The sequence below is a fragment of the Cobetia sp. LC6 genome (assembly GCF_030264805.1).
GTDB lineage: Bacteria > Pseudomonadota > Gammaproteobacteria > Pseudomonadales > Halomonadaceae > Cobetia.
In genome coordinates, this window is record NZ_JASSPL010000020.1 from 1 (window position 1) to 48,420 (window position 48,420).

General features: G+C 60.6%; 45 protein-coding genes. 21 read left to right on the forward strand and 24 right to left on the reverse strand.

Annotation, left to right across the window (positions count from 1 at the left end; all coding sequences use genetic code 11):
• The first annotated feature begins 27 nt into the window (after positions 1-27).
• Positions 28-339: an NAD(P)H-dependent oxidoreductase gene (locus tag QQF40_RS16550; protein WP_352230747.1), complete on the forward strand. Its 312-nt coding sequence runs from the start codon at positions 28-30 to the stop codon at positions 337-339.
• A 148-nt stretch (positions 340-487) separates the two neighbouring features.
• On the opposite strand, the gene QQF40_RS16555 is transcribed toward QQF40_RS16550, so the two are convergent.
• The 4 genes from QQF40_RS16555 to QQF40_RS16570 all read right to left on the reverse strand — a co-directional run bounded on the left by QQF40_RS16555 (position 488) and on the right by QQF40_RS16570 (position 5,486).
• On the reverse strand, positions 488-2,653 hold the full coding sequence (locus QQF40_RS16555) for a TonB-dependent receptor domain-containing protein (protein WP_215824300.1): 2,166 nt from the start codon (positions 2,651-2,653) through the stop codon (positions 488-490).
• Positions 2,650-4,179 (reverse strand): PepSY-associated TM helix domain-containing protein, encoded by a 1,530-nt coding sequence (locus QQF40_RS16560; protein WP_285461970.1) that lies wholly within the window; start codon positions 4,177-4,179, stop codon positions 2,650-2,652. The genes QQF40_RS16555 and QQF40_RS16560 overlap by 4 nt, the downstream gene beginning before the upstream one ends.
• Before the next feature lie 108 nt (positions 4,180-4,287).
• Positions 4,288-4,764: a hypothetical protein gene (locus tag QQF40_RS16565; RefSeq protein WP_043332172.1), complete on the reverse strand. Its 477-nt coding sequence runs from the start codon at positions 4,762-4,764 to the stop codon at positions 4,288-4,290.
• Positions 4,761-5,486: an SCO family protein gene (locus tag QQF40_RS16570; RefSeq protein ID WP_284891764.1), complete on the reverse strand. Its 726-nt coding sequence runs from the start codon at positions 5,484-5,486 to the stop codon at positions 4,761-4,763. Before QQF40_RS16570 ends, QQF40_RS16565 begins: the two co-directional genes overlap by 4 nt.
• Before the next feature lie 278 nt (positions 5,487-5,764).
• Here QQF40_RS16570 and QQF40_RS16575 point away from each other — a divergent pair, with 278 nt between their 5' ends.
• Positions 5,765-6,187 carry a VOC family protein gene (locus QQF40_RS16575; RefSeq protein WP_043332174.1) on the forward strand — a complete coding sequence of 141 codons (423 nt, stop codon included), beginning with the start codon at positions 5,765-5,767 and terminating at the stop codon, positions 6,185-6,187.
• 152 nt (positions 6,188-6,339) lie between these two features.
• Here the strand turns inward: QQF40_RS16575 and QQF40_RS16580 are convergent, their stop codons facing one another.
• Positions 6,340-6,777: an Sbal_3080 family lipoprotein gene (locus QQF40_RS16580; RefSeq protein WP_084589272.1), complete on the reverse strand. Its 438-nt coding sequence runs from the start codon at positions 6,775-6,777 to the stop codon at positions 6,340-6,342.
• 285 nt (positions 6,778-7,062) lie between these two features.
• On the reverse strand, positions 7,063-7,830 hold the full coding sequence (locus QQF40_RS16585) for an extensin-like domain-containing protein (RefSeq protein ID WP_285461971.1): 768 nt from the start codon (positions 7,828-7,830) through the stop codon (positions 7,063-7,065).
• Positions 7,831-8,071: 241 nt separating this feature from the next.
• Here QQF40_RS16585 and QQF40_RS16590 point away from each other — a divergent pair, with 241 nt between their 5' ends.
• Positions 8,072-9,103 carry an LLM class flavin-dependent oxidoreductase gene (locus tag QQF40_RS16590; protein ID WP_285461972.1) on the forward strand — a complete coding sequence of 344 codons (1,032 nt, stop codon included), beginning with the start codon at positions 8,072-8,074 and terminating at the stop codon, positions 9,101-9,103.
• Between the two features lie 171 nt (positions 9,104-9,274).
• On the opposite strand, the gene QQF40_RS16595 is transcribed toward QQF40_RS16590, so the two are convergent.
• A complete protein-coding gene (locus QQF40_RS16595; RefSeq protein ID WP_176676890.1) occupies positions 9,275-10,906 on the reverse strand; it encodes a BCCT family transporter in 1,632 nt (543 codons plus the stop codon).
• Between the two features lie 516 nt (positions 10,907-11,422).
• Between QQF40_RS16595 and QQF40_RS16600 the strand changes: the two genes are divergently transcribed.
• Entirely contained in the window at positions 11,423-11,734 is a 312-nt protein-coding gene (locus tag QQF40_RS16600) for a hypothetical protein (RefSeq protein ID WP_176676889.1), read from the forward strand.
• A gap of 174 nt (positions 11,735-11,908) precedes the next feature.
• On the opposite strand, the gene QQF40_RS16605 is transcribed toward QQF40_RS16600, so the two are convergent.
• Positions 11,909-12,646, reverse strand: a complete 738-nt coding sequence (locus QQF40_RS16605; RefSeq protein ID WP_176676888.1) for an HAD family hydrolase — start codon at positions 12,644-12,646, stop codon at positions 11,909-11,911.
• 147 nt (positions 12,647-12,793) lie between these two features.
• Here QQF40_RS16605 and QQF40_RS16610 point away from each other — a divergent pair, with 147 nt between their 5' ends.
• Entirely contained in the window at positions 12,794-13,087 is a 294-nt protein-coding gene (locus QQF40_RS16610) for a DUF1264 domain-containing protein (RefSeq protein WP_285461973.1), read from the forward strand.
• Between the two features lie 140 nt (positions 13,088-13,227).
• Here the strand turns inward: QQF40_RS16610 and QQF40_RS16615 are convergent, their stop codons facing one another.
• On the reverse strand, positions 13,228-13,416 hold the full coding sequence (locus QQF40_RS16615; protein ID WP_176676887.1) for a DUF3008 family protein: 189 nt from the start codon (positions 13,414-13,416) through the stop codon (positions 13,228-13,230).
• Between the two features lie 225 nt (positions 13,417-13,641).
• Between QQF40_RS16615 and QQF40_RS16620 the strand changes: the two genes are divergently transcribed.
• Together QQF40_RS16620 and QQF40_RS16625 are read left to right on the forward strand one after the other, a co-directional pair.
• A complete protein-coding gene (locus QQF40_RS16620; RefSeq protein WP_285461974.1) occupies positions 13,642-15,090 on the forward strand; it encodes an amidase in 1,449 nt (482 codons plus the stop codon).
• 74 nt (positions 15,091-15,164) lie between these two features.
• The gene (locus QQF40_RS16625; RefSeq protein ID WP_285461975.1) at positions 15,165-16,319 is read left to right on the forward strand and encodes an aminoglycoside phosphotransferase family protein; all 1,155 of its coding nucleotides are present in this window, start codon (positions 15,165-15,167) and stop codon (positions 16,317-16,319) included.
• Positions 16,320-16,345: 26 nt separating this feature from the next.
• Here the strand turns inward: QQF40_RS16625 and QQF40_RS16630 are convergent, their stop codons facing one another.
• Both QQF40_RS16630 and QQF40_RS16635 read right to left on the reverse strand, forming a co-directional pair.
• On the reverse strand, positions 16,346-18,187 hold the full coding sequence (locus tag QQF40_RS16630; protein ID WP_285461976.1) for a dipeptidase: 1,842 nt from the start codon (positions 18,185-18,187) through the stop codon (positions 16,346-16,348).
• Between the two features lie 262 nt (positions 18,188-18,449).
• Complete coding sequence (locus QQF40_RS16635; RefSeq protein ID WP_176676883.1) at positions 18,450-19,340, reverse strand: LysR family transcriptional regulator; 891 nt, start codon at positions 19,338-19,340, stop codon at positions 18,450-18,452.
• 134 nt (positions 19,341-19,474) lie between these two features.
• On the opposite strand from QQF40_RS16635, the gene QQF40_RS16640 reads away from it, so the two are divergent.
• From QQF40_RS16640 to QQF40_RS16650, 3 genes are all read left to right on the forward strand, one after another.
• The gene (locus QQF40_RS16640) at positions 19,475-20,590 is read left to right on the forward strand and encodes a 4-oxalomesaconate tautomerase (protein WP_285461977.1); all 1,116 of its coding nucleotides are present in this window, start codon (positions 19,475-19,477) and stop codon (positions 20,588-20,590) included.
• Between the two features lie 182 nt (positions 20,591-20,772).
• A complete protein-coding gene (locus QQF40_RS16645) occupies positions 20,773-21,906 on the forward strand; it encodes a Bug family tripartite tricarboxylate transporter substrate binding protein (protein WP_285461978.1) in 1,134 nt (377 codons plus the stop codon).
• Positions 21,907-22,082: 176 nt separating this feature from the next.
• A complete protein-coding gene (locus tag QQF40_RS16650; RefSeq protein ID WP_285461979.1) occupies positions 22,083-24,062 on the forward strand; it encodes a tripartite tricarboxylate transporter permease in 1,980 nt (659 codons plus the stop codon).
• Positions 24,063-24,197: 135 nt separating this feature from the next.
• On the opposite strand, the gene QQF40_RS16655 is transcribed toward QQF40_RS16650, so the two are convergent.
• A complete protein-coding gene (locus QQF40_RS16655) occupies positions 24,198-25,262 on the reverse strand; it encodes a helix-turn-helix transcriptional regulator (protein WP_176676880.1) in 1,065 nt (354 codons plus the stop codon).
• A gap of 362 nt (positions 25,263-25,624) precedes the next feature.
• On the opposite strand from QQF40_RS16655, the gene QQF40_RS16660 reads away from it, so the two are divergent.
• The 3 genes from QQF40_RS16660 (at position 25,625) to QQF40_RS16670 (ending at position 28,092) form a co-directional block, all read left to right on the forward strand.
• Complete coding sequence (locus QQF40_RS16660; protein ID WP_253061763.1) at positions 25,625-26,659, forward strand: CNNM domain-containing protein; 1,035 nt, start codon at positions 25,625-25,627, stop codon at positions 26,657-26,659.
• Positions 26,660-26,910: 251 nt separating this feature from the next.
• Positions 26,911-27,756 (forward strand): enoyl-CoA hydratase/isomerase family protein, encoded by an 846-nt coding sequence (locus tag QQF40_RS16665; protein WP_176676878.1) that lies wholly within the window; start codon positions 26,911-26,913, stop codon positions 27,754-27,756.
• Positions 27,757-27,849: 93 nt separating this feature from the next.
• Positions 27,850-28,092, forward strand: coding sequence for an HP1242/YdcH family protein (locus tag QQF40_RS16670; protein WP_176676877.1), 243 nt, complete (start codon positions 27,850-27,852; stop codon positions 28,090-28,092).
• 84 nt (positions 28,093-28,176) lie between these two features.
• On the opposite strand, the gene QQF40_RS16675 is transcribed toward QQF40_RS16670, so the two are convergent.
• Both QQF40_RS16675 and QQF40_RS16680 read right to left on the reverse strand, forming a co-directional pair.
• Positions 28,177-28,956 carry an NYN domain-containing protein gene (locus QQF40_RS16675; protein ID WP_176676876.1) on the reverse strand — a complete coding sequence of 260 codons (780 nt, stop codon included), beginning with the start codon at positions 28,954-28,956 and terminating at the stop codon, positions 28,177-28,179.
• 57 nt (positions 28,957-29,013) lie between these two features.
• On the reverse strand, positions 29,014-29,205 hold the full coding sequence (locus tag QQF40_RS16680) for a hypothetical protein (protein ID WP_176676875.1): 192 nt from the start codon (positions 29,203-29,205) through the stop codon (positions 29,014-29,016).
• 187 nt (positions 29,206-29,392) lie between these two features.
• Between QQF40_RS16680 and QQF40_RS16685 the strand changes: the two genes are divergently transcribed.
• A complete protein-coding gene (locus tag QQF40_RS16685; protein ID WP_176676874.1) occupies positions 29,393-30,592 on the forward strand; it encodes an oxidoreductase in 1,200 nt (399 codons plus the stop codon).
• 133 nt (positions 30,593-30,725) lie between these two features.
• Here QQF40_RS16685 and arfA read toward each other — a convergent pair whose 3' ends face one another.
• On the reverse strand, positions 30,726-30,905 hold the full coding sequence (arfA, locus tag QQF40_RS16690) for an alternative ribosome rescue factor ArfA (protein WP_043332202.1): 180 nt from the start codon (positions 30,903-30,905) through the stop codon (positions 30,726-30,728).
• Positions 30,906-31,859: 954 nt separating this feature from the next.
• Between arfA and QQF40_RS16695 the strand changes: the two genes are divergently transcribed.
• On the forward strand, positions 31,860-33,269 hold the full coding sequence (locus QQF40_RS16695) for a trimethylamine monooxygenase (protein ID WP_285461980.1): 1,410 nt from the start codon (positions 31,860-31,862) through the stop codon (positions 33,267-33,269).
• A gap of 226 nt (positions 33,270-33,495) precedes the next feature.
• On the opposite strand, the gene QQF40_RS16700 is transcribed toward QQF40_RS16695, so the two are convergent.
• From QQF40_RS16700 to QQF40_RS16725, 6 genes are all read right to left on the reverse strand, one after another.
• A complete protein-coding gene (locus QQF40_RS16700) occupies positions 33,496-34,152 on the reverse strand; it encodes an HAD family hydrolase (protein ID WP_285461981.1) in 657 nt (218 codons plus the stop codon).
• Complete coding sequence (locus QQF40_RS16705; RefSeq protein ID WP_285461982.1) at positions 34,149-35,081, reverse strand: phosphodiesterase; 933 nt, start codon at positions 35,079-35,081, stop codon at positions 34,149-34,151. The genes QQF40_RS16700 and QQF40_RS16705 overlap by 4 nt, the downstream gene beginning before the upstream one ends.
• 183 nt (positions 35,082-35,264) lie before the next feature.
• The gene (locus QQF40_RS16710) at positions 35,265-35,432 is read right to left on the reverse strand and encodes a hypothetical protein (RefSeq protein WP_153635554.1); all 168 of its coding nucleotides are present in this window, start codon (positions 35,430-35,432) and stop codon (positions 35,265-35,267) included.
• Positions 35,433-35,568: 136 nt separating this feature from the next.
• Positions 35,569-36,927: an ammonium transporter gene (locus QQF40_RS16715; protein WP_107335007.1), complete on the reverse strand. Its 1,359-nt coding sequence runs from the start codon at positions 36,925-36,927 to the stop codon at positions 35,569-35,571.
• Positions 36,928-37,279: 352 nt separating this feature from the next.
• Positions 37,280-39,010, reverse strand: coding sequence for a DUF1989 domain-containing protein (locus QQF40_RS16720; protein ID WP_502871439.1), 1,731 nt, complete (start codon positions 39,008-39,010; stop codon positions 37,280-37,282).
• An 18-nt stretch (positions 39,011-39,028) separates the two neighbouring features.
• On the reverse strand, positions 39,029-39,739 hold the full coding sequence (locus QQF40_RS16725) for a hypothetical protein (protein ID WP_285461983.1): 711 nt from the start codon (positions 39,737-39,739) through the stop codon (positions 39,029-39,031).
• Between the two features lie 266 nt (positions 39,740-40,005).
• On the opposite strand from QQF40_RS16725, the gene QQF40_RS16730 reads away from it, so the two are divergent.
• Positions 40,006-40,938, forward strand: a complete 933-nt coding sequence (locus QQF40_RS16730) for a histidine kinase (protein WP_285461984.1) — start codon at positions 40,006-40,008, stop codon at positions 40,936-40,938.
• Positions 40,939-40,980: 42 nt separating this feature from the next.
• Here the strand turns inward: QQF40_RS16730 and QQF40_RS16735 are convergent, their stop codons facing one another.
• The 3 genes from QQF40_RS16735 to QQF40_RS16745 are packed head-to-tail and all read right to left on the reverse strand — an operon-like array spanning position 40,981 to position 43,704.
• Entirely contained in the window at positions 40,981-42,270 is a 1,290-nt protein-coding gene (locus QQF40_RS16735; RefSeq protein WP_285461985.1) for an ISL3-like element ISPpu12 family transposase, read from the reverse strand.
• A gap of 21 nt (positions 42,271-42,291) precedes the next feature.
• A complete protein-coding gene (gene lspA, locus QQF40_RS16740; RefSeq protein WP_003821921.1) occupies positions 42,292-42,804 on the reverse strand; it encodes a signal peptidase II in 513 nt (170 codons plus the stop codon).
• Positions 42,805-42,807: 3 nt separating this feature from the next.
• The gene (locus QQF40_RS16745) at positions 42,808-43,704 is read right to left on the reverse strand and encodes a cation efflux transmembrane domain-containing protein (RefSeq protein ID WP_285461986.1); all 897 of its coding nucleotides are present in this window, start codon (positions 43,702-43,704) and stop codon (positions 42,808-42,810) included.
• 95 nt (positions 43,705-43,799) lie between these two features.
• Between QQF40_RS16745 and cadR the strand changes: the two genes are divergently transcribed.
• From cadR to QQF40_RS16770, 5 genes are all read left to right on the forward strand, one after another.
• Positions 43,800-44,207 (forward strand): Cd(II)/Pb(II)-responsive transcriptional regulator, encoded by a 408-nt coding sequence (gene cadR / locus QQF40_RS16750; RefSeq protein WP_285461987.1) that lies wholly within the window; start codon positions 43,800-43,802, stop codon positions 44,205-44,207.
• Positions 44,208-44,300: 93 nt separating this feature from the next.
• Entirely contained in the window at positions 44,301-44,702 is a 402-nt protein-coding gene (locus tag QQF40_RS16755; protein WP_043332223.1) for a sensor histidine kinase, read from the forward strand.
• Complete coding sequence (locus QQF40_RS16760; RefSeq protein ID WP_285461988.1) at positions 44,699-45,682, forward strand: response regulator; 984 nt, start codon at positions 44,699-44,701, stop codon at positions 45,680-45,682. The genes QQF40_RS16755 and QQF40_RS16760 overlap by 4 nt, the downstream gene beginning before the upstream one ends.
• Positions 45,679-46,539, forward strand: a complete 861-nt coding sequence (locus QQF40_RS16765) for a PAS domain-containing protein (protein ID WP_285461989.1) — start codon at positions 45,679-45,681, stop codon at positions 46,537-46,539. Before QQF40_RS16760 ends, QQF40_RS16765 begins: the two co-directional genes overlap by 4 nt.
• Positions 46,540-46,714: 175 nt before the next feature.
• Positions 46,715-48,124 carry a trimethylamine monooxygenase gene (locus QQF40_RS16770; protein ID WP_285461990.1) on the forward strand — a complete coding sequence of 470 codons (1,410 nt, stop codon included), beginning with the start codon at positions 46,715-46,717 and terminating at the stop codon, positions 48,122-48,124.
• Positions 48,125-48,420: the final 296 nt, after the last annotated feature.

The window sequence follows — 48,420 nt, forward strand, 5'->3', positions numbered from 1 at the left end:
CGTCATCATCTGCACCTGATTGTCTCTGTGAGCCATCATACACTCAAAGTCAGGTGGCCAGATTCACTGTGCCACTACACTGGCGGCTTGATGCAGGGCCGCCAGTACATGCTGTCACTGACCTGGAATGCGCCACTTGAAGCCTTTGATGAAGAAGGCAACTTCTTCGAGGGCAAGGGCATCGATGGCGTCTACTTCCCAGTGCACAAGGCGATGGAATTCCTCGGCATGACGGCCCTGCCGACCTACCTGGCCACTGATGTGATCAAGAACCCTGACCTGGCAGCCTACACCCAGGCCTACCGCACGCACCTGCGCGAGCACGTCGGCCGCGCCTGAAGGCTCGAGAGATGAGTTGCGAGCGCTGAAAGCATTCGAGCCCGCTCGTAATACAAGAAGCCCGCCACCGGTGACATGACCGATGGCGGGCTTCTTGCGTTCTAACGGTTAGCGGCGACCAGCGCTCACTATTGAGAGGGTGCGAGTCTTAGAAGCTCCAGCTGGCGTGCGTCCAGAAGATACGCCCCGGCTCATTGACCTGTACATCGCCCTGCAACGGATCGTCGTAGAAGCGATTGACGTGGTAGGCGTAGGCCTTGTCGAACAGGTTGGAGATGCCGGCGCTCAACTCGATGGCGTCAGTGACATGGTACCCACCTTCCAGGCCGACGATGCCGAAGCCTGCCGTCGCGTCTTCACTGTCGGAAATACGCGACTGACGTGCGGCCGCATCGAATCGGGCACCTGCCCACCAACGATCCGCGTCATAGCGTGTCGCCAGATAGCCATTGAAGGGGGCGACCTGTGACAGGGGCGTCCCATCGCTCAGGTTGGTGCCGTGCGTGGCGGCAACGCCTGCGGAATGCCGCCAGCCGTGTTGCCGCCAACTGGCTTCCAGCTCGATACCGTAGATCTCGGCCTCGACATTGTCGTAGGTGGTCAGCGAGTCGCCTTCGGTCAGCTCGATCCAGTCATGCACCCGGTTGTAGTAGGTGTCCGCCGAATAACGCCAGGCGCCCTGCCTGACCGCCACCCCAAGCTCGAGCTGCTGATGGATCTCGGGATCAAGCTCTGGATTACCCAACCAACCATCGGAGTCGGACTGGCGGTTGTAATAGCGCTCACTGGCCGTCGGGAAGCGTACGCTGCGACTGAGCGCCGCATAGCCTTTCACCGCCTCATTGACGCGATGCTCCAGACGCGCCAGTGCACTAAGTTCGCCATCACGCTGTTTGGCGTCAACATCATCGCCATACTGGGCACGCCAGGCGGAGATGGCCGAGGCATTGCTACCCACCACCTCATTGGCATCTCGCGCATCACTGATGGAGACGTCATAGCGCGCACCGGTCACGAGTCGGTTGTCGGCATCAAGGATGGTATCCAGTTCCGCGAATACCCCACCGCGCGTCCGCACGACATCCGGCCAGGTCTGGCTATCCGACAGGCTATCCAGTGACATGCCCATCCGGGAGTTGGTATTGCTCTCGAGCCGTTCGGCATCGGCACCCAGCGTCAATATCGCGTCATGTCCGCCGACAGTCAGCGGAATATCGCCCTGGGTGCTGGCATACCAGGTCTCGGTGGTCGCGCTGGAGAACATGGCCATGTCGCTCATGTCCATATCTGAGCTCATATCCATGCCCGAGCTCATATCCATGCCCGAGCTCATGTCCATGCTCATCGAGTTGGCGCTGGAATCATCAAAGTCACGCAGGGTGACGTTATCCATGTCGTGCACGACGCGAGCATGGTTGACCTGTGTCTCGGTGTGCGAGAACGGCCCGACGTTGTCGATGGTCAGCTTGAGATACTGGCGGTCCATATCGCTGCGTGGCGCATCCATGGTGGGATACAGGGCATCATCGATGCGCACCACGGCGAAACCCGCCTCGATGGCGACATCCTCGGTGGCGAAGGCGCCAATGCGGATACTGCCATTGTCGCTGCGATACGCGCCTGACTGAGTATCGCCATTGCCATCCTCGTAGTTGTTGCGCTCGGAATGCTCGAAGTCCAGTGCGGCCCAGAAATCGCCCTGCTTGGCGGTCAGTGACAGAGTCTCGCTGGTGGCGTCATCATTGCTGCGCCAGCCAGCCCCCAAGGTACCCTGGACGCCATCATCATCGCTGCGCGAGGGCGTCTGACGCGTCACCTCGATGCTGCCCGCGGCAAAGTTGGGGCCGCGACTGACGGTCTGCGCGCCCTTGTAAAGCGTGAGGTCCGACTGACTGCCGGCAGTGGCGTAACCCAGTGTGGTGTCCATGCCCCCCGGACAGGCGGGATAAAGCGATGCGCCATCCACCTCCTGGATGAGGCGCTCACCGCCCTGCGCACGGAAGATGGCCGAAACACCGTGACTACCCAAGCGCGAGCCACTGACACCATTGACCTCGCGCAGCTGTTCGCCAAGGTCCATGTCGCCCTTGGCATGCCCCGCATGCACGTCGTGGACGGGGCTGGCCATGGGCGCCTGAGCCTCGATACGGATCAACGGCAATACGCTGGTGGTGTCAGCATCGGCGTAAACCGGCAGCGTGCCACTACCCGCGATCGCGGCGGCAATGGCCATTGGCAGACGACCACGCGATGCGCTCACTGGCGATGACAAACGACGCGCACGAATCGGGAAATTGGCGAGAGACAGTGTCATGCGCTGGCCTCCTGCAGGTCATCCCCTCGCTTGTGCGTGGCGCGAATCCACAGCCAATCCAGCAGCCCCATCACGATCAGCGAGAGGCCGACCAGCGGGAAGATGACACCGATGATCATCATCAAGCCCCAGACACCGGCGTTTCGCCTGCGCTCCTTGGGCAGCGGCGGGATACCGATACCGCCCACCGGACGACGCTTCCACCACATCACGCCCGCACCGACGCTCATCATCACCATCGCGATACAGGCCAGTACCAGCACCAGCTGGTTGATCAGCCCGTACTGCTGCCCCAGGTGAACATTGATGCCCCACTCCAGCGCTCGACCCAGCGGGCCATAATCGGCGTAATGCATGTCCAGCAGCACATCGCCGGAATAGCGATCCACATGCACCACCTGCTGGCGCTCCAGCGCATCCGGATAGATGGAGCCGGTGTAGACGCCCTGCGGCGAGCCCGGCAGGTTGATGGCATAGCCCGGTGCCAGGCCTTCGCGAGCGAAGATGCGCTCAGCCTGATCGAGGCCGATATCGGCATGGGCAATCGCGGCGGCGCTCAGCGGCACGGCCGCAGCGCCGGATGACTTATCGACACCAGACTTGGTGCTACCACCGCCATGCCCGGCATGCTCTCCCTCGTCCACGACATGGCTTGTCGCTGCAGCCGGCAAGGAAGATAACGGGATAACGGCCTGTTCGAGCGACCAGGTCGTCCGCTCCTGGTCCACCAGACGGGTATCCGACATCGGCGTATTCACGCGCACGCCATCGGGATACCCGAAGTTATGCCCGTTGGCCAACTCGTTGACCTTGGCACCCCACACCATTGACCACGGCATGCCAGTCACGGCGAGAAACAGGATGAAACCAGCGGCGAAGATGCCACACACGGCATGCAGGTCACGCCACCACAGACGACGCGCAGGCGTGGTACGCAGCGTGACGACGCCACCCTTCTGGCCCCGCGGCCACCACAGATACAGGCCGCTGAGTACCAGCAGGATGCTCCAGCCGGCAGCGATCTCGATCGCGGCATTGCCGATGGGGCCGGTGATGGCGAGGCTGTGCAGATTGCGCACCGTCCACATGATGCTGTCACGGTAGGCCATCTGCCCCTGCACTTCACCGCTGTAGGGATTGACGTAGACCGCCTGCTTGCCACTGCCATCGGCTGCCACGATATCGACTTCCGTGGTCAAGTCACTAGCCGCAGGCGGCACGACACGCACGGCCTTGCCGGGCAGACTTTGCACGGCGACACGCACCTGCTCGCTCAGCGGAACACTCGCCTGTGCCTGGCCATTGGCCTGTTGCACCACCGGCGTGTTGACCTTCATCAGGTCGGCATGCACGAAGTGGTCGATCTCTTCACGGAACAGATAGAGACCGCCGGTGACAGCCAGCAAGGTCAGGAAAGGCAGCACCAGCAGGCCGGCATAGAAATGCCAGCGCCACACGGCACGGTAGATATCGCTGAAACCGCGAGCGGCGCGACCCGCGGAGTCGGTATTGGTTATTGAACTCATCTCGATTACCCATCGACAGGTGCCACGACGCGCGACGGATGCTTTGTCCGCCGGTCAACGCGAGGTCACCAAACACTATGGAGAGCCACCGCGAGGTGGCCCAGCAATTCATGGCGCGAGGGAATCGTGGGGTGGCGCGCGCCCGGGCGGACGCAGATAGACATTGATGTCGCGAAACGCGACAAGGCAGGGACGCGGGGCCGCGTCGCGAGACAACCGCCCCAACGCCAGCAACAGGGCAACGGCGACCAATGCCAGCGTGAAGGCCGCCATGCTGGCCAACGGACAATCCGAGGCAGCGGAACTGTGGGTGATCTGCGCCTGCGAACCGCTTTCGCGAGCGGCGCGGATTATCCAGTCGCTATCGGCACTCACCCAACGCCCGGTACCAACGCTCTCGAAGACGGCATGGTCGTTGACCATCACCACTCGTGGGGCCGCCAGCGGCATGACCAGCATGGCGGCCAACGCGATCAGCATCACGAAGACGACATGCCCATTGGCCGCGGTCAGGCGTGACAGGGCGCGATGATAGGAGACGGATTGACGCCTGGCGTGGCGAGTCGAGGGGCAAGTCGCGGTCATGCGCCCCCCGTGACCGGCACGTTAGCGTCTTCGCTCGTGTTGACGGCCGCAACACTGTCAGAAGACGGCGCTGCGGCCACGGACTGGAGCAGGAACGTCAGACGATCAGCAAGCTGCTCAGGCGTCTGACTGAGCGGCAGGGTGTCACGCAGCCGGCCCTGCTCATCGATCACGAAGATCGCCACGCTGTGGTCGATCATATAATCGGCCTCACCGGCCGACGCCTGCGCTTGCGCGTGTTCAGGAGGATGACTCTGCTCGGGTTCTCGCCGCTGAAACTGGATACCGAGCCGCTGAGTGAATTCCTCCAGACGCGTGTCGTCCTGTGACGGGAGGCGAAGGCCAGTCACCGGCAGGCTGAAGGCAGACAGGTAACGTGACAGCACGGGCAGGGTGTCGCGCGCCGGATCCAGCGTCAGAAACATCGGATGCAGATGCGCACGTGAAGTCTCGTCAAGGCGTTGCCAGGCCATCTGCAGCCGGGCAAGCGACAACGGGCAGATGTCCGGGCAATGCGTAAAGCCGGGAATCAGCACGCTCAGGTGACCCGCTTCCCCCCGAGACAGGGTGTCCGCGTGCAGCAGTCCCCGCGTGGAAGGCAGCTCGAGCGTCGTCGGCCACGCATCACGCGGTTGATGCGAGGCAGAAAGCCCCGTGATCAACGCGATAACGACGAGGGCAAAAGCACTGAGTCCCATCAGGATCAGCTTGCGCGGCGACATGAACACTCCAGCGTGGCGTGCAGAGAAGGTAAAGGCAGCAGGGTCGATGACAGGGATGCTAACCATTCACACCCGTGAAACCACTAATGCGACAAGTTGCCACAGCGATTGCCTCGGGCCTTCGCGAGCGCGACAAGCCCCCAGATAGCGTAAAGCCATCACCACCATCATCAGATTCAAAGTGCGTCTCACCCGGACGGGCACGACACTGTCTCCATGCTCACGCAATTGAGCCAGTCCCCCAACCCCTTCTTCCCCTCACGCCATGAGGCTTCGCCATGATTCAGCGCCTTTCCCTGCACCCAGCCATCCTTGAAGTGCGCGACCTCGATGCCGCTTGCCGTTTCTTCACCGAAACACTCGCCCTGCCCATCCTGTTGCGCAACGCCACCAGCGCGACCCTGGAGCTGAACCATCGCCGAGACAAGCAGACCAGCGTATTGCTGTTGCAGCGCAGTGCCGAGCAACCCGACAGCCGCCAGCTGACGCTTGAGATCGAGCGAACGGATTTTGCCCGCTTCCGCGAACAATGGCAGGCCCAGGGAGCGCATCTGATCGAGAGTCACGGCAGCAGCGCCCCCGGCTGTGCCTGGCAGGTGCTCGATTGCGTGCTCCCCGATGGGCATCGCCTACGCGTGGTCAGCATCAACCCCGAGCGCTGCGCCCCGACGATCAGCCGAGGCATGGGCATGGCACCCTGAGATTCCAGCACACCAGATGGCTCGAGAGTCTCCGCTGGGCCGGCGCAAGACACAAGCGCCGGCCCCGCTATCAAGTGCGCCATCATGGCGAGAAATGACGTACCGGTGAGGCGTACAAGAAGATGGCTTGAATGCCCATCACGGCTGAGGCGTCAGTAGTTGACCAGCAAGTCATCGATGACCGGGTTCATCTTGGTTTCGACCCCGGCAAACTTGGAGAACGTCAGACCACCCTTTGCGACAAGATGATATTGCGCATAGGCGATTTCATCGCCATATGGATCATTGAGCCAGAGTTCTGCGTGTGACAGATAGGTCGTGAAATCCCATGAGCGCAAAGCGGTATACGTCAATATCACTTCACAATGGCCAGGGACCGGAGCGTCATAGACTCGCGTATTCAAGCCATTGCGACTGAAGCCCCGTTTGATCACACTCAGGAAGCCGGGCACGATCACGGCCTCATTGCGCTCGATGCACACGGTATCCAGATAGGACATGCGCTCCAGAGGCTGAACCTGCACCGAGGTACAGCCGGCCATCACGAAGGTGATGGAAGCTGCCAATAACGCCTTCGTCATCCCTGTCATTCTTGACTCCCTGTCATTGAACAAGAGGCTTTATCGCGAGATATGCCATGGAAGGCATGCTTGTCCGCAGGGTATTAGTGAAAACAAATAAATGCGAGGAATCTGCCCGTGATCAGGCGTAATTCCCCCATGCAAGCGCGAGTCTCCTACAGCGACACCGACAAATGATGACAGGCGTGGCAAACATGAGTCCCCTTTATCACGCCGAGCCAATAATGCCCCACTGACAGCGTGCGCGGATGTCCGCATTGCCGCACTCTTGCCCGACGCAGCATTAAGTATTGCTCAGCGACAGAATCGCCAGCCCCGCGTGCCGAGGTGGAAGTGATCACGATGGGCGGCGTTGTAATCCGGCCCCAGCACGGTACCGAAACTCTCACAGGCAGCGTCCTGCACGGCACGCAGGAAGCGGCCCGGGGCATCTTCATCCTCGGGCGCCGTCCAGTCGCGCGGCAGGCGAATCTGACGGCCATCCGCCAGCGTGAAGCCTGTGACATCCAGCGCATCCGCAGTGGCATGCTCACTGCGGCGTGCGTTCTCCCGGCCATAGATGTTGCGGCAGGCGTAGCTGCCCACATGGGACACTTGCGTCACCTCGCTCCCCATGACCTCCTGCGCCGCTGACCTGAGCCCATGGCGCTCGAAGCGCAGCCAGCTCACCGCCAGCGGACAGCTGGCAATGAAGGACTGATTGAAGCGAACGCCCTGCTCACCACTCGCGCCTGACGCCGAATGCATGCGTACGCTGTTGATGAGGTCACAGCCATTGTCGCTGGGGCGATCCGGCAGGAAGGTCACCCGTTGCGAGGCTTCCTGCTCGAGAAATGCGCGACAGGCGGCCGGATTCTGGTTCAAGCGTGATAGCTTCCAGCCGGTCACCATGCCGGACGGGTCCTCCAATTGCAGTGGCTCCCACGGGAGGTAGTGAGCGGGTATCCAGCGCTCCAGCACGATGATGTCGCGCTGGAGCGCAACGCCCAAGCCGATGACCACCAGGCAGATCAACGTGAGCCCCATGCCTTTGCGGCGCTGCTTGTGCTGCAAACCGTTCATGTTCGACTCCTGTACACGTTGCCCTAGGCTTCACCTGCCCCAGGGTGACTGACTACCGTGAATGGCATGACGTATCGACCGCCTCATATATGCCATATCAGAAACAGTGAAATGAAAGGCGAGACGCTGTCAGACAAAAGGCTGTCCATTATGCTGGACGCCATTCAGCAGACCAGCCACATGCCTATAGGGGCCACGCCCCAGCTGCTCTCTGCACGCCAACTCGCTATCAGGAGCGCACATGACGACAGCCCCTACCTCACGCCTGGGCACGATTCCGCTCTCGGTGCTGGACCTTGCCCCCATCCGCGATACCGGCAGTGTTGCTGAAACCTTCCACAATAGCGTCAGTCTCGCCCAGCATGTCGAAGCGCTGGGCTTTCATCGCCTGTGGCTGGCCGAGCATCACAACATCGATGGCATCGCCAGTGCCGCCACCTCGGTGCTGATCGGTCATGTGGCGGGCAAGACCTCCCGCCTGCGAGTCGGCTCGGGCGGCATCATGCTGCCAAACCATCCCCCACTGGTGGTGGCGGAACAGTTCGGGACCCTGGCTACGCTCTACCCCGACAGGATCGATCTCGGACTTGGCCGCGCGCCGGGCTCCGATGGCATCACCATGCAGGCGATGCGCCGCGACCCTTCCGCCGGCGTGAATGACTTCCCCCAGCGGCTGGCCGAACTCGAGCAGTATCTGGGCGAGGCCTCACCCGGTCAGCGCGTCAAGGCCATGCCGGGGCAAGGCACTCATGTCCCCCTGTGGCTATTGGGTTCCAGCGACTACAGCGCACGCCTGGCAGCGAAAAAAGGTCTGCCCTTCGCCTTCGCCGGTCAGTTCGCCCCCGGCTACATGCTGGAGGCCATCAAGCTCTATCGCGAGAACTTCACACCCTCCGAGGTGCTGGATGCGCCCTACGTGATGCTCGGACTGCCACTGATCGCCGCCGACAGCGATGAACGCGCCCGTTTCCTGGCCAGCACCCAGCAACAGAAATTCCTCAATCTGATCCGCGGCAAGAGCACGCGCGCCCTGCCCCCATGCGAGACACTGGACTGGTCAGCACGCGAGGAAGCCATGGTCGGCCAGAATCTGGCCGCTGCCATCATCGGCGGGCCAGAGCGCATTCGCAGCGAACTCGAGCATCTGCTGGAGGTGACCCAGGCCGACGAATTGATGTTCAACTCGGATTTCTATGAGCATGCCGACCGCCTGAAGAGCTACGAGATACTCGCCGAGGTCGCCGGCCGCCGGACGCCGGCCGCCAGTCAATGACGTGAGCCCCTTCACGCTGACTGGCTTGCCAAGACAAGACGCCGCTCACATCTCCTGTGAGCGGCGTCTGTCGTTCTGAGCCTGCCGTGAAGGCACGCATTGACGTATGAGCTCAAGGCAATGAGCCGAAGGCGATGAGCTCAAGTCGATAAGTTCATGTCACGACTCGGCTCAATGATGGTCGCGCGGGTTCACGCGACGATTCTTGACGTCCGGCGCACGGCGGATGCGGTCTTCCTCCGCCAAGCTGTCAGCCTCGAAGATATCCGCACCGACCGGTGTCTCACCATGACGGCGATACAGCTGACTGAGCATCTGGCGACGATCAGCCCGCAGCTCCTTCACCAGCACCACGATCATCCCGTAGATGATGAAGGTGAACGGCAAGGCCGAGAGTACCGAGGCTGACTGCAACCCCTTGAGACCGCCCGTCGAGATCAGCGTCAGGCAGATGGCCGCAATCAGCACGCCCCAGGCGATACGCTTGTAGAGCGGCGGATTGATCGAGCCGCCGTCGGTCATCTGCGCCACGATGTAGGACGCCGAATCGGCAGACGTCACCAGGAAGATGAAGATCAGCATGATCGCGACCACTGACAGCACGCTGCTGAAGGGCATCAGGTCGAACATCTCGAACAAGGCAGACGTGATGTTGGCATCCGTCGCGGCTGCCAGCCCCGCATCACCCGCCAGCTCCATGTTGATGGCCGCGCCACCAAAGACGCCGATCCACAGACATGCCAGCAGCGGCGGCACGATCAGCACACCCACCACATATTCCTTGATGGTGCGGCCACGCGAGACACGCGCGACGAAGGTCCCGACGAACGGCGACCAAGCGATGACCCAAGCCCAGTAGAAGACGGTCCACGAACTGTTCCACTCATTGCCATAATAAGGGGACATGCGCAGGCTCATGCCGATGAAGTTCTGCAGATAATCGCCGATGCCCAGGGTGATCGTCTTGAGGATATCCAGTGTCGAGCCAGTGAACAGCACATAGAGCATCAGCGCGATGCACAGACTCATGTTGAGGTTGGAGAGGCGCTTGATGCCCTTGTCGAGCCCGGACCAGGTCGAGGCCATATAGGCACAGAACATCACGCCCATGATGATGAACTGCCATTGCCAGCCTTCTTCCACACCGAAGACGAAGTGCAGCCCCCCATTCATCTGCAACACGCCCAAGCCCAGCGATGTCGCGACCCCCATCACGGTCGCCACCACCGCAAAGACATCCAGTACCGGGCCATAGCGGCGCACCTTGGGATGCTTGGCCGTCACGGATGACAGCACCGAGGAAACCAGCCCCGCCTGCCCCTTGCGGAATTGGAAATAGGCAATGATAAGACCGACCACCGAGAAGGCAGCCCACTGATGGACGCCCCAATTGAAGAAGGCATATTGAATGGCATAGCGCGCAGACTCGGGCGTCTCGCCCGGCATATCGGCAAACGGCGGTTTCAGATAGTGCTGCATGGGTTCCGCCATGCCATAGAACACCAGCCCGACACCGAACCCTGCTGCCAACAGCATGCTGACCCAGGAAAAGAAGGTATAGGAAGGCCGGCTATCCTGCGGCCCAAGCCGGATCTTGCCGTATTTGCTCAACGCGAGACTAATGAGAAAGATCACGAAACCAAACACGGATATCAGATAGAACCAGCCGAACATGCTGGTGACGGCGCCGAGCGCCTGATCTGCCAATTCACCAAACCGGGTGGGGAATCCTGCCCCCAAGGCGACCAGCCCGAGAATGATGATGACCGACGCGCTGAATACGCGCTTTCCTCCTGATGTCATAAGTCGCTACTCCCTGTGAGCTGTGACAGCGGTGAGGTGGATCGCGCACCAGCGAGAAACGAGTAGCGTATCGCCAACGAATATTCGCAGTGCCTTCTAGACATGAACCTGATTCCCCAAAACTTCAAGGACAGAGGACGCCAGCAGCTCAGGAAATTTGTCAGTGTCTGTACATGTGGGCGTTTGTCCCAGCTTGGCCACGGTGGGTACGACAGGTAGACAACGCCAAACATTCAAAGGCAGTGATGAAGAAGCAGAGAGACGGGAAGTTCCGGGCAAGCTGGCCAGTCACGATGGCGAGATCGCCAGACAACCTCTACATTACTTGTACGATAGTTATAAAACGCGATTCACCGCCGAAATGACATCCCACTGAGGACATTCCCGATGCCTGCCCCCACTACTGCAACAAACCCGCCACGCACCGCTGTGACCCCCGCCCACGCGTCGCCTGCTACCCCACTCCCCCCAAGCCAGCTCGCCGATCAGCCGCTCGCCCACCAGGACGAGACCAGCATGACACTCGAGTCGCTGGCACGCGCACTGCAGCACGGCATGGTGCCGGTGGTCGAGGTCATGTCACTGGATGGCATCTACAAGGTGAGAATTCACCACTGCCACGGCGTCTCGGACCTGACGCGCAACGACCACAGCGCACTCTGGTTCAAGGGCACCGGCGAGATACGCGACTTGATGGGCGCACGCGGCATCAGCCACGGCGTGCTGACTTGGGCGGATCAGTGGGGGGATGAAATGATCGGGGTCGAATCACGCAGCCTCAATCAGGAAGAACTGCTCGCCTGGGGCACGCGCATCTGTTTCAAGTGATACCCGATAGAGTGCTCCGCTCAGGAATGTCGATTCAGACACACAAAAGCCGCCCCTTCCGGAGGCGGCTTTTGTGTGATGATCTGCCATATCACAAGTGACTCATCCGGCCAGATCTCAGCAGAATGCTCGCGGCTCAAGCCCTGCCGAGAACGCCAAGAGCCTGGAAGCACCTCAAGGGTTGACGACTTCTCCCTTGGCCACGAAACCGGCATCAGCGCATAGGCGGCTGAATTCATCCCAGTGTTTCATGACCTGCCAGGCGCCCGTGGTCCGCAGTACCTCGGCGTGGCCCGGCGGAATGTGGCTGGCACCCAGATGGCCGACGACCTTGAGACCTGCGGCCACGGCTGCCTGCATTCCCGTGCGGCTGTCTTCGACTACCAGACATTCCTCGGCGGAGCGTCCCAGCGTCTTGAGCGCGAGCAGATAGAGGTCCGGTGCCGGCTTGGGGTTCATGACCTCATCAGAGGTGAAGATCGGCAGCCGCTCGTCGCCATTGGCCGCGGCAATCTCATCGAGAATGCCACGCAGCCCCGAGCTCTCGAGATTGATCTTCATGCGCTGCGCAGAACTGTTGGACACGATCGCCAGCGGCAGACGCTGGTCGCGGATCCACTCCAGCGTTTCGCGCACCCCGGGCATAGCCTGGAGCGAGTCGGCCAGGCGGGCATCGACGAGATGGCGTATTTGGTCGAGCGCATCCACGGGCAGCGTGTGCTGACTGCGCGCCTCCAGATCCAGCAGGATATCTCGCGTCATCATGCCCAGACAGCGGTCCAGCTCATGCTCGATCTGCTCTGCACTCCCCAGGTCTGGCAGCCAGACGGGAAGCTTCTCCTTGAGCACGCCATCAGCGATGATCTCGCTATCCACCAATACACCGTCACAATCAAAGATAAGTTGCTTCATGCGAGCTCCAATTCGAGAAAAGATGGCCGAAACACGTGATGAACAAGACACCTTGTCGCGCAAGGCATTGAGCGGCCACAAGAAGTGATATTCCTTATTGATGAGGGCAGAAACCTGAAAAGCAATCCCGACACTCTGCAGCAGTCTTTGGCGAGGATTTTCAGAGGCAAGGCACTGGCCGAGCGCAGCTACTTCGAGGACCTCGTTACCACCTACGGCAAGACCTTCCACACCTGGCAGATCGACCGCGACGACTTCTCCTACGGTATCCCGCAGCTGATGATGGCCTTCACCCGTAATGGTCAGATCGACGAGGAGCGCTGCCGGAAGCGCGCCGAGATTCCGCTGCCCGATGTCAGCCCCAAGGCCAACGGTGGCCCGCCCCCGGCCGACAGCGAGTCCCACCAGCCGCCGCATGAGAGCCTGAACGACAGCCGCTGAGGCCAGCGGCGCATCAGCGACACAAGCCACGACACGCACCAACGACATGCATTTACGACAAGGCGCCTGGCAATCATTTGCCAGGCGCCTTGTCGTTTCAGCTATCGCGTCAGGAAGCCACACCGGGCATCCCGCAGGGCTCAGCTCTGACTGTCGTATCGCGGCTTGCCTTCACGTGATGTCGAGGCCATTTTCTCGAGCTCCTCTTCACTCATGGAGTCATACATCGAGCGGGCAGCGCCATCCAGTTCGCTGACCTTCTGCTCGCCGCGACGTACTGACAGTGCTGCTCCGGCTGCCATCTGCTGTGCCTTGGACTTGGCTGGCATGGTTGTCCTCCCTATTGGCACATTCGTTGGACGGTGGCCGGCTGTCGCTCACCCGACCTGTCGCTCCTGTCGCTCCTGTCGCTCCCATCAGGCCATGCGGCCCTTACTCCCCTTTTTCAATCCTCGCCATACCTTGAGTTTTCCCGCTCTGACCCAAGGCCATGCAGGAGAGACAGATGTCCGTCCTCAGCAAGAATATCGCTATCCAGCAGCAGGAGAGCCGCCATGCGTGACGTCGAATTTCCTCAACATCTTTCGCCCCATACTGCCAAGGATGACCTGACGGCGCTGGACGCCGAGCAACTGGCACGCGGGTACCAATGCGGCGAGTTCGACCCATTGCAGGTGACCCGAGCGGTGCTCGATCGTATCGAGCGACTCAACCCACTCGTCAATGCGTATGTGCATGTCGCTCATGACACTGCATTGAAGGAGGCGCGTGAATCCACGCAGCGCTGGCAGGCCGGCAAGCCTTTGAGCCCGCTTGATGGCATCCCGACCTCGCTGAAGGACCTGACCGAGGTGGCCGGCATGCCAGCGCGGGAAGGATCGCTCACCACTTCGCCCGAACCCTGTCAGCGGGACGCGCCACCGGTACGCCGTCTGCGTGAGGCAGGCGCGATTCTACTGGGCAAGACCAACACTCCCGAGTTCGGCTGGAAGGCCGTCACTGACAATCGCGTGCATGGCACCACCCGCAATGCCTGGAATACCCAACTGACACCCGGCGGCTCTTCCGGTGGCGCAGCTACCGCCGCCGCCCTCAATCTGGGTGTACTGCATCAGGGCGGTGATTCCGGCGGATCGATCCGTATTCCTGCCGCCTTCAGTGGCATCTTCGGCTTCAAACCCACCTTCGGCTGGACACCTCAGTGGCCACCTGCCCAGGCGGCATCGCTTTCCAGTATCGGCCCGCTGTGCCGCAGCCCACGTGACGCCGCTGCCATGCTCGATGTCATCGGTCGTCATGACGCCCAGGACCCTTACGCCCTGCACGGACAACCCGAGCACTGGGGCATGGAAATCGGCGAGTCGCTGGCAGGACTGCGCATCGCGTACTCGCCATGTTTCGGAGGTATCGAGGTCGACCCCGAGATCGCCGACCTGGTCGAGCGCGCCGCCCAACGCCTGGCAAGCCTTGGCGCGGAAGTCGTGAGGGTCGATCCCCCCATCGAGGCCAGCCTGGAGACCTTTCGCAAGATCTGGTTCACCGCCTCGCTGGACCTCTGGCAAGGTTGTGACGAGCAGCAACGTGAGCAACTCGACCCGGGACTGGTGGAGAACGCCATGCGTGCCCGCGCCTGGTCATCACTGGAGCTGTTCGAGGCGAGCGAGGCTCGACAACGACTGACTCAGCAACTGGCAAGCTTCCATCAGACATACCCCCTGCTGCTCACGCCAAGCGTCGCCGTTCTGCCTTTTGCACTCGATCATCAGGTACCGCCCGCGAGCCAGCTCAGGGACTGGGAGGAATGGACGCCCTTCTCCTATCCCTTCAACCTCACCGGTCAACCTGCCGCCTCCATCCCCTGCGGCTTCACCACCCGAGGACTGCCGGTCGGCTTTCAGCTGGCCGGCGGCAAGCACGATGACGTGCGACTGCTGCGGGCTGCCGCTGCCTATATGGATGCCTACCCGACCGCGCATCCCGCCGAGCCCTGCAGCGCGACTTGAATCCATACGGCTGTCATGCTGCGTAACGAAAGACAAAGTGGCCACATTGGGTCACATGCAGACCGGGAGCTTTCATGGCAGCCGCTACTCAATCATCGCAGGACACTCACGCCTGCACGCCTCTGGCCAAGTTGCGCAACGGCCTGGCGCTGGCGCTCGATCACGCCGGCATCACCACCTCCGCCATTCGACCATTGCCCGACAGCGGCTTGGCGCACGCCCACTTTCGGCTTGAACTGCCTCCTGCTCGCCATGAGGAGACGCAGGAATGGATAGCCCGCTTACCCAAGCAGAGCCAGATGCGCCTCTCGGCCGCCGACAATCTCACTTACCAGACAGCATGCTTCGAGCGCTGTCAGCCCAGTGGTCACACTCCGCGACTGGAGGGCAGCCTTGCACCTCAACCTGACCTGCCGCGCGGCGGCCTGCTGGTGGAAGCCATCGAGGGCCGCCCCGCAAGACTGCCGGAAGATCTCCGCGCCATCACGGAAGCTCTGGCCAGCATTCACGCTCTGCCACTGCCGGCCGTGCACAAGCGTGTGCCTCTGCTGGCGCCTGACTGCCCATGGCGCGCCATGCTCGACGAGATTGAACTCCAATGCCGCTACCTGGAGAGCGCCGGCCTGCCCCTGGAAGGTCAGCGCTTGATCAAAGGCGAGTTGCAGGCGCTGAAGGACTTCGTGGCTGTGCAGCAGGCACCTGTTGCCATCAGCCTGATCAGTTTCGACGCCCACCCCGGCAACTTTCTCATCGAGGAAGATCGCACGAATTCCGTGCCCACCCGCGCGGTACTGGTGGATCTCGAAAAGTGCCGCTACGGCTTGCCGGGGTTTGATCTCGCCCATGCCACGCTCTACACCTCCACGACCTGGGATGTCGCCAGTCACGCCATCCTCACGCCAGAGCAGGTCGCCGACGCCTATCGTCATTGGTGTCAGCAGATGATGGCGACAAGTGCCGACCCCGCGCTCCATGACAGTCAGACATTGCTGCAAGCGCGACGCGCCATGTGGCTCTGGTCACTTAGCTGGTGCGCCAAATGGCTATCGCTCAACTGTGAGACCAGGGATAACGGGCACCACGGCGAAGACTGGTCCAGCGAGCTGAGCGAAGATCGACTGATCACCCATGTGCGTGAACGCGCCAGGCATTACCTCACCGAGCACTGCATTCGCGGCGTCATCGATGAGTGGCAACAACTGGCGCGAGCACTCCCTTGGGCGACATAGACACCGACGGACTAGCGATACCGGAATTACTTGAGCGAATCCTGATTGCCTATACGCGCCATCATCTCGGTGAACATCTGGATGTCGAGCATCAGGTTATCGATCCGCTTGAACTCCTTGGAGGTATGCCCGGTATAGGTCTCGCCCGGCATGGACGGGCCGAAGTTGATCGCATTGGGTAAAAGTTTGGCGGTCGTACTGCCCGCAGAGGAGCGCGGCTCGGCCTTCATGCCGGTGGTATCCCCGAAGATATTGAGCAGCGTCTGCAGCCAGGCACCGCTGGGGTCACGCAGCATCCAGTCGCGAATCTCGACGTTCAGCGTTATGTCCATGCTCTGCTCGCTGGCATAGGCGCTCAGCTTGTCCTGAATCGTCTGGCTCAATTCCTCAGGTGATTTCTCACCAGCGGGCGCACGTACATTGACCGCGACCCGCAGCGCATCATCCTCCTTGGCGAAGAAGGTCGGCGTTACCTTGAGCGGCCCCATGAAATCATGGGAATACGCGATGCCCAGCTGCTTGCCGTGATAGTCCAGCCCGTAGTTGTCGCTCAGGTAATGAATGGCATCTTCATAGGCATTGTCATGGAAATCGATGCCGGAGGTGGCAAGCAGGCCTGCCAGCCGTGTGACAGGATTGACGCCGTTGGCTGGCGCCGAGGAGTGGGCCGACTTGCCGGTCACTGTCACGCTGACCTCTTCGCCTTCCACCTCACTGGCGACGCTGAAGTCCAGACCATGCTCCTTGACGTAGCGGCTGCCTAGCGTTTCAAGCTTGTGGCTGAGCGCCTTGGCGCCCGCTGCATCAGCCGCGTGAAGCGTAGCGGTGGAGCGCTCCGGAATCTGGTTGGTCGCCAGACCGCCCTTGAAGTCGGTGATCGTCGGCAGAGCGTCGACTGCCTGATCAGATGAGACCTCGCCCGTCTTAGGCGTCAAGGGGAAGCGCGCATCGATGGTGCCGAAACCATTCTCGGCCGTGATCGCCGGGTAACCGCTATCGAGCACGATGTTGTATTCCGGCAGGTCATTTCTGGCCTTATAGTACTCGAAGCCATCACCACCGGTCTCTTCCGTGGTCTCGATCATCAGGCGAATGGTACGCTTGAGCGGCACCTCATTTTCCTTGAGCGACTTCATGGCATACAGCGCCGCGGCGATCGAGGCCTTGTCATCTTCGGTACCGCGCCCGTAGAGCTTGCCGTCGATCTCGGTCATCGCGAACGGATCGAGATGGGTACCATCGTCGAGTGTCCAGCCCTCCTCGCCTGCCGGCACCACATCGCCGTGGGTAAGAATGCCGAATACGTCATCGCCAGTTCCCTCGAGTTCCACCTCGAAGACGCGGTTGTCGACGTTACGGAACGTCAGGCCGAACGCCTCGGCGCGCGCCTTGATCAGCTCACCGAAGCGCGCGATTTCGGGATTCTCGAATTGCGGCTTCTCCCCTACCTTGGCGGTCGGGATCGCGACCATTTCCTTGAGCAGCGCCTGGACGTCATCGCCGTACTGCAAACGGTTGTAGACCCCCAGCAGACGATAGATGTTGACGAAGGCATCGCCCTCAAGCTTCTCACCGGCCTGATACTGCTCGATGGCGGCCCTGACCGCCGTGTCCTGTGAATTGCGTTCGGCTACCTGGGTCAGAAAGTCATTGAAGTCCGTCGCCAGCTCCTGATGGCCCTGTTCGATCAAGCTGACCAACTGGGCACGCTTGAGCGTATGTTCACCCTGCGGTGCGCGCTTGCCCGTGTCATCGGTCGCCATCGGCTCGTCTGCGCTGACAGGCAGTGCGCTGCCGAGCCCGAGTGCCAGACCCAGCGCGAGGGCCGTCTGACGAGAGGTAGCGTGAGTGGTTGTGCGGGTACTCATGGGCATGTAAGTCCTTGCGTTAGGCAAGACGCCGCGTCATCAATGGCCGGAGAGACAAGGGATGAGGAGAAGAACCTCACCGCCACCCGGCGGCAGCTGACCACGCGACATCAAGACGGTTTCAACGGCCTTGCCGTGAAACATTAATGTCTTATACACAACCATCTTATGTACTAGGCCACGCCGCGCCAACCCTGACGAGAGGTGCCTGCCACTCTGCTTTCCATTGTGGCCTTGCCCCTCTTCGCCCCAGACGAGTGACTCAGTTCCAGCGCTTGAGCAGAATCTCGATGAACAGCTCCGCGATTGGCGACAAGGACTCACCTCGTCGCCGCAGCAGGCCGATGGTGCGATCAATGCGCGGTTCGGGCAGTTCACGCTGACACAGTACCTCGTGTTCCGGCCCCGGCATGGCCATCGACGGCAGGATGGCGACGCCCAGCCCGCTCTCGACCAGACCCAGTGACGTCGAGAGATGCTGCACCTCATAGAAGCCATCCAGATGCAGGCCGGCGGACAGCAGTGTGTTGTCGAGCAGAATGCGGTTGCCGCTGTCACGCGAGACCGTGATCAGGCGTACATCGTCCAGGTCGCTCCATTCCACGCGCTGTTTCTGTGCAAGAGGATGGTCTCGACGCAGGGCCAGCACGAAGGGATCACGATAGATGGAGGTGAAATCCACCGCCGGATGGTGCGCACTGACCATGTTGATACCAAAGTCTGCCTCCCCCGAGACCACCCTTTCGACTCCTTCATTGGCACTGACATCCAGAATGCGAATCCGGATACCGGGATAGGCGGTATTGAATTCGCGCACCACGCTGGGCAGGAAGTAGAAGGCTGCCGTGGGCAGGCAAGCGATGGTCAGCACCCCCTTGCGGTGGGTGGCAAGCTCGCGGACGCCGACCAAAGACGACTCATAATCTTCGAGCAACTTGCGGGCTTTGGGCAGGAAATCACGACCAACGGGCGTCAAACGACTTCTTCGCGTAGTGCGCTCCAGCACCTTGGCGCCCAGAACCTCCTCCAGTTTCTGGATGCGGCGCGACAACGCCGGCTGCGAAATATGCAGCCTTTCTGCCGCCTCATTGAAGGAATGATTCTCGGCAACCTCGACAAACGCCGATAGGTCCAGAAACTCCAATCTATGCATGCAACTACCTTATTGTTTCAGCTTTCGGATTAATGCGCACAATGATGACAGTATAGGTTTTATTTGCATTTGATGCATAGATCATCGGCTGTGATGCTTCACGAAGGCGCAAACAGACAGGAGCGCGTTCCAACATGATGCATTCACTTCCTTGCATGATCCTACGTGGCGGTACCTCTCGGGGTCCCTTCCTGCGTCTGGATCACCTTCCCGCCGATGACGAAGGCCGTCGCGAAGTTCTGCGTCAGGTCATGGGGTCCGGCCACGTACTGCAGATCGATGGCTTGGGCGGCGGCAATTCGTTGACCAGCAAGGTCGCCCTCGTCGGGCCGCCCAGTCATCCTGAAGCTGATGTCGATTACCTGTTCGCTCAGGTCGACGTGGAAGGCGACAAGGTCGACTTCTCGCCCAACTGCGGCAACATGCTGGCCGCCGTCGGCCCCTACGCCATCGAGACCGGCATGATCGCGCCGCAGGGTGACCTGACGCCTCTGCGGATTCATAACCTCAATACCCGCACGCTGATCGACAGCCAGGTACCGACGCCCGGCGGCGCGGTGGCCTACCAGGGTGACACGCGCATCAGTGGCGTGCCCGGCGCCGGCAGCGCCATCAAGTTGGGCTTCCTCGGCGCGGTGGGCGCCAAGACCGGCAAGATGCTGCCCAGCGGCAAGGTCATCGACGTGATTGATGGCGTCGAGGTGACCTGTCTCGACTCCGCCACGCCAGTAGTGCTGGTCGAAGCGGCAAGTCTGGGCTGGGCGGGCAACGAAGCGCCGGCCGAGATGGACGCCAACCGCGAGGCGATGGCACGCCTCGAGCAGATTCGCCTCAAGGCGGGAGAATTGATGGGCATGGGCGACGTCAGCGGCTCGGTGCTGCCCAAGCCGGTGATTCTCTCCGCCCCGCGCACCCAGGACGGCACTCTCTGCGCCCGTTACTTCGTGCCGCATCGCTGCCATGGCGCCCTGGCCGTCACGGGTGCCATCACGCTGGCCGTTGCGACCAGCATCCCGGGCTCCTTGGCCAATCGTGTAGCACTCGCAGCCGGCACTCTGGCACCGGATAGCCTGGCGGCAAACGTTCATCTGGAACATCCCGCCGGATTTCTGGATGTCGAGGTCGAGCATACCAATGCCGACCCGATGACCCCCGCCCGTGTGTCTCTGCTGCGCACGGCACGCAAGATCATGAGTGGCGAGGTGTTCTTGAACCTCCCCGACTCGCTGGAAATGCCTGGGCGTGCATGACACGCCAGACGACCGCGCTGGCAAGCGCCAGATGTGGAGACATCGTCGACAGGCAACGAGCTGGTACTGCAGTATATTGATTTACAATGAATTTTCGCCAACCAAATAGCCTGATTGCGCCGCCATGCAGATAGCGCATCACTGATCGACAACGCATTCCAACAATAATCAGGAGTCAGACCATGTCCCTCATCGTGTCTCCCCCCAAGCGCCAGACCCTCAAGCGTCATGCCCGTACCACCGCATTGGCCTTCATGCTGCCCGTCATGGGCCTGATGCCACTGTCCTCAGCCGTTCACGCCGCGGCGGAAGTCCCTGACACCTTGACCTGGACCGTGCCGTTCGGTGTCGGGGGCGGCACGGATGTCTGGGCACGCTTCATGTCCAACTGGGTGACCAAGGACCTGCCGGGCAACCCGGCCGTCGTCATCGACAACGTTCCGGGCGGTGGTTCCATCACCGGCGTCAACCTGTTCAGCAAGCGTGCCGGCGATGACGGCGACGAGATGGTCGTCACCTCGGCCTCTACCCAGTATCCGGCCATGCTGCGCGACCGTCGCGTGCGCTATGACTATGCCGACTGGGAGCCGATCTTCGCCGCACCGACAGGCGGCGTCGTCTATGCCTCAAGCTCACTGGGCAAGGATAGCGCCAGCGCACTCGAGGCTCTCGCCTCCCAGGAGGTGAAGTTCGCCGGACAGAACCCGACCGGACTCGAGATGCCGGTATTGATGGCCTTCGATCTTCTCGATTTCCAGGTCAACCCGGTCTTCGGCATGAAGAGCCGTGGTGAAGGCCGTCTGGCCTTCGAGCGTGGCGAAGTCGCCCTCGATTTCCAGACCACCTCCGCCTACAACAGCAACGTCACGCCGCTGGTCGATGCCGGCCAGGCCGTACCGCTGTTCAGCCTTGGCGTGATGGATGACGAAGGCCATATCGAGCGCGATCCGTCCTTCCCGGACCTGCCGACCTTCTCCGAACTGTATCTGGCCCAGGAAGGCCATTCACGTGATGACGAGGCCTACCAGATCTTCCATAAGTTCTTCGCCTCCGGTTACGCCATGCAGAAGATGCTGCTGGTGCCGAAGGGCGTGGACCCGGAGCTGCTGGAGCTTTACCGCCAGGCCGCGCGTGATCTGGCCAAAGACCCCGAGTTCCTCAAGGAAGCCACCGAGAAGGTCGGGCCCTATGGACTGATGGTCGGCAAGGCCGCCGCGACCCAGCTTCAGGACGCCATGCAGCTGAGCGAAGCCGAGCATGAATGGGTCAAGAACTGGCTGATGGAGCGCCACAATATCCGCCTGCAATCTCGTTGAGGCATGCAATCACACCCGTAATGACCTGAACGCCCGGATGTGATGGGGACCCACCCACGGGGCTGCCGACCAGCAGCTCCGTGAGCCTTTCCCTCCCTGCCTCGCCATGCTCTCCCCGGCACCGCCTCTGAGTGTTAGAGAAGCATCTAGAGAAGAACAAGAGGTTGAGTAACGCCATGATCGACACCCTCCTGTCCAGCATTGGACACGTCTTCACGCTGACGCATCTGCTGTTCATGATGGTCGGTATCTTCGTCGGCCTGCTGGTCGGAATCATTCCCGGCCTGGGTGGCATCGCCGGCATGGCCCTACTGCTGCCCTTCCTGTATGGATTGGACCCGGGCTACGCCCTGGGCATGCTGATGGGCATGGTCGCCGTCATTCCCACCGGCGACACCTTCGCTTCGGTTCTGATGGGGATCCCCGGCTCCAGCGCCTCGCAAGCCACGGTGCTCGATGGTTTCCCGCTGGCCAAGAAAGGCCAGGCAGCCCGCGCACTGACCAGTGCCTTCCTGTCTTCCCTGTGTGGTGGCGTGATCGGTGCCATCATCCTGACCGGCTTCATCCTCGTCGCACGCCCTCTTGTACTGGCCTTTTCGTCAGCCGAATTGTTCGTGCTGACCTTGCTGGGCCTCACGATGGTTGCCGTTCTCTCCGGCAAGAACCTGTTCAAGGGCACCGCAGCCTGCGGCCTCGGCCTGCTGGTCGGCGCCATCGGCGCCGCTCCGGCGACCGGCGAGTACCGCATGAACCTGGATATCGACTACCTGTACGACGGCGTGCCGCTGATCGTGCTGGGTCTGGGCATCTTCGCCCTGCCGGAAATCGTCGAGCTGCTGCTGGGACGTGGCAGTATCGCCAAGGACGGCAACACGGACCTGGGCAAAGGCTGGTCTGCCGGCATCAAGGATGTGGTCAAGAACAAGTGGCTGGTTGCGCGCTGTGCCGGTATCGGCAGCCTGATCGGCACCATTCCGGGCCTGGCGGGCTCCGTGGTCGACTGGATCACCTACGGCTTCGCGGTCAAGAGCGCCAAGGACCCGAGCCAGTTCGGCAAGGGTGACATCCGCGGCGTCATCGCGCCGGAATCCGCCAACAATGCCTGCGCCTGTGGTGCCATGGTGCCGACACTGCTGTTCGGGGTGCCAGGCTCCGGCACGGCGGCGGTCTTCCTGGGCGGGCTGTTGCTGCTGGGACTGGAACCCGGCGTGTCGATGATCACCACCAATCTGGACATGACCTACACCATCATCTGGTCATTGGCGCTGGCCAATATCCTGGGCGCGGGCCTGTGTCTGATGCTGGCGCGTCCGGTCGCGCAGCTGACGCGTGTGCCCTTCGCCATTCTGGCCCCTGCCATCACCGTTCTGATCCTGTTCGCTGCCTATCAGGCCAGCCGCTCACTGGGTGACTGGGCCGCGCTGGGCATGATCGGCATGATCGGTGTACTGTTCAAGAGTGCTGGCTGGTCGCGTCCGGCCTTCCTGATCGGCTTCGTGCTGGCACCAGGCGCCGAAAACTACTTCTATCAGAGCATGCAGTTCCACGGCGCCGAAGCCTTCTTGCGTCCGGGCGTACTGATCATCCTCGGCCTGATCCTGCTGGCCTTCTTCCTGCCGGTGATCCGCAAGGCGATCATGCGTCGTCGGCAGACCCATGAAGTGGTGGAGAGCGCACCGTCCCCGGAAGAAGATGTGCTGGAATCGCGTGGCTTCGGTGGCGTCGACTTCCTGCTGCTGTTGATGATGGGCGCAGCCGCCCTGTGGGCGCTCTATGACGTCAGAAATCTGATGCCGCTGGGCAAGGCCTTCCCCACGCTGGCCGCCTTCATCACACTGCTCTCGGTGATCGCCGTGGTCTTCAATGGCTGGCGTCGTGGCATGATTCGCGTCCAGCAACCGGCCTTCAAGGCAGTGGGTGTGGTACTTGGCTTCTTCGGACTGATCGGTATCAGTGCGCTGCTGGGCTTCGTCTCCACCGCCGTGCTGTTCTGCCTGGGCTTCCAGCTCACCATTGCACGCAAGTCGCCGCTGTTCGCAGGACTCTTCGCGCTGGGCGTGGCAGTCTTCCTGCTCGGCATGCAGGCGGCAATGAACCTGTACTACCCGACAGGTTTGCTGGATGACGTGGTACTGCCGATGGTTCCCTTCCTGTAAGACCAGCTCGCATCACCAGCAAGATGCAGCACTGAACCTTCGAGTACGACATACGCAAGCGGGCACCCATGAGGTGCCCGCTTGCGTATTGTGACAATCTCAAGCTCGCTTTCAGGTGCTCGTCACCATTGCGGCTCAATCGACGCGATGAAACCTGGCGCGGGCCTCCTGTGGCGACACCCCGAAATGACGCCGGAAGGCCGTGGCGAAGTTGCAGGCATGGGCATACCCCACTTGATGCGCCACCTGCTGAATGCTCACTCCACGGCGCAGAGCCTGCTCGGCACACCGCATGCGACACTCACGCTGATAACTGCCCAGCGACTGCCCGAAGGCCTGGCGAAACTTCTGGCGCAAGCCGGAGGGGCTCATGCAGGCCACTCGTGCCAGCTCCTCCAGCGAGTACGCGCCATGCGGCACGGCAGCAAGGCGCTGGCGTACCGCCTCCAGGTGTCGACAGACGCTGTGGGGTCGCGATGGGGACACTAATGACGATGCGGGAGACGCCGGTACATCCTGTGCCTCACCAGCGCGGCGCTTGAGCGCCGCCCCCAACAACTGCAGCGCAATCCCCTGCCATTCCAGCATATCGCCCTCACAGGCGGTGAACGCCGGCGTATCGCAATCTCCTTGCGGTCCCTCACCATCAGGGGCTCTGACACGCTCATCCAGTTGCTGATGAAGCCAGCGCCCCGGTGTCCAGCCCAGCGGCTGAGAATGACGCGCGCACGGCAATGCATCCCAGTTCGCCAGACCCCGCCGCACCTGTAGGGACTGACTGGCCTCATCCTCCAGGTACAAACTGATACAACGCAGGCGGCCTTGAGGATGGTAGCTTTTCAGCGTCGCTGGCGCAGACTGCGTACTCGGCGGGCGGAAGATCCCCCCTTGCCCCGCGAACAAGTCGATCCGCGCGCCGTCCAGGCCTGATAGCGTCAATCGTCCTTCCAACACCAGGCAGAGATAGAGGCCCTCATGAAACTGATGCTGGCCGTGATAGGCGCGTGACACCTCTAGATCACACAGCGTCAGATGCGCGTCTCGCCAGGGATGCAGGTCATGCACCTGCCCCTCGCAATGCGGATATTTTGCTGCTCGCCAGCCTTGCCGCTCGCTGAGCGATGAAGGGCGCTGTTGAGGCGAGGCCATGACGCGGCGAGTGGTCTGACTGTCGGCCATGTCTCCAAGTGGCTCTGCCATGTCGCTGCAAATCCCTGCATTGTGAATCCTGGTGAAGGCCTACCGCCTGCTGCGGGCCGCACTGACGGCTGAATTTACGCACGTTGCCACTCAACTGCCATGCCCGGCCGCGGCTTGCGAATATAGCGGGCGCCCACAAAATACAATGAATTCCTAAAGCAAAACAATCTCATTATCATCTAAAATTAGTTCTTGTCTCATATAAAGTCTTGCCCACCTTCTGTACTTCTCGAGTCAACGGCACTTTTCCAGACAGACTGGCAAGCTTGGCCAGCAGGCAGAAAACTCTGCGATAATTCACGGGTTTGACAGTACTGCGTCGTATGTCACTAATAGATGCCTTCCCCCTAGGAGCACGCCTCATGTTTCTGTTGATCCTGTTTGCTGCCGTCGCGATCGGCATCTCATTCATCTGCTCCGTGCTCGAGGCGGCGCTGCTGTCGCTCTCCCCCAGCTATGTGGCAAGCCTGAGAGACCAGCACCCCAAGCGCCACGCCGCACTGGCCAAGCTCAAGGACAATATCGACAAGCCGCTGGCCGCCATCCTGACGCTCAACACCATCGCGCATACCGTCGGTGCCACGGGGGTGGGCGCACAGGTATCGGTCGTCTTCGGGGAAGCCTGGGTCGGCGTGGCCTCGGCAGTGATGACGCTGCTGATCCTGGTGGCCTCGGAAATCATTCCCAAGACCATCGGTGCCACCTACTGGCGTCAGCTGTCGCCGATGCTGCCCGGCGTGCTCAATGTCATGGTCGTCGCGCTCAAGCCGCTGATCTGGCTATCGGAGTTGATCACCTCGCGCATTGGCAAGGATGCGCATGACATCGACGTACGTGGCGAGATCAAGGCATTGGCGCAGATGGGATTGGAGAAGAAGGCGCTGGAAAATGACGAACAGCGCGTCATCACCAACATCCTCAATCTGCATGAGATGAAGGTGCGTGACGTACTGACGCCACGCCCGGTCTGTCAGACGGTCAGCCCCGAGATGAGCGTGGCCGAATTCAATGACCAGCTGGCGACCTGGCCCTTCAGCCGCTACCCGGTGATGACCGCCGATGAACGCACGCTGGGCATGATCCACCGTGCCGACGCCCATCAGGCAGAGCCCACCACTCCCCTGAAGGACCTGATGCGCCCGATCAGCGAACTGCATGCCGAGGACAACGTCGAGCAGGCCTTCGGGCTGATGCAACGCGAGCGCCAGCACCTGTGCGTTGTCTATGACAACCTCGGCAACTGGCTGGGCGTGATCACGCTGGAAGACGTGATGGAAACGATTCTCGGCGAGGACATCATCGACGAGACGGACAACGTGGCCAATCTGCGCCGCTTCGCCCGCCAGCGCTGGACCAAGCGTATCGGCGCCAACCACGCCGAGAGCCACCAGGACTAGGATCTCTCTACTTTTCTGCCCCCTCCCTCTGAGGCGAGAGTCCCGCGAAGGTCGCTGCCAGCCACGACCATCGCGGGACTTTTTTATTGCCGTCGCTTGATACCGTCTGATAACCGACTGATTTCTCTTGAGAATGCCCAGTCTCAACCAATCGAATAATGTCTTTCCACACATCTCTCGGTAATCAAGCTCCTGACTCGGTGCTAACGTTGATTACACACGACGGGCGGCGATCGAATCGGGGTAACATCATGATATACAACAAATTTACGACGTTCCGTGCTGAACGGAAAGGCGCCATTCTGTATGTGACCTTCGATTATCCGCCGGTCAATATTCAGGACATTCCCATGCTGGCCGACCTGACCATGCTGTCGCAGAAGCTCGAGCGGGACAGCGATACCAAGGTGGTGGTCTTCCAGTCAGCCAATCCAGAGATCTTTGTCGCCCATGCCGACGTGGACTTCCTCAAGGACATGTCGACGCATGCGGTTCATCAGAGTGAGGTCAAGCTGTTGGACCTGCAGGTGGTCCTTGAGCGCATCAGCCGCCTGCCCCAGGCGACCATCGCCAAGATTGAAGGTTTTGCCCGCGGTGGTGGTCACGAATTTGCCCTGGCCTGTGACATGCGATTCGCCGCACGGGGCAAGGCTCGTTTCATGCAAATGGAAGTCGCAATGGGCATTCTGCCCTGCGGAGGCGGTGCCTCACGCATGGCACGTCAGGCAGGCCTTGGCCGAGCGCTGGAAATCATCCTCAGCGCCAAGGACTTCGATGCCGATCAGGCCGCCGAATACGGCACCATCAATCGTGCGCTGGACCCGCAGGAGATCGGCCCCTTCGTCGACTCGCTGGCCGAGCGAATCTCCTTGTGGCCATCAGCCGCCATCAACGCCTGCAAGCAGGCCATCTACGCCTCCATCGACAAGCCAATCGAAGATGCCTTGAAGGAAGAGGCCTATTGGCTCTATCAGGCCACCAGTCAGACCGCCGCCATCAAGCGCTTCCAGAATGCCTATGACAGCGATGTCGAGAACGACATGAACGCCCAGCGCAACTGGGATCAGATCGTGATCGATGTCCAGTCCATCGTCTGAGAATACGTCCTGCAACGTAAGCAAGGATGCCCTTTAGGGGAGTGGCAACACTCCCTCTTTTTGGATTCTTCCACCCTGTTCCGGAGCTACACCATGCATATCGATGACCACTCCCTGTGCAATGACTTCCCTCAGCAACGTGAACTCATTCTGCGCCTGATCAATGGCAATGAAGAGTTCGCCCGCATCGCGGAAGCCTATACCCGGATAGATACCGAGATTCACGCCCTGGAAGTCGATGAATCACCGATCGGCGACGACGCCATGCACCAACTCAAGCACCAGCGCAGCCTGCTCAAGGATGGGCTGTACGAGCGAATGATGGCGGCTGAGTAAAGCGACGACTGCTCATTATCTGGAAAGACCCGCTGATTGTTATCCATCTGCTTGTGTGACTGACTAGCTCTAGAGATTGCATGATCAGCTGGCCTTTGCAGGCAGGCTAACCTTTTTTCGGATATAGAAATGCATACTTCCCCCTTTAACAGGCCTACGACAGACATCCAGATAATCCAGTTTCTGAATCATCGCTCCAAGCTTGCTGGCACCATGATCAGACGGTTTGAAGTCAGGCATCTTCTTCTTTAGATAACTTCCCACTGCTGATAAGGGAGTCCAGCCATCTTTCTGCTGCAGTTCATTCACCGCATTCAAGATATGCGACCTCAACTGCCTCTGTGCCTTGGTCGGCTTGACGAGCGCTACCGGCTCAGCAGCTGGTTTGCTGACTGGCATGGCCGGGACAGGCTTCTCAGTAGCTTTGCGCAGTCCTTCGCTGAAGATGAATGTGTCACACGCAGACACGAATGGCTGAGGCGTCTTGTCTTCACCGAAGCCATACACCAGCATGCCGCTCTCTCTCAAACGAGCCGCCAGGCGCGTGAAGTCGCTGTCCGAAGAGATGAGGCAGAACCCCTCCACGTTCCCCGAGTACAGCAAGTCCATGGCATCGATGATCAACGCAGAGTCAGTTGCATTCTTGCCCTGGGTATAGCTGAACTGCTGAACGGGATGAATGGCATGACGCAGAAGATGCTCTTTCCATGGCGCAAGATTCGGCGTCGTCCAGTCTCCGTAAGCCCGCTTTATGGTGCTGATTCCCAATTTTGAAATCTCTGCCAGCAACGCTTCGCAGATAGCAGCCTGCGCATTGTCAGCATCAATAAGTACCGCCAATCTATTGCGTCCTATCTGTGACATGTATCGCTCCATGATGTACGTCACTGAAATCCTGTTATCTCTCCTGGAGATAATATGTCATGTAATGACCATGATGATCACCAGATAAGTCATGCCCTTGGCAAACGCCTCCTGGCCGGTGTCAAATCCCTCTATCAAGGCACCCATCAGCACCCTCACTCGCCGAGGAATAATCTGCGTCTCCGGGCGGACGATGTAGATGCTGGCATCTACGCCGTCCCCACGTATGTCCTCCAGCAGCGGGACCAAGCGTCCAGAAACCAGGTCATCGGCGATCAGGTACTACGGTAGACAGGCAACGCCATGGCTACCAGACAGGCGGCGTGCAGGGTTTCCAGAGAATTTGAGAGGAATCCTCAGTTCCTGAAATGCCAGGTTCAGTGCCACATTCTGTATCAGGTAAAGTGCCTGCCCCATGCAAAAAGAGACATCTCCCATGACAGACCAGCCGACAGCCTCCGCCCTGTTCACGCCCTTCACGTTGCCAAGCGGCCGGGTGCTCGCCAACCGAATCGTCAAGGCGGCGATGTCGGATTCTCTCGGCGATGGCACGGGACACCCCAGCGAGGCACAGATGCGCCTTTACGAGCGCTGGGCAGAGGGTGGCGTGGCGGCGTCACTGGTCGGTGAGGTACAGCCTGACCACCAGCATGCCGAGAAACCGGGCAATCTGGTGCTCAACGCGCAATCCGATCTCGCGGCCTTCACGCAACTGGCCCAGCGCGGTCAACAGCACGGTGCAGACCTCTGGCTGCAGCTCGGCCACGCCGGTGCGATGGCCTACCCACCGACCAGCACGGCGCATGGCCCCAGTGCACTGGATATTCCCGGGCTACGTTGCGAGGCCATGAGCCTTGAGGCCATCAAGGCATTGCCCGCGGCCATGGCAACGACGGCGCGCCTGGCCCGTGACGCCGGGTTTGGCGGGGTACAGGTACATGCGGCACACGGCTTCCTGCTCAGCCAGTTTCTGTCTCCCCTCTTCAATCAGCGCACGGATGACTACGGCGGCAGCCTCGACAACCGCATGCGGCTGATGCGGGAAGTGATCATTGCCGTGCGTGAGGCCGTCGGCCACGACTTCCCGGTCATGGTGAAGCTCAACTCCAGTGATCAACTGCAAGGCGGTTTCGAGGAAGCCGAAGCGCTGCAGGTGATAGCAGCGCTCGATGGGTTGCCCATCGATCTGATTGACATCAGTGGCGGTACCTACTTCCCCGGCGCCAGCTCCGCGTCAGATGCCAGTGCCAGCGGCCCCTACTTCGTCGAATTCGCCAAGCGTGCACGCGAGGTGACAACCCTGCCCCTGATGGCAACCGGCGGCTTCAAGACACTCGCCCAGGCCGAAGACGCCGTGGTACAGGGAACCGTCGACCTCGTCGGCCTGGCCCGCCCTCTAGCGCTGCACCCGTCACTACCCGCCCTCTGGCAGGCCGGAGAATGCCCCGCACCAGAATTTCCGCGTTTCAGCGCGCCGCCGGAAGGCGGGGTGACAGCCTGGTATACCTTGCGCCTGACGCAGCTGGGTGAGGATCGTGAGCATGAATCACTGGGCGAACTGGAGACGGTGCTGGCCGACTATGAAGCCCGCGACGCCGCACGCGCCGAGACCTGGAATGCGCACTTCTCGAGCTGAGTCGCTCTCAGTAGGTCAGACGAAAAAATAGAACAGACGCAAAACGCCGCAGCGCTGACGCTGCGGCGTTCATGTTTCAGTCCCTTGCAGTGATGCATGTCAGGTCGTGGGAAACCGCACCAATGAAGCGTCTTCAGGCAGCGTTGTGCACACTGACTGAAGGCGCTTCACTGCCGCCCCTGTTTCCCTGCGACTTGCCCTGGCGCTGATAGCTGCCCTTGCCCTTGCGCGCCTTTACCACGCGTTGCTTGAACATCGGGGTACGCAGCGCCGCCTTGAGCGCGTTGTCTTGCACCTTGCGCTTGTGAGTCATGGTGTCTTCTCCTGTAGCTTCTCTATCGCCAGTCCAGTATACGCCCTTTCGGCATGCAGAGTGATCAACCTCCGCTTCCCCCCTCGTCGCTGGCCTGGTGAGTGAATAGCCCCGCGAATAGTTCTGCGAATAGCCCAGCAGATCCTCTAGCCCTCCCCACCAGCGAATCCTCCAGCAAATCCTCCAGCGAGGATCATTCGATAATCTGGCGCCCTTTTCCCTCCTGATCCCGTCTCTTTCTCCATTCACACAGCACTCACTATTGTGACACCCCTTTTCCATCCTCCTCACACCCCTATTTTACGCAAAATCACAAAATTACCAGCACCCACTTGCTTGACCAATAGATCATTTCAGCCCTCCACCCGCTTGACTCAGTATGCCTTGAATAGGCAGAAAATCATCCACCTTCGAATCGACATTGCAACACGGCAATCTTCTTTTCTTTCCACATGAAAAACAAGCCAGATAACGCCACGGAAAACCACCACCACAACATCAAAAATATACACGCAAATCAACAGTTTACAAAAAAATAACCCGAGCCATGAGTCGATAAATCGCATCCTTGCGCTTGGCCTTTCCAAAGTGACACAACCCGAAATAATCTTACCACTAAAGTCTAAACACCCTCGTGATCGTGTACACTTCATACACTCAGAATCAATGCCTCACATTTGAGATGGCGCATCATTTCTGCGAGGATGCCTCACGTTCCGCGAGCCGTAGATTGCTCTCAAGGCAAGAAAAATACGGCTTCCGTGTTCAGGTTCAGAGAAATGTCAGGTGACCAGTCAACTGGATTCCTTACCTTTCCAGGCCACTCAAGCGCTGGATAATGCTCATTATTATCGCGCTCCACTACATAGGAAAAAGCACCTGGTCAACACGAGATCCCGCAACTCGTTGTTCACGGAACATGACGTCTCATTACAGTCTCAACAGGAAATACCCATGACAAAACGCATTGCGATCATTGGCGCAGGGCCGAGTGGCCTGGCACAGCTGCGCGCCTTTCAATCTGCCGCTGACAAGGGTATCGATATTCCCGAAATAGTCTGTTTTGAAAAACAGAGTGACTGGGGTGGCCTGTGGAATTACAGCTGGCGCACCGGTCTCGATCAGAATGGTGAGCCCGTCCACGGCAGCATGTACCGCTACCTGTGGTCCAACGGTCCCAAGGAATGTCTGGAGTTCGCGGATTATTCCTTCGAGGAGCACTTCGGCCATCCCATCGCCTCGTACCCGCCACGTGCGGTGGTCTTCGACTACATCAAGGGTCGGGTCGAGAAGGCAGGCGTGCGCAAGTACATCCGCTTCAACTGCCCGGTGCGCCACGTCAGCTTTGACGACACCCGTGAGCAGTTCACCGTCAGTGTCCATGACCTGCAGGCCGATGCGGTCGTTCAGGAGCAGTTTGATCACGTCATCGTGGCATCGGGTCACTTCTCGACCCCCAACGTGCCCGAATTCCCGGGGTTCTCGCAGTTCAATGGCCGTATTCTGCACGCTCATGACTTCCGCGACGCGCTGGAATTCAAGGGCAAGGACCTGCTGCTGATCGGCAGCAGCTACTCTGCCGAAGATATCGGTTCACAGTGCTACAAGTATGGCGCTCGCAGCATCACCACCAGCTATCGCACCGCCCCGATGGGCTTTGCCTGGCCGGACAACTGGGAAGAGAAGCCGCTGTTGCTGAAGGTGGACCGCGACACGGCCTATTTCCGCGATGGCACCAGCAAGAAGATCGATGCCATCATCCTGTGTACCGGCTACCTCCACCACTTCCCCTTCCTGGATGAGCCACTGCGCCTCAAGACGGGCAATCGCATGTGGCCGCTCGGTCTCTACAAGGGCGCTGCCTGGGAAGAGAATCCGCGCATGTTCTACCTCGGCATGCAGGACCAGTGGTACACCTTCAACATGTTCGATGCCCAGGCATGGTGGGTGCGTGACGTGATTCTCGGTGAGATCGCGCTGCCCAGCCGCGAGGCGATGCAGGCGGATAGTCAGCCATGGCGTGACAGGGAAGAGACACTGGACAGTGATGAATCAATGATCCTCTTCCAGGGTGATTACGTGAAGTCACTGATCTCGGAGACGGATTATCCGAGCTTCGATATCGACGGCGTCAATCGCACCTTCCTCGAGTGGGAGCACCACAAGCACGAGAACATCATGACCTTCCGTGACTTCTCCTACCGCTCGCTGATGACCGGCACCATGGCCCCGCGCCATCACACGCCCTGGCTCGACGCGATGGATGATTCGCTGGAAGCCTTCCTGGCGCAGCCCGACAAGAGCGCTGGACAAGCAGGCGGCGAGACAGCCACCGCCGCGCAGCTCGCGACTGACGACGCCTGAGCAGGCCGTCTCAGTCAGCAGCCGTCTGAGCGAGCAAGCCGTCTGAGACGACGAGCTTCCTGATCCGTCAGGCAACGATGCCGCCGAGTCATGACACGACTCGGCGGCATCGTTCTATCAATTCACATGTGCAACAGCTCACAAGTGCATGAGTGAACCAGAGCATGAGTGAATCAGAGCAAGCGTGCGCAAAGGCCTGATACTTGCGGCAGGCCCTGCTCAGGCTCTATACCGCTTCGCGACTGTCGCTGCTTGGCAGATCGCAAAGTGATATCAGCGCCTGCGGCTGCGCGATGACCCGCTCCGGCGCCATGCTGGCCAGCCGCTCGGGGCTCTGCCATCCCCAGCTGACCGCAGCGGCACGACACCCTGCCTCGTGCGCGGCGCGAATGTCGCTGACGGCGTCGCCCACCATCCAGCTGCGCTCCACCGCCACTTGCGGCTCTGCCATCAGACCCGCCAGCTTGGCCCCCTTGCTGCCCGCGATCTCACCGCCCAGCACCTGTGACACGCAATCCGCCAGGCCGGCGGCGGCGAGCGTGGCACGAATCATCTCGCTGTGATTGGCCGACAGCACCATGACGTCGCCCTGCTCGGCGAGTGCCGACAAGGCCTCGCGCATGCCGGTGAAGACCGCCGGCGGCGTCGCCTGTCGGGTATAGGCAAAGACATGCGCGGCAAAGCGCGCGACGGCCTCGCCCGTGAAGCCCTGCACACGCGCCATCTCCTCGAAGGTCACGTTGTCCAGCGACTCCCAGCTATCGCGTTCCAGCACGATCGTCCGCCCTTCCAGGCGCGCCGCATGTGCGCAGGCCTTGAGACACAGTGTGAGGCTGTCGGCAATCACACCATCAAAATCAAAGACATATAACGCTTTGTTCATTCTTTTGCTGCCTCAGCTGCCTGCAAGGTATTGCTCAACGGCTCGCGCTCGCGAGTCGGAATCCGCTCATCGCGCTGCAGAGCGATCAATTCATCGAGCGCCTCCAGCGACTGGGCGGCCTCGAGCGTGTCGTGGAAGAAATAGCGGCGACTGTCATCCATGTAGAGGTGCAGGTGATTGACGATCTGCTCCTCGCCTATCATCAGCACGCCATAGGCCGGCGGCTCATGACTGCCGGCGAGACAATCCGCCGCGGAGACCAGATCCAGCCCGACCTGATGGTTGACGCCCGGCAGGGTCGAGAACGAGAGCCCTCGCCAGACACCGCTGGCCGGACGATGCACATGCCCGAACAGCAAGTGCTCGACGTTGCCATGCCGCTGGATCACATCATGCAGCGACTGTGAATTCTGCAAGCGGATGTCGTCCATGTAGCGGATGCCGAGGGCCATGGGCGGATGATGCAGCGCCAGCAGGATACGGCGATCGTGATGCGCAGCCAGACAGGCATCCAGCCACGCCAGGCGAGACTCACACAGCAGACCACCATGCTCCCCCGCGACGGCCGAATCGAGCATCACCAGCACGCAATCATCGGCGTCGGGTCCGAAGGCATGCGCATACTGCACGAAGCCATCGTCATCACAGGGCAGCTCCGGGAAGGCGGACTGCAGAGCCTCACGCGCATCGTGATTGCCCATGCCGAGGAAATACGGCATCGACAGCTCTTCCAGTACCTCACGCAGCGCCTGGAAGGCGGGCGGTTCACCGCGATCGGTCAGGTCACCACTGATGATCACGCCCTGAGCATCGCCGTGGCGCAGATTGATATCGGCGACGGCAGCCGCCAGCCGTGCACGTGGGTCCAGCCCGTAAAGTCGCTTGTCAGGGGCGACCAGATGGGTATCGGTCAGATGAATCAGTTTCATGCTATCGCGCGTTCCATGAGTGCCACCTTGAGGGGCCGCCATTATCAAGCTCTCAGGTGACGACTGCGTGACGCACGCCACACTCTCTTCGCGCAAAGCCAATCGGGTGCAATGGCACCTATCAAAAACGCCGCAGCGCTGAGCGCTGCGGCGTTTGATATGCCGGTCTTGATGCCCGGAGGGTCACGGCGTCTTCTTGCTCTCGAAGGACGCTTTCTCGTGGCGCAGGATGTTGGCGCTCAGCGCAATGCAGACGCCAGCGGCAACCAGCAGGCACACCGCCACGGCACCAGAGTTGCTGAAGAAGAAGGCGTAGTTGCCAGCGTGTACCACAGTATCGACAGTTTCCATTGCAAGACTCCTTGCGAAAGCGGATATCGGTTGGGTCTACCAGTACTGCAATAACGGGGCCAGTCAGCGCTTATCTCGACATCATCTCGACAGACCGGCCCCTTCAGGATGTGCGCCGGGGCTCAGCTACCAGGGCTCAGCTGATGTCCGGGCGCTTGTCCATCGGCGCCGCGACCACCCCACCGGAACGTGCCGGCACGCTGGAGCTCGTCTCGGAGGACAGGCTTTCCGGATAGGCCTTGGCCGGGACTTCGAACAGGTCCAGCCCCAGTACCTCGACATGCGGCGGCACGCGCAGCAGGTTGAACTTCTTGAGCAGATAGGCCACGCCCCAGCCCGGAATGAAGCCCGTCAGTGCCATCACCACCGCGCCGGTCAGCTGGCCGGTGAAGGAAACGTCCGGCACGCCTTCGCCGACATTCGGGAAGCCGGCCGCGAAGATGCCCACCAGTACCACGCCGTAGAAGCCGCAGAAGCCATGCACCGCGAAGGCGCCGACGGAGTCATCCAGGCCACGCTTCTCGAGCAGTGCGCCGATCTTCGGCATCAGGGCGCCACCGGTGACCGCCAGCACGAAGGCCAGCCCCGGGTTGTAGAGATCCAGTCCCGCCGCGACGGTGATGATGCCGCCCAGCGCACCGGACATGGTCCAGAAGGGATCACGCGAGGACAGATAGGCACCGATCACGCCACCACCGAAGCCCATCAGGGTATTGAAGGCGAAGGCAGAAAGGTTGGTGCGATTGCCGTAGATGGTGGTCCAGCCGATGTCACCGGTGTTGAAGATGATGCAGCCACCGAGGAAGCCGAAGAAACCGACGATGATCAGCATCAGGCCGATCAACGTCATCGGCATGTTGTGCGGCGCGATCACCTGCGGCTTGCCATCGTCACTGTACTTGCCGATGCGCGCGCCCAGATTGAGCAGCACGCCCAGCGCGAAGAAGCCGGCCACGGCGTGCACCACACCGGCGGCGCCGACATCGTGGTAGCCCAGCTTGTGCAGCATCCAGCCATCCGGATGCCAGCCCCAGGCGCCCGCCATGATCCAGACACCGGCACCGAGAATCACCGCCAGAATCAGGAAGGCCCCCAGGCGGATGCGTTCGATCACCGCCCCCGAGAGGATGGAACCGGTAGTCGCGCCGAACAGGGCAAAGGCAGCGAAGAAGATGCCGGTGCCCATGTCATCGGCGTCCGGACGCATGCTCGCGCTCCACGGCAGAGCGGCGGACGCCTCGATGGGGATCAGCCCGTTGGGGAAGGCGTTGTAGATCCACCAGCCCACGAAGTAGAAGGCGGGGATGATCGAGGCCAGCGTCAGCACGTTCTTCATGCCGGATGCCAAGGCATTCTTGGAACGCGAGGCACCGATCTCATAGGCCAGAAAGCCTGCATGGATCAGGAACATGATGGCGGTACACCACCAATAGAACACCTCGATGTTCATCGCCTGATGCATATCCAATATGCTTTGCAACGTCTTTTCATCCATCGTCTTTTCTCCTTTACCGGAGCCTGTGGATCAGCGCGCTTCACTGTGCAAGCGGCACTGCCCGTCCGGGGGTTGTTGTTGTTTTTCAAGGGGACCTGCTGGATAAAGCAAGCGACATGCCAGATGACCCTCATTGGCCACCCTCAGCAATTCGTTGTTTTTACTGCATCATTCTTGAAACCGAGGACTCCTCTTCAGATATGAAGCCCATGAAGCCTTCCCTGCGAGGAGGATGGGCGTTATTGAGGCATGCCGGCCACGGCATGCACCGTGAGATGACTTGCAGGGCGCTGCATATACGCAGGTCATTGCTCGCGACTCACCTCTCATGCTTCCCCTCCTGGCAGTGAGATCAGCTACGCACCTTGAGGCGCTCCGGGTCATGGAAGGGCAATGTCACCACCTCGGCGGCGAGGCGCTTCTGATGGCCATCCAGCTGGCCGATCTCAAGCTGGGTTCCCGGGCTTGCGAAGTCCGGTGCCAGGCGGCACATCGCGATGGAGCGATCGAGCAGCGGCGACTGGGTGGCACTGGTGACCACGCCCACCGGATAGCGGCCGTGGTAGACGAGGTCGCCATGGCTGACCAGCTCGCTGCTGTGCATCTTCAGGCCCATCACGCGATGCCGTGATTCCGGCGCCTCGCGTTGCAGCGCTGCCCGCCCGACGAAATCATCCTCCTTGCTCTTCATCGGCACGGTGAAGCCGATACCCGCTTCATAGGGGGAGGTCTGCGGGCAGAATTCATGACCGGCGAAGATCAGCCCCGCCTCGATTCTCAGCATGTCGAGGGCATCCAGTCCCAGCGGCGCGATGCCATGGGGCTCACCCGCCGCCCAGATCGCCTCCCACACGGCCGGGGCGTCCTTGGGATGACACCAGATTTCATAACCGAGCTCGCCGGTATAGCCGGTACGCGACACCATCAGCGGAATGCCATCCGGCCCCGACAGACGACCGATCATGAAGCGGAACCAGCCCAGCCCCTGAACGTCTGGCTGGGTACGCGCATTCCAGATCAGCGGCGCCAGCACCTCGCGGCTCTTCGGGCCCTGCAGCGCGATGTTGTGCAGCTGATGAGTGGAGTCACGCACCGTGACGCGATAGCCCTGGCGCTGGGCAAGCTCCCTGAGCCACTGGCCGCTGGCCGGGTCACCGCAGATCCAGCGGAAGGTCTGCTCGCCCATGCGGAACAAGGTGCCGTCATCGAGCATGCCGCCGGTTTCCTGACACATGGCCGAGTACACCACCTCGCCGATGGAGAGCCGTCGTACATTGCGGGTCAATGCGTATTGCAGCAGGCGTTCGGCATCGGGGCCGGCGACCTCGAACTTGCGCAGCGCCGAGAGATCCATCATCGCGACCCGCTCGCGGCAGGCCAGATATTCGGCCCGCGCACCCCACCCTTCGTAATGCGTGGCCAGCCAGTAGCCGTGGTAGTCGATGAAATGCTTGGTCAAGGCGGAGGTGCAGGGATGAAAGGCGGTGGGCAGTGTCATGCGCGGCAATTCCTCGGGCCGATTGCGATAGGCGATCCCACGGGGGAAATCATGTTCAGCGGCGTAGATGCGCACCTGGATATCGGTCGGCACCCAGCCATTGGCGGCGTCGATGTCATCCGGACAGGCCGATGAGGCGCAGATGAGGTCACGGTCGGCGCGCAGCAGCACGTAGTCGCCGGGGCGCGACCAGGGCTCATCCACCGCCAGGGTGCCGCAGGGCTCTACATAGGCATTGAAGAAGAAGTTGATCGCCGGCCAGCTGGCACGCTGTTGAATGCCATGCGACGCCGACAGGGCGTTGTTGAAGTTGATCGTGCAGCTATCGTGGCCGAAGTAGCCGTGGTGTTCGTAATACTGCGGCGAACAGGCGAGCATGAAGCTGTCATGGCGCCCCACCGTGTCCTGCACGACCTCAAGCATCGGATGCAGATGCTGATCAAAGAACACCGAATAGAGCCCCGGATTGGGCATGCAATGACCGGACAGGCTGCGCGTGGCGCCGGCGTCCAGCCCCAGCTCTTCCCCCTGCGCCCAGGCATTGGCATCGAAGGCCACGAAATCGGAGCACTGGCGACCCACCACATCGATGATCTGGATCCACTAGCCCTGCTTGACCTCATAGACCTCGACCGTGCCCGCCGAGACTCTCGTCTCCTGCTTGATCGGCGCCAATGGCGCTGGCAGCTGCTCCTGCCCCACCAGCCCCCCGCAGAAGTGCGAGACCTCAAGCTCGGTGGCCAGATGCTTGCCATCGAGCTGCATGTCATCACCGGGGGCCAGCAGAATCAGGCGCGCGGCAGGCGCTTCACGCGGCCAGCGAATCTCGGCCGGCAACCCGGTCACTGACAAGCGCTGCCACTGCGACAGTGGCACCTGCGCGACTCCCAGCGCTGCCAGACGCTGCTGGGTGAACGGGCTTCGTGCCTGCTCGGCCTTCCCCTCTTCTCCCCCTTGTGGCTGGCTGGCAAAGGCATGTTCTTCCAGACAGGTGATGCTGGCGTAGCGCGCGAGTGTCAGTCCATCGACTGCGTCTGCAAGCTCTCCAGTTTCTGCCTCTGCAACTTCTGCCCCTCCAGCTTGTGCCCCTCCAGCTTGTGCCACCCCGTGCTCTCCCTCCCGGCCTCCTGGTGGCAATAGCAGCCACTCGCAGGCCTGGGCACCATCGACGGATGACACCTGCACGCTGTCCCCCGGCGACAGCTCAAGCGCCAGCGCATCCAGCCCGGGTATTCGATAACGATACGGCTGGCACGGCGTGGCTGCGGGTATCTCGACTGCAAGCTCCATCGTGGTGATACCTCTTGTGGTCATGGCAAGTGGGTTCGGCGTTGCACGCGTGATGGGGCGAAGCAGCTCCCCGATGTGCCTGGATGGTGCATATCCCCTTCTGTGACGCACCACGTTCTTCATGGTTAATTAAATTTACTCACAGTGGAGATCGCGACAATCCATCAAGAGAGGTACCCATGAAGGGGTAAGCCGTTCACTGGCATGAAGCTTGCTAATCAAGCTTGCTGACGCGACATCGCAAGCCCGAAGAAAGAACCCCGAAGCAGGAAGTAGAGAGAGGAGCTCGCATGCAAGTCATTCTCGGCGCAGGGAAGGAAGGCAAGGTGCCTGCTGCACGAACGGCGGCCGCCCTGGTTGATGTACGCCGCGCCGACGAGCCACTGCACTCCTCCCCCGGCGATGCGAGGCGCGAGACTCCCAGGCTCGACGCCATCACCCTGCGCATCGCCACCTGCGCTGACCTCACAGAGACGTTGCCATCATTGCTGGGAGAGCTGCTGCGAGAGCTTTGGGGAGAACTTCAGGGAGAGTGGATGAGCCCGCTGAACAAGCAGATTGCCGGCACTCAGGCTTGCTCACGTCCTGTCGAGAGCTGCGTACTGCATCGCGGAGTCGATCAGCAACGCCATGAGGTGATCGCGCCGACTGGCCTCGTCCTGCCCGCAAAGACGCGCCAGACCCTGCAGGAGATCATCAGCCAGATCGCCCACGACGCGCACGCCAGCCGCCAGCCGTTAGCTGTCTCGGGCAAGCCCCACGGGGTATTGATCGCCCTCACGCATACCACTGACAGACAGGCGACTGGCGATGACTGGTTGTGGCTTGGAGAGCCGGCCGCCGCAGCCCTCGAATCGAGGCTCGCGAGCGCCGCCATCGACGCCCTGAGCCGTGGCCTGGCACTGCATCAGCAGCAACAGGCGCGTCACGCTGAAGACAGGAAGGCAGCGGTGGATCAGGCACTGAAGAACGAACGTCGACATCTGGCGGCGGAACTGCACGACACCCTCGCCCAGGAATTGAGTTATCTGCAGATGCAGAGCGCACGCCTGACTCGCGCCGCTCGTCATGCGCCACAGGAAGTGCAGGCACTGGCCGAGGACGTGCATACCCAGTCCCGGCGCGCCTTGCGCCAGACCCGGGAGCTGATCAACGGCGCGCACGCCACCTGGGGAGACGCGCCGCTGGCCTGTGTGCTGGACAACTTGGGTATACGGATTTAATGGTTGATGGGGCACCTTCACCCCATCAATCTGATACCACCCTCAGATGGTTGATAGATCGACTCCGTAGTTGAGTTCCTCTGCGAAGTCCGGCAGTCCGTAACCGATGGTTTTCTTGTAGAAAGGAGAGACCTTCGCAGTCGGTGCCTTCTTCTTGTGCTTCGTGGTGTAGAGCATTCGTGCCCGCATCACCTCGAAGGAGTAACCGCGCCCTTCACGGTTCTTGTCCTTGGCCAGTCGGTTGATGGACTCCGTGTAAGCGTTGGTGACGGGCATGTCCGTCTCGAAGTAGGTCATGGTCTCTTCGCGCCAGTTTCCCACTGCCCTGACCAGATCGCTCCAGACTTCCTTTTGGCCCTTCGGGATGGTGGCTATCCACTCGTCCAGGGCGGCTTCTGCCTGGAGCCGTGTGGTGGCGTCCCAGATGCCGTAGAAGCGCTCCTTGTGCTCGTAGGCGGCCAGCAGTTGCGGGAACGCGCCTGTCCAGGTCTCCATGATGAGGCGCTCCCGGTCTGAGACTTCGTGAGCGCGTTTCAGCAGGATTTTCCGGTCTCCCTTGAGAGTCCGGCTCTGGGACGGTTTCAGCTCCTTTCTGAGGCCCTTGCGCACTCTCTCTAGGGCATCGTTGGCCATGCGCACCACATGGAACTTATCGACCACGATACGGGCCTGGGGCAGCACAGCCTTGACCGCTGCCCGGTAGGGGTTCCACATGTCCATGCTGACGATCTCGACTTTCTGCCGGTCTTTCAGCTTCATCAGGTAGTTGGTCACCACGTCCTGGCGGCGGGTGGCCAGCAGGTCGAGCAGGGTTCGCTCCTCAATGTTGGTCAGAATGCAGCGGTAGCGCTTGTTCAGGTATAGCTCGTCAATGCCCAGGATGCGGGGCGTCTCGAAGCGGTGCCAGCGCCCCAGGAACTCGGCGCGGGCGTTGAAGATGTCGCGCACCGTCTTCTCGTCCAGGCCGGTCTGTGCCGCCACAAAGGTGTAGGGGTGGTTGAAGGATTCCTTCTCCACGTACTCATGCAGCCGCAGTGTCATACGGAATCCGTCCACCATCTCCGGTAGCTGGGGCCTGAATGTTGTCTTGCAGGCCCGGCAGGTGTATCGGCGGCGGACCACCCAGAGAGTGACCCGCTTGCCGTGGATGGGCAGATCACGATAGGGAACGTCACGCTTGCCGAACCGTACGAACTCACCCTGCACGCCGCATTCCTCGCAGGCGATGGGATCGGGCACGTCCACCTGGAAGTGCATTTTGTCGTCGGTTGATTTGCAGCCCAGTACTTGGTATTGCGGCAGGTGAAGGATGTTGTCGGGAAGTTCGGTCATGGTGTTGTATAGGCGTAGGTGTCAGTCAGATCCATCCGACTCGGCATTGGTGTTTGCTTTTTTACCCAACAAGCTGCTGGAAACGAAAAGTAAGGCACCGAGGACAATTGCAATATCAGCCAGGTTGAAGGCCGGCCAATGCCAGTCTCGCCAATAGAAATCAAAGGAATCCACAACATAGCCGCGAAAGACCCGGTCAATCAGGTTGCCCATGGCGCCACCGAGGATAAGACTGTAAGCGATGGCTTCTCCTTTATGACGATTTTCAAGGATCAGCTTGATCAGAAAAATCGAGACCACTACCGCGATTCCGATAAAAAAGTAGCGCTGCCAGCCTCCACCATTCGCAAAAAGACTGAATGCGGCACCGGTGTTCCATAGGTGCACCCAGTTAAAGAACGGGGTCACCGAAACATACTCGCCATAGGCCATTGATTGCTGCACCAGCCACTTTACAGCCTGATCAGACGCTGCCAGCAGGCCCGATATGGACAATAGGGCATACGGCGAGAGCTTTTTGCCAATAATGAGCATTATTTAACCCTTCAACGCCAAAATGCGTCTGGCACCATTAAGTACAATGCCCCCCGCGATGGTGCCGATAATCAGATCCGGATAATTGGAACCGGTCCACGCGACCAGGGCGCCGGCGGTGATGACCCCCAGGTTGATCACCACGTCGTTGGCCGAGAATATCCAGCTTGCCTTCATGTGCGCCCCGCCTTCCCGATGTTTGGATATGAGCAGCAGACAACTGGTATTGGCAATCAATGCGACGAATGCGATAGCCATCATCACCAGCGATTCAGGCTCACTACCGAATACAAAGCGTCTCACCACCTCTACGAGCACGCCCACAGCCAAGATCAGTTGCAGTACACCAGCAAGATGCGCGGCACGTACCTGCATTTTCACGCTATGTCCAACCGCATAAAGGGCAAGCCCGTACACCGCCGCATCGGCAAAATTGTCCAGGGATTCTCCAATCAGGCCGGTGGACCGGGCGATCAGACCGGCAGTCATTTCCACCACGAACAGAAGTGCATTGATGCCGAGCAACCAGCGCAGGGTCCCGGATTCTTGCTTAGCAGAAGCTGCCGAAAACTCGGCGGCCTTGATGGTCTCCGGATTTGCAGCGACGGTTTCCTGAAGCGAGGCGCCTAGCCCCAAGGTCTTCAGTTTCGAGGTGACGGGCTCGACCTCGCCGTCATGCACGACCTTCAGCCGGCGGTTCGACAAGTCGAAGGACAGCGCCCGAATCTCCTCAAAGCCGTTCAGGGCTAGGCGAATCATTCGTTCTTCTGATGGACAGTCCATCTTCGGCACGGCATAAACACTGACCCATCTCCCTGGCGCCTCGGAGGAGGCCTGTATATCGGTATCCGCTGCGGACGTTGCATCACCGCCATAGGCGCCACCACAGGATTTGCTCATGATACGACTCCACTTGAACAATGTTGTGGTACCATTTAAAACTATAAAGCTACTATAAGGTCAATAGAGTAAAGAATCCGTTGGGGAGGAGGCTGATGCGCATTGGTCAGTTGGCGCAGTTGGTAGGGGTCGAAACACAGACGATCCGCTTCTATGAACAGCAGGGCTTGTTGCCGCCGCCTGATCGGCAGGACAACGGTTACCGTGTCTATACCGAGAAGCATGGTGAGGGGCTGGCCTTCATCCGTCGCTGCAGAATCCTGGGCCTGTCACTGGCTGAGATTCACGAACTACAGAGCTATCAGGACGACCCTCATCAGCCTTGTACCGCCGTCAACACCTTGCTCGATGATCACATCTCTCATGTGCGGTCGCAGATAACCGCTCTGCAAGCGCTTGAGAAACAACTCGTTTCACTGAGAGCGAGTTGCAACGATGTCCGGGAAGTTGAGGCGTGTGGGGTTCTTGCTGGAATTAGCGAAGGAAACATGCACCAGCAGTAGGTGAAGCATCAACCAGATAATCCGATGAGATGCCGGTCTGTCTCACTCTCATGCAAAGGTAAGATCAACCATTTAATCCGCTTACCCGACAACTTGATCGAGGAATTCGAGACACGCTCAGGCATGGTGTTCGAGCTCGACAACCGCATCCAGTCGCTGCACCTCCCCGATGCCCAGGCCCTGCAGGTGATGTTCATCGTGCGCGAAGCGATGACCAACAGCGTGCGCCATGCTCGAGCCCCCCACCTGCGCCTGCAATTGCTCTATCAGTCTTCAGGGCCTCATCAATCTTCAGGGCCTCAGCCAGCGGAGCGGGTGTTGCTGACCATCGAGGACAACGGCTGCGGCTTTGACCCCGCCGACGTCGCCCCCGCCCATTTCGGGCTGGGCATCATGCAGGATCGCGCACGCCAGCTCGGGGCCGACTTCGCCATCACCCAACCCCGCCATGGCGGTACCCGCGTGACACTGAGCTGGGAGCGCCACGACACATGACCGTGACTCGCCAGATGCCCTCGACACACCAGACACCCTCGACACCCCCGACACGAGTCGTGCTCGTCGACGACCATCCGCTGTTTCGGCGTGGGCTGGCTGAGCTTTTGAGTGAAGGTGGCCTGTTCGAGGTCGTGGCCGACTTCGATGACGGCACCGATCTGCTCGACGCCCTGCCCACCCTGGCCCCGGAGCTGGTGATCGTCGACTGGCAGATGCCGCAGCTCGATGGCCTGACCCTGATGCGCCATCTCAAGCAGCGTGATGCCACTCTCAAGGTAGTGCTGCTGACCGCCTCCGATGACAGCCGCCACCTGTTGGATGCCATCCAGCAAGGGGCGGATGGCTACCTGATGAAGGACACCGACCCCGAACGCATTCTCGAGCGCCTGCAGGCCGTGATCGACGGCAAGCTGGGGCTGGAGGAAGAGACCTTGCTGCTGCTCGCCCGGCGTCTGCAGCAGGACCACCGCCAGCGCGAACAACACTCGCAAGCACAGACACATAAACAGCAGCATAAACAGGAGCAGGAGCAGACTGAGGCGCTGCCAGCTGTGGCGAATCCCCCTGCTGGCCCCACGCTCGACGGGGCCGCCGCTCTCGACCGACCCACGACACCTGACTGGCCCACGACACCTGACTGGCCCACGGCAGCTGACTGGCCCAAGGCACCTGACTGGCCCACGGCACCTGAATGGTACGAAGGCCTGACCGAGCGTGAACGCGATACCCTCAAATGGATCGGGCGCGGCCTCAGCAACAAGCTGATTGCCCGCGAGCTGGGCATCAGTGACAGCACGGTGAAGGTCTACGTCAAGAATCTGCTGCGCAAGCTGAACCTGCATTCGCGACTGGAGCTGGCCGCCTGGGTCTACGCTCACCCGCTGACGCCCGCGAGCGATGCCAGCCGAGCGCTCGCCGAGGACGCGACAGGCGCCGAACAGGATACGACCCGGGCCAAAAAGGAGAGCCTGCGATGATGCGCTTTCTCGAACAGTTCGCCTCCGCCTCGACTGCCTCGCCCTTCAGCGCACAGGCGATTCTCGATGGGCTGAGTGATGCCGTGCTGGTGGTGAATGCCGACAGTACGCTGCTGTATGCCTCGCGCGGCTGGCAGTCCCTGAGCGGACACGAATCGCGCGACCCACGGGAAGACATGCCACCCGCCACTCGAGCGGACGGGCACGGCACGGCAGCGCAGCGCCTGCGCGATGCCCTGCACCCCGCGGATCAATCGCGCTGGGACATGCTCACCCGCCACGTTTCGCGCCGCGAACGCCCTGACTGCTGGCGATTGCGCATCATGGGGGCGGACCACCACTATCGCTGGTGTGAAGTGCGCAGCCAGTCGCTCTCGCTGGCCTCGCCCTGGCCCGCCACGCTCACCCTGCATGACATCAGCGAGCGCGTGCAGCAGGAGCAGATCGACGCCGCCAACCTGCGCAGCCTGACACGGCTGATCAAGGGGCTGCCCGCGATGGTCTATCGCGCGCGCAACAACCGCCACTGGTCGATGGAATACATCAGTGACGGCTGCCTGGCCATCACCGGCCTCAGCCCCCAGCAACTGCTCGACCATCCCTCCCTCACCTACGGCGAGATGATCCATCCCGAAGATGCCGACCGCGTGTGGGATCAGGTGCAGGCAGCCCTTGAGGCCCGCATTCCCTTCACCCTTGCCTACCGCATTCGCCATCGCAAAGGCGAGGTCATCCGGGTGCAGGAAAAGGGCCATGGCATCTATTCACAGGATGGCACGCCCTTGGCGGTGGAGGGCATCATCTTCGCCGTCGACACCTCGGATATTCCAGGCGTACCGCCATCGACTGACGCATGAAATGAGACATGAACTGAGACATGAACTGATGTACCCCTTTATGGCTACCCTTTCCGAGCAATGTGCAGCCGGAGCACATCTCGCTAGCCTGTTTCGTTGTCAGTGTTTCACGACGTCACCACGTCCTGAAGCCTCGGATAACGCATGAAGACACAACAAGAACAGGAAGGTATCCATGACCCGACGTATCGCGATCATCGGTGCAGGACCCAGTGGCCTGGCTCAATTGCGTGCCTTTCAATCCGCCGCCGACAAGGGCATCGAGATTCCCGAGATTGTCTGTTACGAAAAGCAGGATGACTGGGGCGGTCTGTGGAATTACAGCTGGCGTACCGGACTGGATGCCCACGGCGAGCCGGTCCACGGCAGCATGTATCGCTACCTGTGGTCGAATGGCCCCAAGGAATGTCTCGAATTCGCCGACTACTCCTTTGAAGAACATTTCGGGCGCCCTATCGCCTCCTATCCGCCGCGCGCGGTGCTGTTCGACTACATCAAGGGTCGCGTCGAGAAGGCCGGCGTGCGCAAGTACATCCGCTTCGGTTGCCCGGTGCGCCAGGTCACCTTCGATGATGCCAGCCAGCAATTCACGGTCAGCGTGCATGACCAGGCGCTCGATCTGGTGACCAGCGAAAGATTCGATCACGTCATCGTGGCCTCCGGGCATTTCTCGACGCCTAATGTGCCGGAATTCCCCGGTTTCTCGAGCTTCAATGGCCGCATTCTGCATGCCCATGACTTCCGTGATGCACTGGGATTCAAGGGCAAGGACCTGCTGTTGCTCGGCAGCAGCTATTCCGCCGAGGACATCGGCTCGCAGTGCTACAAGTATGGTGCGCGCAGCATCACCACCAGCTATCGCACCGCCCCGATGGGCTTCAAATGGCCGGACAACTGGGAAGAGAAGCCGCTGCTGGTGAAGGTCGATCGCGATACCGCCTATTTCAGTGACGGCAGCCACAAGCGCGTCGATGCCATCATCCTGTGCACCGGCTATCTGCACCACTTCCCGTTCCTCGAGGAGTCGCTGCGCCTCAAGACCCAGAACCGCATGTGGCCGCGGGGGCTCTACAAGGGGGTGGCGTGGGAAGAGAATCCGCGCCTGTTCTATCTCGGCATGCAGGACCAGTGGTACACCTTCAACATGTTCGATGCCCAGGCCTGGTGGGTGCGTGATGCGATTCTCGGCACCCTGCCCCTGCCGTCATTGGACGCGATGCGTGCAGACAGTCTGGCGTGGCGGGCCCGCGAGGAAACGCTGGAAAGTGATGAGGACATGATTCTCTTCCAGGGCGATTACGTGAAATCGCTGATCGAGGAGACCGACTACCCGAGCTTCGATATCGATGGCGTGAATCGTACCTTCCTGGAATGGGAGCATCACAAGCACGAGAACATCATGACCTTCCGCGATCACGGCTATCGCTCCTTGATGACCGGCACTCTGGCGCCCAGGCATCACACGCCGTGGCTGGAGGCGATGGATGACTCGCTGGAAGCCTATCTGGCCCAGCCGGCCGAGGCCGCGACACCATCCGATGCGGAATCAGACATTCAGGCGACGACCACGCCGCTGGCCTTCTGACGCTCCTGGTCACCAGGGCTCGTGTTCAAAGGGGCTCTTGTTCAAAGGAGCTCTGGCCAAACAAGGCTGCGCCAACGACTTGCCAGGCAGCAGGTGGAGGGACAACAGGCGGAGGGGCTCCCTCCGCCTTTTCCTGCATCAAAACATCAACAAAAACTCATATAGACTGGTATTGGTTGTTGGATATTGATGAAACGCAGGTCTCTCACAGGTAATTGTCGGGTTCCGTCTGATTGACTATAGCTTGCGTAAACAGCTCAGGTCGTTCGACCTGCCATTCCTTTATTGCTGCTATA

Excerpts from the sequence above, each read along its gene's own strand:
- QQF40_RS16670 (WP_176676877.1), top strand. The coding sequence starts at position 27,850 with ATGCATATCGATGACCACTCCCTGTGCAATGACTTCCCTCAGCAACGT.
- cadR (WP_285461987.1), top strand. The coding sequence starts at position 43,800 with ATGCGCATTGGTCAGTTGGCGCAGTTGGTAGGGGTCGAAACACAGACG.
- QQF40_RS16660 (WP_253061763.1), top strand. The coding sequence starts at position 25,625 with ATGTTTCTGTTGATCCTGTTTGCTGCCGTCGCGATCGGCATCTCATTC.
- QQF40_RS16765 (WP_285461989.1), top strand. The coding sequence starts at position 45,679 with ATGATGCGCTTTCTCGAACAGTTCGCCTCCGCCTCGACTGCCTCGCCC.
- QQF40_RS16570 (WP_284891764.1), bottom strand. The coding sequence starts at position 5,486 with ATGTCGCCGCGCAAGCTGATCCTGATGGGACTCAGTGCTTTTGCCCTC.
- QQF40_RS16590 (WP_285461972.1), top strand. The coding sequence starts at position 8,072 with ATGACGACAGCCCCTACCTCACGCCTGGGCACGATTCCGCTCTCGGTG.
- QQF40_RS16600 (WP_176676889.1), top strand. The coding sequence starts at position 11,423 with ATGACACTCGAGTCGCTGGCACGCGCACTGCAGCACGGCATGGTGCCG.
- QQF40_RS16770 (WP_285461990.1), top strand. The coding sequence starts at position 46,715 with ATGACCCGACGTATCGCGATCATCGGTGCAGGACCCAGTGGCCTGGCT.
- QQF40_RS16675 (WP_176676876.1), bottom strand. The coding sequence starts at position 28,956 with ATGTCACAGATAGGACGCAATAGATTGGCGGTACTTATTGATGCTGAC.
- arfA (WP_043332202.1), bottom strand. The coding sequence starts at position 30,905 with ATGACTCACAAGCGCAAGGTGCAAGACAACGCGCTCAAGGCGGCGCTG.
- QQF40_RS16620 (WP_285461974.1), top strand. The coding sequence starts at position 13,642 with ATGCGTGACGTCGAATTTCCTCAACATCTTTCGCCCCATACTGCCAAG.
- QQF40_RS16710 (WP_153635554.1), bottom strand. The coding sequence starts at position 35,432 with ATGGAAACTGTCGATACTGTGGTACACGCTGGCAACTACGCCTTCTTC.
- QQF40_RS16695 (WP_285461980.1), top strand. The coding sequence starts at position 31,860 with ATGACAAAACGCATTGCGATCATTGGCGCAGGGCCGAGTGGCCTGGCA.
- QQF40_RS16655 (WP_176676880.1), bottom strand. The coding sequence starts at position 25,262 with ATGGCAGAGCCACTTGGAGACATGGCCGACAGTCAGACCACTCGCCGC.
- QQF40_RS16635 (WP_176676883.1), bottom strand. The coding sequence starts at position 19,340 with ATGCATAGATTGGAGTTTCTGGACCTATCGGCGTTTGTCGAGGTTGCC.
- QQF40_RS16585 (WP_285461971.1), bottom strand. The coding sequence starts at position 7,830 with ATGAACGGTTTGCAGCACAAGCAGCGCCGCAAAGGCATGGGGCTCACG.
- QQF40_RS16745 (WP_285461986.1), bottom strand. The coding sequence starts at position 43,704 with ATGAGCAAATCCTGTGGTGGCGCCTATGGCGGTGATGCAACGTCCGCA.
- QQF40_RS16625 (WP_285461975.1), top strand. The coding sequence starts at position 15,165 with ATGGCAGCCGCTACTCAATCATCGCAGGACACTCACGCCTGCACGCCT.
- QQF40_RS16760 (WP_285461988.1), top strand. The coding sequence starts at position 44,699 with ATGACCGTGACTCGCCAGATGCCCTCGACACACCAGACACCCTCGACA.
- lspA (WP_003821921.1), bottom strand. The coding sequence starts at position 42,804 with ATGCTCATTATTGGCAAAAAGCTCTCGCCGTATGCCCTATTGTCCATA.
- QQF40_RS16650 (WP_285461979.1), top strand. The coding sequence starts at position 22,083 with ATGATCGACACCCTCCTGTCCAGCATTGGACACGTCTTCACGCTGACG.
- QQF40_RS16640 (WP_285461977.1), top strand. The coding sequence starts at position 19,475 with ATGATGCATTCACTTCCTTGCATGATCCTACGTGGCGGTACCTCTCGG.
- QQF40_RS16605 (WP_176676888.1), bottom strand. The coding sequence starts at position 12,646 with ATGAAGCAACTTATCTTTGATTGTGACGGTGTATTGGTGGATAGCGAG.
- QQF40_RS16665 (WP_176676878.1), top strand. The coding sequence starts at position 26,911 with ATGATATACAACAAATTTACGACGTTCCGTGCTGAACGGAAAGGCGCC.
- QQF40_RS16715 (WP_107335007.1), bottom strand. The coding sequence starts at position 36,927 with ATGGATGAAAAGACGTTGCAAAGCATATTGGATATGCATCAGGCGATG.
- QQF40_RS16595 (WP_176676890.1), bottom strand. The coding sequence starts at position 10,906 with ATGACATCAGGAGGAAAGCGCGTATTCAGCGCGTCGGTCATCATCATT.
- QQF40_RS16615 (WP_176676887.1), bottom strand. The coding sequence starts at position 13,416 with ATGCCAGCCAAGTCCAAGGCACAGCAGATGGCAGCCGGAGCAGCACTG.
- QQF40_RS16725 (WP_285461983.1), bottom strand. The coding sequence starts at position 39,739 with ATGACCACAAGAGGTATCACCACGATGGAGCTTGCAGTCGAGATACCC.
- QQF40_RS16575 (WP_043332174.1), top strand. The coding sequence starts at position 5,765 with ATGATTCAGCGCCTTTCCCTGCACCCAGCCATCCTTGAAGTGCGCGAC.
- QQF40_RS16630 (WP_285461976.1), bottom strand. The coding sequence starts at position 18,187 with ATGAGTACCCGCACAACCACTCACGCTACCTCTCGTCAGACGGCCCTC.
- QQF40_RS16555 (WP_215824300.1), bottom strand. The coding sequence starts at position 2,653 with ATGACACTGTCTCTCGCCAATTTCCCGATTCGTGCGCGTCGTTTGTCA.
- QQF40_RS16645 (WP_285461978.1), top strand. The coding sequence starts at position 20,773 with ATGTCCCTCATCGTGTCTCCCCCCAAGCGCCAGACCCTCAAGCGTCAT.
- QQF40_RS16580 (WP_084589272.1), bottom strand. The coding sequence starts at position 6,777 with ATGACAGGGATGACGAAGGCGTTATTGGCAGCTTCCATCACCTTCGTG.
- QQF40_RS16560 (WP_285461970.1), bottom strand. The coding sequence starts at position 4,179 with ATGAGTTCAATAACCAATACCGACTCCGCGGGTCGCGCCGCTCGCGGT.
- QQF40_RS16700 (WP_285461981.1), bottom strand. The coding sequence starts at position 34,152 with ATGAACAAAGCGTTATATGTCTTTGATTTTGATGGTGTGATTGCCGAC.
- QQF40_RS16735 (WP_285461985.1), bottom strand. The coding sequence starts at position 42,270 with ATGACCGAACTTCCCGACAACATCCTTCACCTGCCGCAATACCAAGTA.
- QQF40_RS16730 (WP_285461984.1), top strand. The coding sequence starts at position 40,006 with ATGCAAGTCATTCTCGGCGCAGGGAAGGAAGGCAAGGTGCCTGCTGCA.
- QQF40_RS16705 (WP_285461982.1), bottom strand. The coding sequence starts at position 35,081 with ATGAAACTGATTCATCTGACCGATACCCATCTGGTCGCCCCTGACAAG.
- QQF40_RS16685 (WP_176676874.1), top strand. The coding sequence starts at position 29,393 with ATGACAGACCAGCCGACAGCCTCCGCCCTGTTCACGCCCTTCACGTTG.
- QQF40_RS16565 (WP_043332172.1), bottom strand. The coding sequence starts at position 4,764 with ATGACCGCGACTTGCCCCTCGACTCGCCACGCCAGGCGTCAATCCGTC.